This is a genomic window from Peptacetobacter sp. AB800, from assembly GCF_047807365.1.
Classification (GTDB): Bacteria; Bacillota; Clostridia; order Peptostreptococcales; family Peptostreptococcaceae; genus Peptacetobacter.
In genome coordinates, this window is record NZ_JBLOUI010000010.1 from 1 (window position 1) to 57,671 (window position 57,671).

The 57,671-nt window shown below is 28.4% G+C and carries 43 protein-coding genes and 1 other annotated feature (1 of these 44 running past the window's edge); of the genes, 37 read left to right on the forward strand and 6 right to left on the reverse strand.

Annotation, left to right across the window (positions count from 1 at the left end):
• The first annotated feature begins 551 nt into the window (after positions 1 to 551).
• The 24 genes from ACK2WN_RS04810 (at position 552) to ACK2WN_RS04925 (ending at position 35,712) form a co-directional block, all read left to right on the forward strand.
• Entirely contained in the window at positions 552 to 1,268 is a 717-nt protein-coding gene (locus ACK2WN_RS04810; protein ID WP_416154964.1) for a LytR/AlgR family response regulator transcription factor, read from the forward strand.
• Entirely contained in the window at positions 1,268 to 2,704 is a 1,437-nt protein-coding gene (locus ACK2WN_RS04815; RefSeq protein WP_330000289.1) for a sensor histidine kinase, read from the forward strand. The genes ACK2WN_RS04810 and ACK2WN_RS04815 overlap by 1 nt, the downstream gene beginning before the upstream one ends.
• A 237-nt stretch (positions 2,705 to 2,941) precedes the next feature.
• Positions 2,942 to 5,542, forward strand: a complete 2,601-nt coding sequence (locus ACK2WN_RS04820) for an ABC transporter permease (RefSeq protein ID WP_330000290.1) — start codon at positions 2,942 to 2,944, stop codon at positions 5,540 to 5,542.
• A gap of 276 nt (positions 5,543 to 5,818) precedes the next feature.
• Positions 5,819 to 5,998: a hypothetical protein gene (locus ACK2WN_RS04825; protein WP_416154965.1), complete on the forward strand. Its 180-nt coding sequence runs from the start codon at positions 5,819 to 5,821 to the stop codon at positions 5,996 to 5,998.
• 67 nt (positions 5,999 to 6,065) lie between these two features.
• Positions 6,066 to 8,669 carry an FtsX-like permease family protein gene (locus ACK2WN_RS04830; RefSeq protein WP_416154966.1) on the forward strand — a complete coding sequence of 868 codons (2,604 nt, stop codon included), beginning with the start codon at positions 6,066 to 6,068 and terminating at the stop codon, positions 8,667 to 8,669.
• Positions 8,670 to 8,682: 13 nt separating this feature from the next.
• Positions 8,683 to 9,927 (forward strand): radical SAM protein, encoded by a 1,245-nt coding sequence (locus tag ACK2WN_RS04835; RefSeq protein WP_416154967.1) that lies wholly within the window; start codon positions 8,683 to 8,685, stop codon positions 9,925 to 9,927.
• Between the two features lie 264 nt (positions 9,928 to 10,191).
• Positions 10,192 to 10,359 carry a hypothetical protein gene (locus ACK2WN_RS04840; RefSeq protein ID WP_416154968.1) on the forward strand — a complete coding sequence of 56 codons (168 nt, stop codon included), beginning with the start codon at positions 10,192 to 10,194 and terminating at the stop codon, positions 10,357 to 10,359.
• Between the two features lie 67 nt (positions 10,360 to 10,426).
• Positions 10,427 to 13,027: an ABC transporter permease gene (locus tag ACK2WN_RS04845; RefSeq protein WP_416154969.1), complete on the forward strand. Its 2,601-nt coding sequence runs from the start codon at positions 10,427 to 10,429 to the stop codon at positions 13,025 to 13,027.
• An 86-nt stretch (positions 13,028 to 13,113) separates the two neighbouring features.
• Positions 13,114 to 14,409: a radical SAM protein gene (locus ACK2WN_RS04850; RefSeq protein WP_416154970.1), complete on the forward strand. Its 1,296-nt coding sequence runs from the start codon at positions 13,114 to 13,116 to the stop codon at positions 14,407 to 14,409.
• Positions 14,410 to 14,413: 4 nt separating this feature from the next.
• Positions 14,414 to 15,460 (forward strand): radical SAM/SPASM domain-containing protein, encoded by a 1,047-nt coding sequence (locus ACK2WN_RS04855; RefSeq protein WP_006439178.1) that lies wholly within the window; start codon positions 14,414 to 14,416, stop codon positions 15,458 to 15,460.
• Complete coding sequence (locus tag ACK2WN_RS04860) at positions 15,461 to 17,218, forward strand: ABC transporter ATP-binding protein (RefSeq protein ID WP_416154971.1); 1,758 nt, start codon at positions 15,461 to 15,463, stop codon at positions 17,216 to 17,218.
• A gap of 12 nt (positions 17,219 to 17,230) precedes the next feature.
• Complete coding sequence (locus tag ACK2WN_RS04865) at positions 17,231 to 18,208, forward strand: S8 family serine peptidase (RefSeq protein WP_416154972.1); 978 nt, start codon at positions 17,231 to 17,233, stop codon at positions 18,206 to 18,208.
• An 88-nt stretch (positions 18,209 to 18,296) separates the two neighbouring features.
• A complete protein-coding gene (locus ACK2WN_RS04870) occupies positions 18,297 to 19,013 on the forward strand; it encodes a LytR/AlgR family response regulator transcription factor (protein ID WP_118548395.1) in 717 nt (238 codons plus the stop codon).
• Positions 19,013 to 20,446: an ATP-binding protein gene (locus ACK2WN_RS04875; protein ID WP_416154973.1), complete on the forward strand. Its 1,434-nt coding sequence runs from the start codon at positions 19,013 to 19,015 to the stop codon at positions 20,444 to 20,446. Before ACK2WN_RS04870 ends, ACK2WN_RS04875 begins: the two co-directional genes overlap by 1 nt.
• A gap of 186 nt (positions 20,447 to 20,632) precedes the next feature.
• Positions 20,633 to 23,242 (forward strand): ABC transporter permease, encoded by a 2,610-nt coding sequence (locus tag ACK2WN_RS04880; RefSeq protein WP_416154974.1) that lies wholly within the window; start codon positions 20,633 to 20,635, stop codon positions 23,240 to 23,242.
• Between the two features lie 272 nt (positions 23,243 to 23,514).
• A complete protein-coding gene (locus ACK2WN_RS04885) occupies positions 23,515 to 23,682 on the forward strand; it encodes a hypothetical protein (protein WP_201416995.1) in 168 nt (55 codons plus the stop codon).
• Between the two features lie 95 nt (positions 23,683 to 23,777).
• Entirely contained in the window at positions 23,778 to 26,381 is a 2,604-nt protein-coding gene (locus tag ACK2WN_RS04890; protein WP_416154975.1) for an ABC transporter permease, read from the forward strand.
• Between the two features lie 559 nt (positions 26,382 to 26,940).
• Positions 26,941 to 29,550 (forward strand): ABC transporter permease, encoded by a 2,610-nt coding sequence (locus ACK2WN_RS04895; RefSeq protein ID WP_416154976.1) that lies wholly within the window; start codon positions 26,941 to 26,943, stop codon positions 29,548 to 29,550.
• Between the two features lie 127 nt (positions 29,551 to 29,677).
• A complete protein-coding gene (locus tag ACK2WN_RS04900; RefSeq protein WP_201416996.1) occupies positions 29,678 to 30,388 on the forward strand; it encodes an ABC transporter ATP-binding protein in 711 nt (236 codons plus the stop codon).
• Between the two features lie 236 nt (positions 30,389 to 30,624).
• Positions 30,625 to 31,929 carry a hypothetical protein gene (locus ACK2WN_RS04905; RefSeq protein WP_300529689.1) on the forward strand — a complete coding sequence of 435 codons (1,305 nt, stop codon included), beginning with the start codon at positions 30,625 to 30,627 and terminating at the stop codon, positions 31,927 to 31,929.
• A 133-nt stretch (positions 31,930 to 32,062) separates the two neighbouring features.
• Positions 32,063 to 32,319 (forward strand) — a binding site (T-box leader).
• 198 nt (positions 32,320 to 32,517) lie between these two features.
• Positions 32,518 to 33,249, forward strand: a complete 732-nt coding sequence (locus ACK2WN_RS04910; protein WP_416154988.1) for an amino acid ABC transporter substrate-binding protein — start codon at positions 32,518 to 32,520, stop codon at positions 33,247 to 33,249.
• A gap of 106 nt (positions 33,250 to 33,355) precedes the next feature.
• Entirely contained in the window at positions 33,356 to 33,967 is a 612-nt protein-coding gene (locus ACK2WN_RS04915) for an amino acid ABC transporter permease (protein WP_040410219.1), read from the forward strand.
• 57 nt (positions 33,968 to 34,024) lie between these two features.
• On the forward strand, positions 34,025 to 34,690 hold the full coding sequence (locus tag ACK2WN_RS04920) for an amino acid ABC transporter ATP-binding protein (RefSeq protein WP_330000317.1): 666 nt from the start codon (positions 34,025 to 34,027) through the stop codon (positions 34,688 to 34,690).
• A 164-nt stretch (positions 34,691 to 34,854) separates the two neighbouring features.
• Positions 34,855 to 35,712: a DegV family protein gene (locus ACK2WN_RS04925; protein ID WP_416154977.1), complete on the forward strand. Its 858-nt coding sequence runs from the start codon at positions 34,855 to 34,857 to the stop codon at positions 35,710 to 35,712.
• Positions 35,713 to 35,957: 245 nt separating this feature from the next.
• On the opposite strand, the gene ACK2WN_RS04930 is transcribed toward ACK2WN_RS04925, so the two are convergent.
• Both ACK2WN_RS04930 and ACK2WN_RS04935 read right to left on the reverse strand, forming a co-directional pair.
• Positions 35,958 to 36,740 carry a peptidylprolyl isomerase gene (locus tag ACK2WN_RS04930; RefSeq protein ID WP_300529680.1) on the reverse strand — a complete coding sequence of 261 codons (783 nt, stop codon included), beginning with the start codon at positions 36,738 to 36,740 and terminating at the stop codon, positions 35,958 to 35,960.
• Between the two features lie 618 nt (positions 36,741 to 37,358).
• Positions 37,359 to 37,820 (reverse strand): hypothetical protein, encoded by a 462-nt coding sequence (locus ACK2WN_RS04935; protein WP_118548386.1) that lies wholly within the window; start codon positions 37,818 to 37,820, stop codon positions 37,359 to 37,361.
• Between the two features lie 264 nt (positions 37,821 to 38,084).
• Between ACK2WN_RS04935 and ACK2WN_RS04940 the strand changes: the two genes are divergently transcribed.
• The 6 genes from ACK2WN_RS04940 to ACK2WN_RS04965 all read left to right on the forward strand — a co-directional run bounded on the left by ACK2WN_RS04940 (position 38,085) and on the right by ACK2WN_RS04965 (position 45,456).
• A complete protein-coding gene (locus ACK2WN_RS04940; protein ID WP_416154978.1) occupies positions 38,085 to 38,648 on the forward strand; it encodes a beta-class carbonic anhydrase in 564 nt (187 codons plus the stop codon).
• Between the two features lie 27 nt (positions 38,649 to 38,675).
• Entirely contained in the window at positions 38,676 to 39,041 is a 366-nt protein-coding gene (locus ACK2WN_RS04945; protein WP_416154979.1) for a PTS lactose/cellobiose transporter subunit IIA, read from the forward strand.
• Between the two features lie 342 nt (positions 39,042 to 39,383).
• Positions 39,384 to 39,839 carry a MarR family winged helix-turn-helix transcriptional regulator gene (locus ACK2WN_RS04950; protein ID WP_416154980.1) on the forward strand — a complete coding sequence of 152 codons (456 nt, stop codon included), beginning with the start codon at positions 39,384 to 39,386 and terminating at the stop codon, positions 39,837 to 39,839.
• A 102-nt stretch (positions 39,840 to 39,941) separates the two neighbouring features.
• A complete protein-coding gene (locus tag ACK2WN_RS04955) occupies positions 39,942 to 42,200 on the forward strand; it encodes an ABC transporter ATP-binding protein (protein ID WP_416154981.1) in 2,259 nt (752 codons plus the stop codon).
• Complete coding sequence (locus ACK2WN_RS04960; protein WP_416154982.1) at positions 42,193 to 44,076, forward strand: ABC transporter ATP-binding protein; 1,884 nt, start codon at positions 42,193 to 42,195, stop codon at positions 44,074 to 44,076. The genes ACK2WN_RS04955 and ACK2WN_RS04960 overlap by 8 nt, the downstream gene beginning before the upstream one ends.
• Before the next feature lie 216 nt (positions 44,077 to 44,292).
• On the forward strand, positions 44,293 to 45,456 hold the full coding sequence (locus ACK2WN_RS04965; RefSeq protein ID WP_416154983.1) for an AI-2E family transporter: 1,164 nt from the start codon (positions 44,293 to 44,295) through the stop codon (positions 45,454 to 45,456).
• Between the two features lie 100 nt (positions 45,457 to 45,556).
• Here the strand turns inward: ACK2WN_RS04965 and ACK2WN_RS04970 are convergent, their stop codons facing one another.
• The 3 genes from ACK2WN_RS04970 to yedE form a co-directional block, all read right to left on the reverse strand.
• Positions 45,557 to 45,793, reverse strand: a complete 237-nt coding sequence (locus ACK2WN_RS04970; protein ID WP_201417004.1) for a DUF3343 domain-containing protein — start codon at positions 45,791 to 45,793, stop codon at positions 45,557 to 45,559.
• Between the two features lies 1 nt (position 45,794).
• Positions 45,795 to 46,001, reverse strand: a complete 207-nt coding sequence (locus ACK2WN_RS04975; protein WP_201417005.1) for a sulfurtransferase TusA family protein — start codon at positions 45,999 to 46,001, stop codon at positions 45,795 to 45,797.
• 80 nt (positions 46,002 to 46,081) lie between these two features.
• Positions 46,082 to 47,173 (reverse strand): YedE family putative selenium transporter, encoded by a 1,092-nt coding sequence (gene yedE / locus ACK2WN_RS04980; protein WP_416154984.1) that lies wholly within the window; start codon positions 47,171 to 47,173, stop codon positions 46,082 to 46,084.
• Between the two features lie 283 nt (positions 47,174 to 47,456).
• On the opposite strand from yedE, the gene ACK2WN_RS04985 reads away from it, so the two are divergent.
• The 3 genes from ACK2WN_RS04985 (at position 47,457) to ACK2WN_RS04995 (ending at position 51,645) form a co-directional block, all read left to right on the forward strand.
• The gene (locus ACK2WN_RS04985) at positions 47,457 to 48,620 is read left to right on the forward strand and encodes an aminotransferase class V-fold PLP-dependent enzyme (RefSeq protein ID WP_201417007.1); all 1,164 of its coding nucleotides are present in this window, start codon (positions 47,457 to 47,459) and stop codon (positions 48,618 to 48,620) included.
• Between the two features lie 219 nt (positions 48,621 to 48,839).
• Positions 48,840 to 50,261, forward strand: coding sequence for a cell wall-binding repeat-containing protein (locus tag ACK2WN_RS04990; RefSeq protein ID WP_416154985.1), 1,422 nt, complete (start codon positions 48,840 to 48,842; stop codon positions 50,259 to 50,261).
• 232 nt (positions 50,262 to 50,493) lie between these two features.
• On the forward strand, positions 50,494 to 51,645 hold the full coding sequence (locus ACK2WN_RS04995; protein WP_201417009.1) for a double-cubane-cluster-containing anaerobic reductase: 1,152 nt from the start codon (positions 50,494 to 50,496) through the stop codon (positions 51,643 to 51,645).
• Positions 51,646 to 51,715: 70 nt separating this feature from the next.
• Here ACK2WN_RS04995 and ACK2WN_RS05000 read toward each other — a convergent pair whose 3' ends face one another.
• The gene (locus tag ACK2WN_RS05000; RefSeq protein ID WP_416154986.1) at positions 51,716 to 52,165 is read right to left on the reverse strand and encodes a YrvL family regulatory protein; all 450 of its coding nucleotides are present in this window, start codon (positions 52,163 to 52,165) and stop codon (positions 51,716 to 51,718) included.
• Positions 52,166 to 52,556: 391 nt separating this feature from the next.
• Between ACK2WN_RS05000 and ACK2WN_RS05005 the strand changes: the two genes are divergently transcribed.
• From ACK2WN_RS05005 to ACK2WN_RS05020, 4 genes are all read left to right on the forward strand, one after another.
• The gene (locus tag ACK2WN_RS05005; protein WP_201417011.1) at positions 52,557 to 53,138 is read left to right on the forward strand and encodes a DUF3867 domain-containing protein; all 582 of its coding nucleotides are present in this window, start codon (positions 52,557 to 52,559) and stop codon (positions 53,136 to 53,138) included.
• Positions 53,139 to 53,170: 32 nt separating this feature from the next.
• Positions 53,171 to 55,405, forward strand: a complete 2,235-nt coding sequence (locus tag ACK2WN_RS05010) for an amino acid adenylation domain-containing protein (RefSeq protein ID WP_330000334.1) — start codon at positions 53,171 to 53,173, stop codon at positions 55,403 to 55,405.
• A gap of 224 nt (positions 55,406 to 55,629) precedes the next feature.
• Positions 55,630 to 56,442, forward strand: a complete 813-nt coding sequence (locus ACK2WN_RS05015) for a C39 family peptidase (RefSeq protein ID WP_330000335.1) — start codon at positions 55,630 to 55,632, stop codon at positions 56,440 to 56,442.
• 382 nt (positions 56,443 to 56,824) lie between these two features.
• Positions 56,825 to 57,671: the 5' portion of a C39 family peptidase gene (locus tag ACK2WN_RS05020; protein ID WP_416154987.1), read on the forward strand. 47 nt of this gene lie beyond the right edge of the window; only the first 847 of its 894 coding nucleotides appear in the window; its start codon is at positions 56,825 to 56,827; the stop codon falls past the right edge of the window.

Consider the following 57,671-nt stretch of genomic DNA (forward strand, 5'->3'; position numbering starts at 1 on the left):
AAAAGAGGATTAATAAGTTGCTTAGATTATTATATGAAATTGAACCGCGGAGTGCCGAACGGCACGCTCCGTGGTGTGAGAGGGGCTACAAGTTAGCCCCTACTTGATAATAATCTTTTATAAATTTACTATTTTTTAATATTGGATAAATCAAAATTTGCTAATCTTTTGGTAATATGAAAAGCATATGAGATATAGACAAACTCCTCTCCAGGCTTCAGCGTGCGTGTAAGTAAGATGTATTGTTGTGAATAAAATACACGCTTGCAGATTGTCGAGAGAGATTTGTCTATATAACTCATATGCTACATACTATCAATAGTTTTAGCAAATTTTGGTATTATCCATCTATTATAAGTTAGTAAATTTATAAAAGATTATTTAAAAAGAAGTACATATCAAAATATAGGAATAGTTGTAAACCGATATGCTTTGATTACAATAGATATAAAGAAACTTATTAGTTTACAAAAATAGTTTTATGTTACAATAGTAGTGTATTGTATATAATAATGAAAAATATTTTAATAATATGTATGAGAGGTAATGAAATGGTAACAATTGGAATTTGTGATGATGAGTTAGATGTTAGAGATGCGATAAGAGAGTCTGTGATAGAAAGTATGAAGGAAGATAGTACAGAGTATGAGATAAGAGAGTTTTGTAAGGGTGAGGATGTTATAAAATATATATCATCTGATAATGAGATAGATATACTGTTTTTAGATATACAGATGGATGGATTAGATGGTATGGAAACAGCTCGTAAGCTTAGGGAATATGATAGAACGACAGAGATACTTTTTGTAACGTCTATCGAAAATAAGATAAGTGAAGCTTTTGAAGTGAGGGCGTTTAGATTTATTAAAAAGCCTGTGCAGCATGAGGTTATAGAAAAGAATCTAAAAGAATGTGTAATAGAAATAGCGAGAAAGAGAGGTTGCTTCTTAAAGATAAAAACAGAAACAGGATTTAGAAAAATATATAGTAGAGATATTGTGTATATAGAGGTACTCAATAGAATAGTAAAAATATACTCAAAAGAGGGCAATTTTGAATATAGAGGAACTCTAAAAGAAATAATGGATAATCTTGAAAAGCAGCTATTTGTACAATGCCATAGAAGCTATGTTGTAAATATAATATACATAAAAGAAATAGGAAACAAGGATATTATTATGAAGGATGGATCTATTGTTCCAATAAGTAGGAGCAAATATAAAGAAGTGATGAATAGATACTTCTGGTCAGTAGGTGAGGATGTATAATGAGTGATGTATTATTAGCGGAAATTATAAGATTGTTGAGTATAGTTTTATCTATCAGTATAGTTAATTTTGTAGTTGGATATAGAAAAAACTGTGAGATAAGTATATGGAAGAATATAGCTATTCAATCAGCTATAGTGGTGATTATATTTATCATATCAAAATACATTGATGTATGGAATATATCTATCATATATAACGAAAAATCAAATTATATAGAGTATTACTTTAGTCTATTTTCTATTATCAAAAATTTTGATTTTTCAATAATAAACTTGATGTGGATTACAATAAACATAGTTATAATGTCTAGTATGACCTTGGTATACAATAAAATATATAAAGTTGATTGGAAGAAATTTATATTTTTATATATTCTATCTGGACAATATGCAAATATATTTGAAGAAGTTATTATACCAAGAATATTATTTGCAATTCAAACTGGTAAAAGTTTGTCAGATGATATAGTTCATAATTTTAATATACACGACTGGAATATATTTAACATAAAGGTATTAGTAATTTTATTTTTAGTATGTATCTTAATTATTATTTTTATTAATATTATAAATAAAATTTTAAAAAATAAAATATATGTATACGCATCATATATTATTCTTGTAAACAGTGTATTTATAATGCTAAAAATATTAGTAAGATTTTCAGAAATGTACGGTCCATTTCAAAGTGAACAATATTTAATTATTATGGAAATAGTACCACAATTAGCAATAATAGCTATTGCAATAACTATTTATATAGTTATTGATATGAAAAAAGAAAATGAAGAAAGGTTGAAAGAAAAACAGGTATACAATAGATTAGAAACTAAAAATGATTATTATGAAAAAGTAGAAGAATCTCAAAATCAAATAAGAAGATTATACCATGATATGAATAATCATCTATACAATATACAGATGATGAATAAAAGCTCAGAAGATGCGTCTGAATATATATTAAGCTTACAAAATGAGCTAAAAGAAGCTCGTAAAGCGAGATTAAGTGGAAATTCTCTCTTTGATATAATTGTAGACGAAAAAATGAATATTTGTAAAAATAAAGGGATAGAGTTTGATATTGATGTGGACTCTAAAAATACAGGATTTATTAAAAATATGGATATGTCTAGTATATTAGCAAATATATTGGATAATGCTATAGAAGCCTGTGATAAAATGACAAGCAATAAAAAATATATAAAACTAACTTCTATGTGGGCAGATGATATGTTTGTAATAATCTGTGAAAATAGCAAAGAAAATGAGGTTAAAAAGATTGGAGATAGATTTATAACTGATAAGCTTAATAAATCTGAGCATGGAATAGGAATAAAAAGCGTCGAAAAATCTGTAAAAAATTATGATGGGAATATGATGATATTCTGCGACGATAATTTGTTTAAAGTTAAAATAATGATTCCTAAGAGATAAAATTTAATATATAATTTATAAATTTGAGAGTGTATATGTTATGAAAATGATGTATACGCTCTTATTTTTTTGTTTGTAAAGATAAATTTTTACCGTTAAGGACGTTTTTCCTACCACTCGGGACAAATTGAGTATTTTTCAGATAAAAAATGTTATTCTATAAGCAAGAAAAAGTAATTACTTAAATAAAAAGATAATAATTATTATTTTGATTAATCATGCTAAAGGAGTGATATTATGAAAAAAATATATAGAAAACTTTCTTTACAATATATAAAAAAGAATAAATCAAGAAGTCTGATGATGCTTATTATGATAATAGCTACAGTAGCATTTATGATTTCTATTGACATGATAAATATATCTAGAGCATATGATAAAGCAGAAGTATATAAAAAAACATATGGAGATTATCATTGTGAGTATGTAGATATAAGTAAAGAGAAAATGCAACAAGTTTCTAAAGATAAGAGAGTAGGATATAACGATAATGTACAAAACTTAGGATATTTAATAAATAAGGATAATGGAACTAAAGTTGAATTAAAATCATTTAATGGAGAAAATGATAATTCAATGAAGTATTTCGATAGAAAAGGTCAAATTCTTAAAGGCAAAATACCTAAAAATAACGACGAAATAATAGTAGATGAAATAAGTGCTAAAAACTTAGGTATAGAAGGAAATCCAATAGGAAAGAAAATATCTTTTGAACTTAGAAAAAGCTATACTCTTCCAAATGGAGAAGAAAAATTATATTCTGAAAATAAAACTTTCAAAGTAGTTGGTGTAGTAAAAAGAGTATATGAAGGACTTGATTCAAATATAACAGGTTCAGAACAAGAAAGAGGGCTTAGTTATACATATGGAGATTTTAATGGACAAAACATAATACCTTATGAAGCGTTGACATACGATATAATAGTGAGATTTAATGGTAATGAAGAAAGAGTGGGGAACTTTGTTGAAAAAGTAGCTATGGAATATGAACTTGGAAGAATGTCATTTTATCCAAATGGAAATTATTTAGGTGCTTTAAATGAGATTAAAGATAAAAGAGCAATTGCTGAAACAAGTTCAAATAAGTCAGTATTAATATTAACTGTAATTCTTTTAGTATTTAATATGCTAAATATAATTTGGGGTGAATATTTAAAAGAAATAAGTATGTTAAGACTTATTGGAGCAAGAAAAAAAGATATAAGATTTATGGTAATATATCAATCGCTGCTACTTGCTGTAATAGGAACAGCTATAGGAGTTATAGTTGGAATTGGTATAACAGGAATAGGAGTTAATATACTTAAAGATAGTACTTTGGAAATAGCAAAGGTAAAACCAAAAATCCATATAGATTCAACAGTAATAACAAAAACAACTATAATATCTATTATATCTATAGCATTAGCTACAATAGTTCCAGTTATAAAAATAGGAAGAGTAGGATGTATGGAAAGTATATCAAATTCTTCAAAACAAAAAAACAAAGCTAAACAATCAAAGATAGGTAAATTTGTACAAGATAAATTCGGTATTTACAGATATATGGGAGTAAGAAACCTTTGGCTTAAAAAAACTAGAACAGTAATATCAATATTTGTAATTACACTTTGTGGATACTTAATTATGTACACTTTCTCAAGTATACACGACAAAGCAAATGATAATATAAGAAAAATATATCATAAATATGATATAGAATCATCTATGGGGATAGGAAATGATTCAGAAACATATAAAATACCAGAAAATAAAATAGAAAAAATAAAAAATATGGATGCAGTTAAATTTGCAAATGGTAGATTTAATGGAGATGCAACCTTTATTGAAGATAAAAATAAAATAAATGACTACTATATAGAATACTTTGGAATAGATGGAAGTGAAAAAGTTGAATATCAAAATCATCTTAGATTTTTTGGAAATAGCGATATAAAAAATGTTGTAGAGCCATATATGTTAGATAATAAAACTGCAAAAGATATAGAACAAAAAACAAATGGTTATGTAAATGTAGCTGTATTTAATAGTTTTTATGATCCAATAAAGACAGATTATTATCATAAGATTTATAAAGATTTAAAGGTCGGAGATATTATTACTCTTGGTGTAAAATACCATAATGGAGATAAGATAGAAAAAAGAAATGTAAAGGTTAGGGTAGGAGCTATTCTTAAAGATGATTGGCAGTCTTATGGAGATTTTCTTCAGCCTTCAGGATTAGAGATAATAACATCTGATGATAATATGAAAGAATTGTTGGGATTTAAAGCATATAATAATCTAATTGTAGATTACAAGGATATAAATAACATAGAAGAAAATAGAAAAGTAGAAAAATATATTAAAGAAAATATACCTGCATCGTTTAAAATAAAACAAGAATTTTACAATATGCAAAATGAATATAAAGAAGAATCTTATAGAGAAGGTTTTATTAATACAACATTAGTACTTATGATTGCAACAATAAGTATATTCTGCACAGTTAAATCTAACTTAATGGAAAGAAGAAAAGAAATATTTACAATGAGAGCATTGGGAATGTCTGATAAAGATATGAATAGTATGAATATGTACGAAGCTGTTATATATGCGGTATTGAGTATAATAGGTGGTATAGCATTAGCTACATATAAACTTTTAAATGAGGTTAAATGGTACAATGATGTATATAAATCAGAAGGTATAGAGCATTTTATGGACTTTACATTCCCATATCCACAGGCGATAATATTCGCAGTGGTTACACTAGCGACTTGTATAATAGCAGTAAAACTAGCAAATAGAGATTTCAAGAATAAAGAAATATCAGATGGTATGAGAGATTTAGATTAGAATATACCATTGAGGACGTTTTTTCTACCACTCGGGACAAATCTGTTGTTTTTAATAATTAAAAATGTTATTTTAAAGACAAGAAAAGGGAAGAAGATTAAAGATAACAAATTCTTAAATTTGATATATTAACTGAATTGAAAAGATTGAAAATAGCAGCCTGCACACAGAATAAAAGAAAAGATATAAAAACAAGATTTGGCAGAGGATACTATTTGAGATTATACTTTGGTTCAGATTTATATATAAAATATTAAAAAACAGGAGGATTTAGAAATGAGAAAAGAAGAAAAATTATTAAAAGGTAAAAAAATAGAAATAAAGGAAAAAATAGAATTAAAAGATGTTGAAATGCAGGGAGATCCTTGTAAAAGTATTGGAAAAGTACCATGTAAACATAACTGCTGTGAAGACTGTTATAATAATCAATCATCATGGCAATCAAATAAATATTAAAAAATAATTTTTTTATAATAGGGGAGTTAAACTCCCCTATTATTTTACAGGATAAAGAGGTGATATTATGAAAAAAATATATAGAAAACTTTCTTTACAATACATAAAAAAGAATAAATCAAGAAGTCTTATGATGCTTATTATGATAATAGCTACAGTAGCATTTATGATTTCTATAGACATGATAGATATATCTAGAGCATATGATAAAGCAGAATTATATAAAAGGACTTATGGCGATTATCATTGTGAGTATGTAGACATAAGCAAAGAAAAAATGCAAAAAGTTGCTAAAGATAAGAGAGTAGGATATAACGATAATGTACAAAACTTAGGATATTTAATAAATAATAATAATGGAACTAGAGTTGAATTAAAATCATTTAATGGAGAAAATGATAATTCAATGAAATACTTTGACAGAAAAGGTCAGGTTCTTAAAGGGAAAATCCCTAAAAATAATAACGAGATAGTGGTAGATGAAATAAGTGCTAAAAACTTAGGTATAGAAGGAAATCCAATAGGAAAGAAAATATCTTTTGAACTTAGAAAAAGCTATAATCTTCCTAATGGAGAGGAAAAATTATATTCTGAAAGGAAAACTTTCAAAGTAGTTGGTGTGGTAAAAAGAGTATATGAAGGACTTAATTCAGAAATAACAGGTGCAGAACAAGAAAGAGGGATTAGTTATACATATGGAGATTTTAATGGACAAAACATAATACCACAGGAAGCATTAACATATGACATAATATTAAGATATGCTAATGTAAAAGAAGAAAAAGCCTCAAGTTTAGTGGAAAAGGTATCCGCTACTTATAATCTTGGAAGAATGGCATTTTACCCAAATGGAAATTATTTAGCAGCTTTAAGTGATGTTACATTTGCAAGAGAAATATCAAATACAAGAACAAGTAATTTAGTATTAATATTAACTGTTATACTTTTAGTATTTAATATGCTAAATATAATTTGGAGTGAATACTTAAAAGAAATAAGTATGTTAAGACTTATTGGATCAAGAAAAAGGGATATAAGATTTATGGTAATATATCAATCTTTGCTACTTGCTGTAATAGGAATAGCTATAGGAGTTATAGTTGGAATTGGTATAACAGGAATAGGTGTTAATATACTTAAAGATAGTACTTTAGAAATAGCAAAAGTAAAACCAAAAATTCATATAGATTCAGGTGTAATGATAAAAACAATTATAATATCTGTTGTATCTATAGCATTAGCTACAATAGTTCCAGTTATAAAAATAGGAAGAGTAGGATGTATGGAAAGTATATCAAGTTCTTCAAAACATAAAAACAAAACTAAACAATCAAAAATAGGTAAATTTATACAAGATAAATTTGGTATTTACAGATATATGGGAGTAAGAAACCTTTGGCTTAAAAAAACTAGAACATTAATATCAATACTTACTGTTACACTTTGTGGATATTTAATTATGTACACATTTTCAGATATGGAAAATGAAGTAAATGATAAAATAAGGAGAATATACTATAAATATGATATAGAATCATCAATGGGTATAGCAAATGATCCAGAAACATATAAAATACCAGAAAATAAAATAGAAAAAATAAAAAATATGGATGCTGTGAAATGTGCAAATGCTAGATTCAATGGTGATGCAACCTTTATTGAAGATAAAAATAAAATAAATGACTACTATATAAAATACTTTGGAATAGATGGCAGTGAAAAAGTTGAATATGAAAATCATCTTAGATTTTTTGAAAATGATGATATAAAGAAAGTCGTAGCGCCATATATGTTAGATAATAAGACTACAAAAGATATAGAACAAAAAACAAATGGTTACATAAATGTAGCTGTATTTAATAGCTTTTATGATCCTACGACAACAGATACATATCATAAAATATATAAAAATCTAAAAGTAGGAGATATAATTACTCTTGGTGTAAAATACCATAATGGAGATAAGATAGAAAAAAGAAATATAAAAGTTAGAGTAGGAGCTATTCTTAAAGATGATTGGCAGTCTTATGGAGATGCTCTTCAACCTTCAGGATTAGAGATAATAACATCTGATGATAATATGAAAGAATTGCTAGGATTTAAAGCATATAATAATCTAATTGTAGATTATAAGGATATAAATAATGTAGAAGAAAATAGAAAAGTAGAAAAATATGTTAAAGAAAATATACCTGCAGCATTAAGTATAAAACAAGGATTTTATAATCAACAAAAGGAATCAATGTCGCAAATATACAGAGAAAGCATTATAAATATAACTTTAGTACTTATGATTGCAGCTATAAGTATATTCTGTACAGTTAAATCTAATATTATGGAAAGAAGAAAAGAAATATTTACAATGAGAGCATTGGGAATGTCTGCTAAGGATATGAATAGTATGAATATGTATGAAGCTGTAACATACGCAGTATTAAGTATAATATCTGGAATAGCATTGGCAACATACAAACTTGTAAAATATGTTGAGTGGAACAATAATGCCTATACAGATTTTGGAATAGAACATTTTATGGACTTTAGATTCCCTTATCCACAGGCGATAATATTCACTGTTGTTACACTAGCGACTTGTATAATAGCAGTAAAATTAGCAAACAGAGATTTTAAGAATAAAGAAATATCAGATGGTATGAGAGATATAGACTAGAGGAGGAAGTGTGATGAGTGGTTATTTTTATAATAAAAAAGCAAACATAATGAAAAAAGACAGCATCGTTATAATATCCAACCAATATAGTGGAAAATGGATAAAAATTCCTCTTATATGCTATGAAGTGATAGAAGAGTCAGTTGAAAAACAACTGGCTCTTGAAAAAATGATTGATTTATTTAGTGAAGATGACAAAGACTACTTTAGAAAAATAATAAAATCATTAGAAGATTTAGATCTAGTAACAGAAAATCCAAATGAAGAAATATATTATGGAATGATTCCAAAAGTTTCAATAGCTATAACTAATAAATGTAACCTAAATTGTTGCTATTGCTGCAAAGAATCAAACATAAATCGGGAAGAAAGAATGAACTTGAACGAGTTAAAAAAAGTTGTAGACAATGTATTAAAATTAAATCCAATCAATCTTACAATATCAGGAGGAGAGCCACTTGTAAGAAAAGACTTTGTTGAGTTTATAGAATATATAAAATTAAAATACGACGAAAAGCTCATACTAAGCACAAATGCTACGCTAATAGATGAAAAAATGGCTAAATTTATAAGTGATAATTTTTACGCAGTAGAGATTAGCCTTGATGGATACGACGAAGAAACTTGCTCAGAAGTAAGGGGAAAAGGTGTATTCAACAAAGTTATGAAGGCTATTGGACATCTTAAAGATAATGGTTGCGATAAGATAAGTATATCTATGGTAATGGGAAAATATAACGAAGGATATAAACAAAAGTTTGAAGAACTAAATGAAAAAATAGGTACAAAAGCGAGAATAAGATACTTCTGTAAATTTGGAAGAGGATTTAGTGGATGTGAAAAGTATGTTGAAAATGATGAGGTATTCTACACTCCTCAAGATTTATATACTTTAGATGAAAATAGCTACGACAATATAAACACAGGACATTGTAATGCTGGAAGAAATAGCATATTTATAGCAGATGATGGATATGTGTATTCTTGTCCAAATATAACAGATGATAAATTTAAGACATTTAATATATTAGATATGGACTTAGAAACAGAGGAAAAATTATATAAAAAGGATTTTGAAGGATTTAAAAACTTTGAAAACTTAGATCTAAAAAATCAAACTCGCTGCAGAGATTGTTCAGTAAATGCTTTTTGTAATACTTGCCCAGCGAAAAATCAGTTACTATATGAAAATGAAAAAGCATTTGAAAAATACTGTGAATTTAATAAAAAGCATTTGGAAAATATATTGTGGAAGTAGAATTTTACCATTCAGGTAAATTTTCATACCATTCAGGACAAAGCTATTGTTTTTAATAAGTTAAAATGTTATTTTAAAGACAAGAAATTTAAAGAAAAAATTTTTAACTTTAATATATTAATTAAATTAAATAAATGAATAATAGCAACCTGCACACATAATAAAAGAGAATATTGTATAAAAATATTTGGCAGAGGATACTATTTGAAATTATATTTTAATTTAATCATATATATAAATATAAAAACTTAGGAGGAAAATAAAATGTCAGAAGTTAAAAGAAAAAAAATAAAAATAGAGGAAAAGATAGAACTAAAAGAAATAGAAATGCAAGCAGATCCATGTAAAGGAAGTAATAATATCATATGTAAACATAATTGCTGTAAAGATTGTTATAATGGTACATCACCATATCCTACAAAGATGTATTAAATTACAGTTTGAGGTATAAAGGGGAGTATCATACTCCCCTATTTTACTAAGAATAGGATGTGGTATTATGAAAAAAATATATAGAAAACTTTCTTATCTATATATAAAAAAGAACAAATCCAGAAGTCTGATGATGCTTATCATGGTAATAGCTACAGTAGCATTTATGATTTCTATAGATATGATAGAAGTATCTCAGACATATAGCAGAGCAGAAGCATATAAAAAGGCGTATGGTGATTATCATATTGAATATGTAGATATTAGCAAGGAAAAGATAAATAAGGTAAAGAATGATAAGAGAGTAGGATACAATGATAATGTGCAAAACTTAGGGTTTCTTATAAATAAAGAAAATGGTACAAGAGTTGAATTAAAATCATTTGATGGAGAAAATGATAATTCAATGAAATATTTTGATAGAAAAGGTCAAGTTTTAAAAGGAAGGAAACCTAAAAATAATAACGAGATAGTGGTAGATGAAGAAAGTGCTAAAAATTTAGGTATATCAGAAAATCCAATAGGAAAAACAATATCTTTTGAGCTTAGAAAAAGTTATACTCTTCCTACAGGAGAGGAAAAATTATATTCTGAAATAAAAACATTTAAAGTAGTTGGAATTGTACAAAGAGCATATAAAGGTCTTGATTCTAGTATCACAGGAGCAGAACATGAGAGAGGATTAAGTTATACATATGGAGATTTTAATGGACAAAATATAATTCCAACCGAGGCGTTGACATACGATATAATATTAAGATTTAATGGAAATGAAGAAAAAGCGAATAGTCTAGTTGAAAAAGTAGCTATGGATTATGAACTTGGAAGAATGTCATTCAATCCAAATTCAAATTATTTAGCAGAATTATTTAAAATAAATGATTTGAAAAATATAAGAGAGATTAATAATAATAACTTGATTTTAATTTTAACGGTAATCCTTTTAGTATTCAATATGTTAAATATAATATGGGGAGAATACTTAAAAGAAATAAGTATGCTAAGACTTATTGGAGCAAGAAAAAAAGATATAAGATTTATGGTTATATATCAGTCAGTATTATTAGCGATATTTGGAACTATAATAGGAATTGCTGTAGGAGTAGGGATTACAGGATTAGGAGTTAATTTATTTAAAGACACTACATTAGAAATAGCAAAAGTTAAACCTAGAATATATATAGATACTGAAGTAATTACAAAAACTATTATAGTGACTATAACAGCTATAATGTTAGCTACAATTATTCCTGTAATAAGGATAGGTAGAGTTGGATGTATGGAATCTATAACAAATTCTACAACTCATATAAATAGAGGAAAACAATCAAAAGTAGGAAGATTTATTCAAAATAAGTTTGGTATTTATAGATATATGGGAATAAGAAATCTTTGGCTTAAAAAGACAAGAACATTAATATCAATACTTACTATTACACTTTGTGGATATTTAATTATGTATACATTTTCAAGTATGGTGAATGAAGTTAATGACAAGATAAGAAGAATATATCATAGATACGATATAGAAAGTTCTATTGGAATAGCAAGTGATCCAGATACTTATAAAATACCAGAAAAGATAATAGACAATATAAAAGATATGAAAGGTGTAAAATTTGTTTCTTCTAGATACAATGGTAAATCAACATTTGTTGAAGATAGAAATAAGATAAATGATTATTTTATAGAGTATTATGGAATAGAAGGGAAGGAAAAAGTTGAGTTTGAAAATTACCTTAGATTCTTTAATGATAAAGATATAAAAAGAGTCTTAGAAGAATATATGTTAGATGATAAAACCACAAAAGATATAAATGGTAAAACAGATGGATATGTAAATGTAGCAGTATATAATCATTTTTATGATATTATAAAAACAAATACTTATCAAAATATATATAAAGATTTAAAAGAGGGTGACGTAATAACTCTTGGTGTAAAATATCATAATGGAGAAAAAATAGAAAAAAGAAATGTAAAAGTAAGAGTTGCAGCGATAATAGATTTAGAGTGGCGGGCTTATGGAGATTTTCTTCAACCATCTGCTTTAGAGGTAATAACTTCTGAAAATAATATGAAAGAATTGTTAGGGTTTAAAGCATATAATAATCTTATTGTAGATTATAAAGATATTAATAATGTAGAAGAGAATAAGAAAATAGAAAAATATATTAAAGAAAATGTACCAGGATCACTAAAAATAAAACAAGGATTTTATAATGAACAAATTGAAGGAACTAAACAAATGTACAGAGAAGGTATCGTAAATATAAGTTTGGTACTAATGATTGCTGCAATAAGTATATTCTGTACAGTTAAATCTAATTTAATGGAAAGAAGAAAAGAAATATTTACAATGAGAGCTTTGGGAATGTCTGCTAAAGATATGAATAGGATGAATATGTGGGAATCAATGATATATGCTTTATTGAGTATATTATCAGGTATAGGATTGTCAACATATGAACTTATCAAGTTTGTTGAATGGCATAATGAAGCATATAAAACATATGGTATAGAGCATTTTATGGACTTTACATTCCCATATCCACAGGCGATAATATTCGCAGTTGTTACACTAGTTACTTGTATAATAGCAGTAAAATTAGCAAACAGAGATTTTAAGAATAAAGAAATATCAGATGGTATGAGAGATATAGACTAGATAGTAAAAAATAAAAATAATTAATATATGGGATAGTTTTTGCTATCCTCATATATTAAATAAAAATCATAAAGAAGGTGATTACTTTGAAGTTTAGAGAAGAAAGAATTAAATTTAAAGACAAAGAACTGATAATAAGAGAAAGAAATAACAGAGTGCTTATGTACAACACAAGATTTAAAAGACATATAATTCAAAGTAAAGAAGTATACTCATATATAAAAAAGGCAGAAGAAATGGGACTTACAGTAGAAGAATTTGTCGATATGTTTGAAGGTTCAGACAAGGAATATATGAAAGACCTTATGATAAACATGGGAAAAGCAGGTATACTTGAATCATCAATGAGTGAAGATTTTTATAAAAATATGAATAATAGATTTAAAGCTATATATTTGGCAGCAACTCATAAGTGTAATTTAGCTTGTAGACATTGTTGTACAAATTGCAACTCTACAGAAAAAGATATACTAACTACAGAAGATGTAAAATCAATAATGGATTTTGTAGCTGAACTAGAACCGTACGAGTTTATAATAACAGGTGGAGAGCCTATGATAAGAAGCGATTTTGAAGAGTGTGTTCATTACTTTAAAGAAAAAGACTGTAAAACAGAACTAGTTCTTTCTACAAATGCAACTATTATAGATGAATCTAATGTAGACTTTATAGTAAATCATTTTAATAGAGTAGAAATAAGTATAGATGGAGTAGATGAAGAAACTTGTGGATTAGTTAGGGAAAGAGGAGTATTCAATAAAATAATGAGATCTATAGTATTACTTCATACTAGAGGATTTAGAAATATAAGAACGTCTATGGTTGTTGGAGATAAGAATAAACACCTTGAAGAAAAATTTTATGCTTTAAATGAAAGAATAGGAACAAAAGGAATGGTTAGATGCTTTGAGCCAGAAGGTAGAGGAGTAGAAAATGCGTCATACTTTATATCAGAGGAAACTATACTTCCATTTGGACTTACAGAATTAGATAAATTAAGTTTTGAAAAAGATAAAGATAATCTAAAATCATGTTCTTGTGATATGTATAAGTCAAAAATGTTTATAGATTATGATGGAAATATGTATCCATGTCAATCTTTGATAAAACCAAAGTATTCTTATGGAAGTGCATTAGATAAAGATACTAGAATGAGTGTGCTTGATTTTGATTATGATTTATCTGATAGTAAACTAGCAGCTAGACTACAAAATATAATGCCGTATAATTTTGAAAAATGTAAGGATTGTGATGTAAATGTATTTTGCTTTTTCTGTCCTGCACTAGTAGATAAGTTGTTAGATAATGAAGATTGTCCTGACTATGAAAAATGGTGTTCTATAATGAAACCACAATTAAATAGAATAGTATGGGGGGAATAAAAATATGAAATTTACAATAGTAATGACTGATGACTGTAATCTTAGATGTAGCTACTGTTATGAAGGTGGTTGTAAACCTAAAAAATATATGAACAAAGAAACAGCAGATAAATGTATAGAGTTTATAAAAGAAAAACTAAAAGAAGAAAAGGATGATAAAAGACCATTATGGATAACACTTCATGGTGGAGAACCTCTTCTAAATTTTGATATAGTAAAATATATTAAAAATAAATTGGATGATGAAATAGTAGATAGAAAAATAATATATGATATGACTACAAATGGAACAATAATGAACGATGAAATATTAGAGTTTATAAAAAATGATTTAACAGAGGTATCTATAAGTTTAGATGGTACTAAAGAATCACATAATGCAAATAGAGTATTTCCAGACGGAAGTGGATCATATGATATAGTTATGAAAAATATAAAAAAACTACAAGATGAAAATATACCTATTAGATGTAGGATGACATTTAACCAATATAATGTAGATAAAATGTATGAAAGTATTGAAAGTGTGTCAAAACTTGGCTTTAGATATCTTGCAACTGCTGTAGATATTATGTCTGAGTGGAGCGAGGAAAAAGTTGAAGTATATAAAGAACAGAGAATGAAGCTTATAGACTTTCATTTAAAAAATCCAGAAGTAAATTTAGGTATGACAGATTTAAGACTTTTAAATGTTAAGCGAGGGGATTGTTTTGGTGGTATATGCACATTTTGCATAGATACAGATGGAACAATTTATCCGTGTACATTTGCAATAGGTAAAAAAGACTATGAAATAGGAAATATATATAATGAAAACCCTTTAGATAAAGATAAATTAAAAGAAGTTGTTAATGAGAATTTTAGAGATTTTGAAGAATGTTCAGGTTGTACAAGAAAAGAATACTGTACTGCTGTAAGATGTAGAATAGTTAACAAACTTAGTACAGGTAGTTATTCAGAAGTGCCATATATGGCTTGTGTTGATGAACATATGAACTTTAAAACAACTAAAAAACTTTTGGAACTTGGTGAAAGAGGTAGGGATTTATAAATGGAAAAGTCAAATATATCCAAAAGAAAAAGTCCTGTAAAAAGGTTTATAAAATTTGTAGTAAATCATAATAAGATGAGTATTTTTACTGCAATGATAATGGTGATATTTATAACATCGATAGACCTTATTCTGCCTATGCTGACAAAAAATATGGTAGATAAAGGTATAACAGGAAAAAATCTTGAATTACTATTAAAAATAATTGCAGCTTATTCTGTAATGTCAGTTTTAGCTAGAGTTTTAAATTTGACACTAGGCTATATATATGCAACTATGAGAAATAGGGTGGCTGTAAAGTTTAGATTGAAGGTATTAGATCATTTATCGAAGTTATCTGGAAAATTCTATACAGAGAATAAAACTGGAAATCTTATGTCTATAGTACAATCTGATATAGATATAATAGAAAATATAGATGCGGAACTTGTATTTTCTATTATTAAAAATTCAATAACAGCGATTATTTCTCTCTACTTAATGTTTAGACTACAATCTGTTCTTTTTGTAGTTGTTGTGTTTATACAAATATTACTTGTTACAACGCAGAGATACTTTACAAAAAATATACATTCTAATGTGAGTATGTTTAGAGATGAATATGGTGATACAAGCAATGTAGTTCAAGAATATGTTTATAATATAATGAATGTTATAATATCTAAATCAAAGAGGTTTTTTATATCACAATTTATAAAAGGTCAGAGAGGACTTATAAATAAAGATATAAAAATAGATGTTCTTATGAGTGGAAATATGTGTGTTGCAAATATATTTAATCTTATGATGAGTATGGCTATATATGGATATGGTGGATATATGATAATAAATGGAGATTTTACATTAGGTTCATTAATAGCATTTCAAAACTATGCAGGAATGTTAATAGGCCCATGTATAAGTATTGTAAATGCAAATAATAGAATACAACAAGCTAAAGTTTCTATAGAAAGAGTATATTCTATATTAGATGAAGAACCTGTTATAGATGAAGATCAAAATATGCTAGAAGGACTAAGAGCAGATAATATTAAAGAAATATCTGTTGAAAATGTAAAGTTTGGATATGAAAATGATGAATCTGAAAAGAAATATATCTTAAATAATGTATCTATGAAATTTGAAAGAGGAGATATTTCGGCTATTGTTGGAGAGAGTGGATGTGGAAAGTCAACTCTTTCAAAGCTTATGTATAGACTATGGGATGTTGATGATGGAAGTATTAAAATTGATGAAAGAGATATAAGAAATATAAAACTTATGTCTTTGAGAAAATGTATTTCTGTAGTTAGTCAAGAGATAGTTATATTTGATAGTACAATAAGAAATAATATATCATTAGGCAAAAAAATACCAGATGATGATATATTGAGAGTATGTAGTTTAGCTGGTTTAGATGATTTTATTTCTTCTCTTGAAGCTGGTTTAGATACAGAGATAGGGGAAAAAGGAATAAAAATATCTGGAGGACAAAAGCAAAGAATTTCTATAGCCAGAGCTATGTTATGTGATAGTCCAATTATTATATTTGATGAAGCTACATCAGCATTAGATAATGTATCTCAAGATATAATAATGGATAGTATAAAGAAGAACTTAGAAGATAGAATAGTAATAGTGATAGCACACAGATTATCTACTATAAAAGATGTAGACAAAATATTTGTAATGTCAAATGGAAAAATAGCAGAATCAGGAAATCACGAAGAACTTATATCTAAAAAGGGAATATACTATAAATTGTATAGAAATGAATAAAGAGGTAGTTCTATGAAAAATATAAAAATTGCTGTATTAGATACAGGAATAGATACGGAAGATAAAGATATCAAAGATAGATATGTATATGATAAAGAATTGCAAGTTGAAGGTATAGATAATATAGAAGATGTAATAGGACATGGAACATTATGTGCAAAGACTATACTAGAAAGATGCCCAGAAGCGATAATATATCCTATTAAGATATTTAATGATGAAGGAGTGACTGAAGTATCAAAGCTTATAGTAGCATTAGCAAATCTGATTGGTAAAAATATAGATATAATAAATATATCAGCATCTATGATAAAAGAAAATAGACTTGAAGATTTGAGAACAGTATGCAATATTCTTAGAAGTGAAGGAAAGATACTAGTAGCTTCTAAACATAAGAAAGCGAAAAATATAAAAAGTTATCCAGCTTCATTTGATTCTGTAATTGGTGTGAAAGGATATAAGAGAATTTGCAAAGATAATGATTATACATATGATAGTAAAAGAGAAAACCAAATGTATGCAAATGGAAGAGATAGATTGTATAAATTTAAAGATAGTGTAACTGCATTTGGAAAGCATAGTAGAGCATCTGCATTAGCTGCGGGGATAATAGCAGAGATAATGTATAAAGAGAATACAAAAGATATTTATAAAATAGAGCAAATTTTAAAAAGTAAATCAAACATATCTGAAACATATAAAGAAAGAAGATACAAATATAAAAAAGAATATGTGTATGATACTATTGTTAGAAAGATTGTTGATATTTTGAATGAAAATTTTGCAGATGGACGAATAAATATAGAGTTTCTTGAAAAAAATAGTTTGATTAATAATATGACAGGGTTGTATGGAGATAATGCGTATGATTTTGTTTGTATGCTAAATAAAGAATTTGGCATAGATATAAATTATGAGAATTTGTACTTGTACGAAATAGAAAATTTGTACATTTTGAGCCATATTGTTCATAAAGAACTAGATAAATAATAGTAAAGAAGGGAGAGAGTATTTATGTCAAAAATTATAAAGCATAGATACTCTCTTTTTAATTAGTTGATATAAAGAGAGGTAAAAAATGATAACAATAGGAATATGTGATGATGAGTTAGACGTTAGAATGGATATAAAAAACGCTATACTAAATACAATGATAGATAAAGACATAGAGTATCAAGTCAAAGAATTTAGCAATGGTGAAGATGTTATAAAATATATAGAATTAGATAATGAAATAGATATACTTTTTTTAGATATACAAATGGATGGGTTGGATGGTATGGAAACTGCTCGTAAACTAAGAGAATATGATAGAACAACTGAGATAATATTTGTAACATCAATAGGAGAAAAAATAAGTGAAGCTTTTGAGGTAAGAGCATTTAGATTTATAAAAAAGCCAATACAACATGAAGTTATAGAAAAAAATCTAAAAGAGTGTGTGGTAGAAGTAGCCAAGAAAAGAGGCTGCTTTTTAAAAATAAAGACCGATAATGGATTTAAGAAAGTATATAGTAGAGATCTAATATATATAGAAGCAATTAATAAAAAAATAAAACTATGCACAAAAGAGGGAGATTTAGAATGTAGAGGTAACTTAAATGATATTGTATCTAACTTTGAAAAACAATTATTTATACAATGTCATAGGAGTTATATTGTAAATATGATATATATTGAAGAGATTTACAATAGGGATATAATTATGGAAAATGGAGCTAGAATACCTATTAGCAGAAATAAATATAAAGAAGTAGTGGATAAATACTTCTGGTCAATAGGAGAGGATATATAATGGATGTATTAATTGGTGAGTGTATTAATTTGATTTGTATAATATTCTCGATATCTATATTAAACTGGGTAGTTGGATATAGGAAATATAGCGATATAGATTTTTTGAAAAATATAGTTATTCAGGCGACTATAATAATAGTCTTATATGTAGCATCAAGGTATATCAGCATATGGAATATAGCTATTTTAGATAATAATATAAGCCAACATTCTGCATTATCGTTTGATTTAATAGAGATTATCAAGAGTATGAGAATATCTAAGGAAAAAGCGATTTGGATTATAAGTAATATAGTTATAATGATAGGAATTAGTTATATATATTCAAAAGTATATAAATTAGAATGGAAAAAGTTTACTTTTTTATATATACTAACAGGACAATATATAAGTATGATTGAGAACTCTTTTTTATCAAGATTTTTATTTACATTTGAAAATGGAGTAAGCATGTCAAGTCCACTTTCTTTAAAATTTGAATTGCATGACTGGAATATATTTAATATAAAAATAATAATTATAGCAATAATAATTTGGATAAGTGTAATAATATTAGACAAATTAATAGATAGACTTTTAAAGAATAAAATTTATAGGTATTCAATAAATATAATTATGCTAAATTTTGTTTACATAGTATTAATGCAATATGTAATAAAGACAGAAAAATATGGAATAAATCGTTCAGAATTGTATATTATTATTACAGAAATAATACCTATGTTTACTATAATATCTACAGTAATAATTCTTTATATAATTCTTGAGATAAAAAAACAAAGTGAAGAAAAAGTAAAAGAAAAAGAAATGTATACTAGACTTGAATCTAAAAATGATTACTATGAAAAATTAGAAAAATCTCAAGAAGATATTAGACGCTTATATCATGATATGAACAATCATCTTTATGCTATAAAAAATATGAATAAAAATAAATCAGATTCTTTAGAGTATATAGAAAGTATACAAAATGAATTAAATAAAGCTAATAAAATTAAAGCAAGTGGAAATGCTATTTTTGATATAATTGTAGACGAAAAAATGAAGATTTGTGAGAATAAAGGGATAGAGTTTATTTTAGATCTAGATTCTAAAAATACAGGATTTATAGAAAATATAGATATGTCTAGTATTTTAGGAAATATACTGGATAATGCAATAGAAGCCTGTGATAAAATTGAAAATAGTAGAAAGTATATAAATTTAAAATCTATGTGGGCTAAAAATATGTTTGTTTTTATTTGTGAAAATAGTAAAGAAAATGATGTTAAAAAAGTAGAAGGACGATATATTACAAGTAAAAATGATAAATCAAAACATGGTATAGGGATAAAAAGTGTTGAAGCTTCTGTAAAGAAATATAATGGAAAAATGAATATCTCTTGTGATGAAAATACATTTAGAATAAAGGTGGTTATCCCCAAAAATTAGGTTTATAAGCTCTGTAAATAAAAAGAGTATTTGTATCAAATTATTGATATGAATACTCTTATTTTTTTGTTTTAATCTTGTAAAGATAAAAAGATTGCCATTCACTCCATATTTAATACCACTCGTCAAAATCTATTGTTTATGAATTTTAAAAATGTTATTTTATAAAAAAGGAGAGTGATTGTTATGAAAATATATAGAAAATTATCTTCTTTATATATGAAGAAGAACAAATCAAGAACTTTGATGATGTTTATCATGGTAATAGCTACAGTTGCATTTATGATTTCTATGGATATGATTGAAGTATCTCAAACATATAATAGAATGGAAGCATTTAAAAAGTCTTATGGAGATTATCATTGTGAGTATGTAGATATTAGCAAAGAAAAGTTAGAAAAGGTAGAAAATGATAATAGAGTAGGATACAAGGACAATGTACAAAACTTAGGATTTTTAATAAATAAAGAAAATGGAACAAGAGTAGAATTAAAATCATTTAATGGAGAAAATGATAATCCTATGAATTTCTTTGATAGAAAGGCACAGGTGTTGGAAGGAAGAAAGCCTAAAAATAACGGCGAAATAGTATTAGATGAAGAAAGTGCTAAAAATTTGGGAGTATCAGGTAACCCAATAGGAAAGACAATATCTTTTGAGCTTAGAAAAGAATACACTCTACCAAGTGGTGAGAAAAAGTTATATTCAGAAAATAAGAGTTTTAAAGTAGTTGGAACAGTAAAAAGGACGTATAAAGAAGCAAGGACTATAAGTAGTTCAAGTACAGGTGCTGAGCAAAAAAGAGGAATTTCTTATACATACGGAGATTTTGAAGGGAAAAGTATAATACCACAGGAAGCATTAACATATGATATTATACTTAGATTTAAAGGAAATGAATTGGTTGCTAGTAATAAAGTAGATAAATTAGTAAATGATTACAATCTTGGAAGACTAACAATAAATGCAAATTCAAATTATTTATCAGAATTATTTTCTATTAATGATTTAAAAAGTGTAAAAGAGATAAATCAAAATAATATAGTTTTGATAATAACAGTTATACTTTTAGTATTTAATATGATGAATATAATATGGAGTGAATATCTTAGAGAAATAAGTATGCTAAGACTTATTGGAGCAAGGAAAAGAGATATAAGATTTATGGTAGTATATCAATCTATACTTCTTGCAGTATTTGGAACAATTATAGGAATTGTATTAGGGATTGGTATAACAAAATTAGGATTAATTATTTTTAAAGATCCTTTATTGAACGAGATAGGAATTAGTCCTAATCTACACATTGATAAAGATGTAATTATGAAAACAGCAAATATATCTATATTTGCAATAGTATTAGCTACAATAATTCCAGTTATTAGAATTGGTAGAGTAGGATGTATGGAAGCTATATCTAACTCTACAAAACACAAAAAAAGAGAAAAGCAATCTAAAATAGGAAAGTTTATTCAAGATAAATTCGGAATATTTAGATATATGGGAATTAGAAATCTTTGGATTAAAAAGACTAGAACTCTTGTATCAATACTTACAATAACACTTTGTGGATATTTAATAATGTATACTTTTTCTAGTATAGAAGAAGAGGTAAATGATAAGATAAGAACAATATATTATAAATATGATGTAGAAACTTCTATAGGTATAGCAAATGACCCAGAAACATACAAAATACCGGATGAAAAAATAGAAAAAATAAGAAAGATGGATGGAGTAAAAGTAGTAAATCCATCATATAATGCGACATCTACATTTGTAGCAGATAAGAAAAATGTTGAAAAAGCATTTATAGATTATTACGGTTTAGAAGGTGACAAAAAAGTAGAATGTGAAAATCATCTTAGATTTTATAGTAATCAAGGATTAAAGAAATATGTTGAACCATATATGCTAGATGGAAAGACTGCTGAAGAATTAGAAACAAAAACTGATGGATATATAAATGTGGCTGTTTACAATAGTTTTTATGATATGATAAAAACTAGTACTCAGAAAAAGATATTTAAAGATTTAAAACAAGGGGATATAATCGATATTGGTGTAAAATACCATAATGGAGATAAAATAGAAAAGAAAAATGTAAAAGTAAGAGTAGCAGCTATTTTAGAACCTGATTGGATGTCTTATGGTGATGCACTAATGCCATATAAATTTGAGGTTATAACATCTGAAGATAATATGAAAGAACTTTTAGGATTTAAAGCATATAATAACTTGACTGTAGATTATGAAAGTTTTGAAAATGAAAAAGCAAATCGTAAAGTAGAAGAATATATAACACAAAATATACCAGGAAGTATAGCTTTAAAAGTAGGTTTTGCCAATATTCAGAATAATTCTAAAAAAGAAGTGTTCAGAAAAAGCATGATAAACATAACTTTAGTACTTATGATTGCAGCAATAAGTATATTCTGTACAGTTAAATCTAACTTAATGGAAAGAAGAAAAGAGATATTTACAATGAGAGCTTTAGGAATGTCTGCTAAAGATATGAATAGTATGAATATGTTCGAAGCAATAACATATGCAGTATTAAGTATAGTATCTGGAATAGCCTTAGCAACATACAAACTTGTAAAATATGTTGAGTGGAACAATAATGCATATACAAACTTTGGTATAGAGCATTTTATGGACTTTACATTCCCATATCCACAGGCGATAATATTTGCAGTTGTTACACTAGCTACTTGTATAATAGCAGTAAAATTAGCGAATAGAGATTTCAAGAATAAAGAAATATCAGATGGTATGAGAGATATAGATTCATAAACTTACCATTCAGGACGTTTTTCCTACCATTCAGGACAAATCTATTGTTTTTAGTTAATTAGAATGTTATTTTAAAGACAAGAAAAGGGAAGAAGATTAAAGATAACAAATTCTTAAATTGGATATATTAACTGAATTGAAAAGATTGAAAATAGCAGCCTGCACACAAAACAAAAGAAAAAATAAAAAATATTTGGTAGAGGATACTATTTGATATTCTAATTTAGTTCAGATTTATATATAAAATAATTAAAAAATAGGAGGAACGAAAAATGTCTGAAGTAAAAGAAAGTAAAAAAATAAAAATAGAGGAAAAGATAGAATTAAAAGAAATAGAAATGCAGGCAGATCCTTGTAAAAATAATAATGGTCAAAATTGCAGATATGATTGCTGTAGAGATTGTTATGATGGCAGTGCATATCTATCACCAAAAATGTAATAAAATAAATTGAATAAAAAATAAATAACCAATAGGGAGATTAAGTTTTAATCTCCCTATTTTATCAAAATATAAAAGAAAGGGGGAATTGTATTATGAGAATATACAGAAAATTATCTCTTTTATATATGAAGAAGAATAAATCAAGAACAGTTATGATGTTTGCAATAGTAATAGCAACAGTAGCATTTATGTTATCTATAGATATGATTAAAATTTCTCAAGCATATAATAAGGTTGAAGCATATAAAAAAGCATACGGAGATTATCATGTTGAACATGTAGATATTAGTAAAGAAAAGTTAGAAAAGGTAGAAAATGATGATAGAGTAGGATACAGGGACAATGTACAAAACTTAGGATTTTTAATAAATAAAGAAAATGGAACAAGAGTAGAATTAAAATCATTTAATGGAGAAAATGATAATTCAAAGAATTATTTTGATAGAAAAGGTCAGATTCTTAAAGGAAATAAACCTAAAGATAATAATGAAATAGTCCTAGATGAAGAAAGTGCTAAGAATTTAGGTGTATCAGAAAATCCTATAGGAAAGACAATTTCTTTTGAACTTAGAAAAAAGTATAATCTTCCTAATGGAGAGGAAAGATTATACTCTGAAAATAAAAAATTCAAGGTTGTTGGAATTGTAGAAAGAGAGTATAAGGGATTAAATAGTAGTCTTGCTGGAAAAGTTGAACAAGAAAGAGGAATAAGTTATACATATGGTGATTTTAGAGGAAAAAATATAATACCCAAAGAAGCAATAACATATGATGTAATACTTAGATTTACAGGAAATGAATTATTAGCTGGTAAAAAAATAGAATATTTAATGATGGATTTGAAATTAGGCAGAATGTCTGTAAATCCAAACGGTAATTACTTATCAGCAATGTATTCAATAAATGATTTAAGAGATTTAGAAAATATTAATAAGAATAATTTAATTTTAATATTAACAGTCATACTTTTAGTATTTAATATGTTAAATATAATTTGGGGTGAATATCTAAGAGAAATAAGTATGTTAAGACTTATTGGAGCAAGAAAAAGAGATATAAGATTAATGGTAGTATATCAATCAACTTTACTTGCTATAATAGGAACTACAGTAGGAATAATTGTTGGGTTAGGTATTACAGAAATAGGAATAAATGTATTTAAAGATACAACACTAGAATTAGCCCAATTAAAACCTAAAATGCATATAGACTTAGATGTAATATCAAAAACAATCACTATATCAGTATTAGCAATAGTGTTAGCTACAATAATTCCGGTTATAAAAATAGGAAGAGTTGGATGTATAGAAGCAGTAACAAACTCTTTAAAAACTAAAAATAAAGGAAAACAATCAAAAGTAGGAAACTTTATTCAAAATAGATTAGGAATATACAGATATATGGGAGTTAGAAATCTTTGGCTTAAAAAAACAAGAACCCTTGTATCAATTCTAACCATTTCACTTTGTGGATATCTAATAATATATACTTTTTCAAGTATGCAAGGTGAAGTAGATGATAAAATAAGAAGAATATACTATAAATATGATATGGAATTTAAACCAGGAATTTCTAATGATGTAGAGGCGTTTAAAATCTCTGATGACAAAATAGAAAAAATAAAAAGTATAGATGGCATTAAAAAAACAAGCGCTTCTTTTAATGCAGATACTACATTTATTGAAGAAAAAAATAATATAAACAAAATTTTTATGGATTATTATGGAATAAAAGAAAGTGAAAAAGTTGAATTTGAAAGTTATCTTAGATTTTTGGATAATGAAGATATACAAGAAAAAGTAGAACCATATATGTTGGAAGGAAAAAAATCTAAAGATATATTAGGAAAAACAGATGGATATATAAATGTAGCTGTATTTAATAGTTTTTACGATGTTACAAAAACAAATACTTACCACAGTATATATAAAAATTTAAAGGTAGGGGATATCATTGATATAGGTGTAAATTATCATAATGGAGATAAAATAGAAAAAAGAAATGTAAAAGTTAGAGTAGGAGCTATTCTTAAAGATGACTGGCAATCTTATGGAGATTCTCTTTCTCCAGATAAATTTGAAGTTATAACATCTGAAGATAGTATGAAAGAGTTATTAGGATTTAAAGCATATAATAATCTTACTGTAGATTATAAAGATATTGATAATTTAGCAGAAAATAGAAAAATAGAAAAATATGCAAGAAAAAATATACCAGGTGCTGTTATTTTAAAAGAAAGTTTTTATAATGATCAAAAACAAGCAAATAAAAATATATTTAGAGAAAGTATGATAAATATAACACTAATACTTATGATAGCAGCGATAAGTATATTCTGTACAGTTAAATCAAACCTTCTAGAAAGAAGAAAAGAGATATTTACAATGAGAGCATTGGGAATGTCTGCTAAGGATATGAGTAGAATGAATATGTGGGAATCAATGACATATGCTTTATTGAGTGTATTATCTGGAATAGGATTAGCTACATATGCACTTTTCAAATTTGTTGAGTGGAACAATAACGCATATACAAACTTTGGTATAGAACATTTTATGGACTTTACATTCCCATATCCACAGGCGATAATATTCGCTGTTGTTACATTAGCTACTTGTATAATAGCAGTAAAATTAGCAAACAGAGATTTTAAGAATAAAGAAATATCAGATGGTATGAGAGATATAGATTCATAAACTTACCATTCGGGACGTTTTTCCTACCGTTCAGACCAAATCTATTGTTTTTAGTTAAAGATAATGTTATTTTAAAGACAAGAAACTTAAAGAAAAAACTTCTTAACTATGATATATTAACTGAATTAAATAAATTGATAATAGCAGCCTGTACACAGAAGAAAATAAAAAAAATAATGGGATTTGGCAGAGGATACTATTTGAAATTATATTTTAGTTTAGTATTTATATAAATATAAAAACTTAGGAGGAATAAAAAATGCCTGAATTAAAAGAAAGCAAAAAAATAAAAATATAGGAAAAGATAGAACTTAAAGAAATAGAAATGCAGTCAAATCCTTGTAAAAATAGTCAAAACCGGTCTTGTAGATATGATTGCTGTATAGATTGTTTAGTTGGTGGAAACCAAACACCATATCAGTCAGCTAAATATTAGATAGTAAAGTATTAAAATAAAAAATTAAATAACAATTGTATAAAAAGGAGATTAAATTTAATCTCCTTTTTATATAAATAATTAAATTTATATAAAGATTAAAAAGGAAAGGAGTGAAATGTTATGAAAATATATAGAAAACTATCGGCTTTATATATGAAAAAGAACAAATCAAGAACTTTAATGATGTTCATAATGGTAATAGCTACAGTTGCATTTATGATTTCAATAGATATGATTAAAGTTTCTCAAACATATAATAGAATGGAAGCCTTTAAACTAGCTTACGGCGATTATCATAGTGAATACGTAGATATTAGTAAAGATAAATTAGAAAAAGTAGCAAATGATAATAGAGTGGGATACAGGGATACTGTACAAAACTTAGGATTTTTAACAAATAAAGACAATGGAACAATAGGAGAATTAAAATCATTTAATGGAGAAAATGATAATCATAAGAATTATTTTGAGAGAAAAGCACAGGTACTAAAAGGAAATGAACCTAAAAATAATAATGAAATAATACTAGACGAGGAAAGTATAAAAAATTTTGAAATAGTTGGAGATCCAATAGGTCAGACAATATCTTTAGAACTTAGAAAAGAATATACTCTACCTAGTGGTGAGAAAAAATTATACTTAGAAAATAAAACATTTAAGGTAGTTGGAGTAGTAAAAAGAACTTACAAAGATATAAAAAATATGAGTAGTACAGATGTTGGAGCTGAACAAAAGAGAGGTATAGCTTATACATATGGAGATTTTAATGGACAGAGCATAATACCAAAAGAAGCATTAACATATGATATCATACTTAGGTTTAAAGGAAATGAACTAGTTGCCAGTAATAAAATGGAACAATTAGTAAATGACTATAGCCTAGGAAGAATGACTATAAATCCAAATTCAAATTATATATCAGAATTAATGTCTATTAATGATTTAAAAAGTGTAAAAGAGATAAATCCAAATAATATAGTTTTAATAATAACAGTTATACTTTTAGTATTTAATATGATGAATATAATCTGGAGTGAATATCTTAGAGAGATAAGTATGTTAAGACTTATTGGAGCAAGAAAAAGGGACATAAGATTTATGGTTGTGTATCAATCTGTACTTCTTGCTGTATTTGGTACAATTATAGGGATTGTATTAGGACTTGGTATAACAAAATTAGGATTAGTTACATTTAAAGATATGGTATTAGATGCAGTAGGAATTAGTCCTAGCGTACATATTGATCAAGATGTAATTATGAAAACTGTAAAAGTATCAGTATTAGCGATAATATTGGCTACAATAGTTCCAGTTATCAAAATTGGTAGAGTAGGATGTATGGAAGCTATCTCCAATTCTACAAAACACAAAAGAAAAGAAAAACAATCTAAAATAGGTAAGTTTATCCAAGATAAGCTTGGAATATTTAGATATATGGGAATTAGAAATCTTTGGATTAAAAAAACTAGAACTCTTGTATCAATACTTACAATAACACTTTGTGGATATTTAATAATGTATACTTTTTCTGATATGCAGGATGAATTAAATGATAAAATAAGAAGAATATACTATAAAAATGATATAACAGTATGTGGTGGAATTGCAAACGATGAAGAAAGATTTAGAATAGAAGATAATAAAATAGATAAAATAAAAAATATGGATGGAGTAAAAGGGGTTAAACCTACATACGATGCAACTACAACATTTGTGACAGATAAGAAAAATATTGAAAAAGCATTTATAGATTACTATGGTTTAGAAGGTGATAAAAAAATAGAATCTGAAAATTATATTAGATTTTATGATAATCAAGGATTAAAGAAATATGTTGAACCATATATGCTAGATGGAAAAACTGCTAAAGAGTTAGAAACAAAAACTGATGGATATATAAATGTGGCTGTGTACAATAGTTTTTATGATATGATTAAAACTCATACTCAGAAAAAGATATTTAAAGATTTAAAACAAGGGGATATAATCGATATTAGTGTAAAATACCATAATGGAGATAAAATAGAAAAAAGAGATGTTAAGGTAAGAGTTGCTGCTGTTCTTAAACCGGATTGGCAATCTTATGGTGATGCAAAAATGCCATATAAGTTTGAGGTTATAACATCTGAAGATAATATGAAAGAACTTTTAGGATTTAAGGCATATAATAATCTTGCTGTAGATTATAAAGATATGGAAAATATAGAAGCAAATAGCAAAGTAGAAGAATATGTAACACAAAATATACCTGGAAGTATAACTTTAAAAACAGGATTTGTTAATATTCAAAAGCAAGAAACTAAAAATATATTTAGAGAAAGTGTTATAAATATAATCCTAGTGCTTATGATTGCAGCTATAAGTATATTCTGTACAGTTAAATCAAACCTTCTAGAAAGAAGAAAAGAAATGTTTACAATGAGAGCATTGGGAATGTCTGCTAAGGATATGAATAAAATGAATATGTGGGAATCAATGACATATGCTTTATTGAGTGTAGTATCTGGAATAGGATTAGCTACATATGCACTTTTCAAATTTGTTGAGTGGAACAATAATGCATATACAAACTTTGGAATAGAACATTTTATGGACTTTACATTCCCATATCCACAAGCGATAATATTCGCTGTTGTTACATTAGCTACTTGTATAATAGCAGTAAAATTAGCTAATAGAGATTTTAAGAATAAAGAAATATCAGATGGTATGAGAGATATAGATTCATAAACTTACCATTCAGGACGTTTTTCCTACCGTTCAGACCAAATCTATTGTTTTTAAATATTTAAAGTGATAATTTAAACATATAGATATATATATATCAACAATACTTATATAGAAAGGAAAATCCGTTATGAAAGATTTAAATTTAGTGGAAAGCTTAGAAGTTTGTAATTTAAAAAAATACTATGGTAAAGATGAAAGTCTTGTTAGAGCTGTAGATGGAATTGATTTAAAAATAGAAAAAGGGAAATTTACTTCTATAATCGGAGCTTCTGGTTCTGGAAAGAGTACATTACTTCATTGTATGGCAGGATTAGACAAACCAACAAGTGGAGAAGTAAAGCTTGGAACAAAAAGTCTATATGATTACAATGATAACGAACTATCAAAAATAAGACGTAAAAAATTTGGATTTATATTCCAGAGCTTCAATCTTATACCAGTAATAAATGTATACGATAATATTGTACTACCAATACTTTTAGATGGTGGAAAAGAGGATAAAGCATATATAGATAGGATAATAAAAGCTGTGGGACTTACAGATCAGATAAAAAAATTCCCAAATGAGTTATCAGGAGGGCAGCAGCAGAGGGTTGCAATAGCTAGAGCACTTTCAAACAAACCTGCTATAATATTTGCCGATGAACCAACTGGTAATCTAGATTCAAAGACTACTCAAGAGGTTATGGATCTTTTAAGTGATACAGTAAAGGAATTTAAACGGACATTGGTTATGATAACACACAATCAAGAAATAGCTGAAACTGCTGATAGAATAATAACTATAAGCGATGGAAAGATAATAAAGGATACAAATGATTTAAAGGAAAATAAATAGTATTCAAAACATAGAATAAAAAGTTTGTAAAAACTGAAAAATGGGCGAGGAAAATAACTTCCTTCGCCCATTTTTTAGTTTAAAATCTCTATCAGAGAGTATAAGTCAGTAATTATTAAGTAGCTTAAATTAGTTTAACGACTTTAAAAAAAATAAGTGATAATATATAATTAAATATATATGAAATAAAGAAAAAGTAAGGGTGTAATCCTTAATTTAAACATATTATACGAGGAGTGATAAATTTGAAATCAGTAAATGATGCGATATTGTCCCCTAATATGGAATATGGAATCAATGAAGATATCGTAGTCTATGATGGAAGATTTTGTGTATATTTAGATAAAAAATATAAATGTAATGGAAAGATATTTTTAAAACCATCTTCTCCATCAGCGATAACATTTAAAGCTAGAATAGTATCGACAGCAGATGATAGTTTAGAAGAGTGCAGTTTGGACGATGCTGTTTTAGAGATACATGGATACAAACTTTCATCGGCGACAATAAGAAGAATAAACGAAACATCAGTAGAGGGATATATTAACAATGATTGTATAAAGTCTAAAAATTCTTATGTAAGCTATATAGATTTTGATTTATTAAATATAGATAAAATACCCGGAAAGCTTATAAAGACAAAAGAAAAAGTATTTGCAGGTAGATTAGAGTTTGAGCTAAATGGATATTTAATAACGATTGATAAAAGGTACGACTACAGAAGAGAGTTTTACGAAGAGCTTATCGAAAAATCAGGTACAGTTACAACTCATGTAGGTAGGATAAGAAAGAAAGATGGGACATTGTTTAAGACAAATAATATAATGGGGCTTTTAGATAGGATTTGTACAGCCTTTAGTTTTGCTTGTGGAAGATATGTATCTTTTTCAGGTATAAGGGGATATCAGGATGAAAACGAGGTTTACAGAGCTTGGAATAGTGGAATGGTAACGCCGTTTACATTTTTACCTACTTGGACAGATACGCTTACAAATTATAGAAATTATGAAAAGTATTTATCTCTTATGTGTAGGAGATTGGAGGATTTCTACTATGGTCCAGCTATTAAAAATGCTGTAGATTGGTATATAGAGTCTTTAAATAACTTAACTATGGATAATGATATAATATCTGTTCAAATAGCGCTAGAGTCGCTATCTTATGTCGTATTAGTGGAAAAAACTAAGACGCTTACAGATACAGAGTTTGATAAGAATTCAGCTTCTAAAAATATAAGGATGTTACTTCAAATCTGCAATATTCCATTTGGAGGAGATGAGATGGAGATTTTCTCGGATGAAATAAGAGAAGAATTTGCAGATGGTATAGATCTTATAAGTTATTACAGAAATAAGATTGTCCATCCAAGTAAGAGAAGAAACAAGGTATTTTTATCTGCTGAAGATATTTGGAATATACTTGTAATAGGTATTCATTATATAGAATTGGCGATATTATATATAATTGGGTACAAGGGAGAGTATTCAAACAGACTAAAAGAAAGGTCTTTTGGAGAAGTAGAAGTTGTTCCGTGGAATTAAATTTACAAAAAGATTTAAAAATGAAAGATGATGTAAAAATAAAGTCAATTATTTTAAAAGTTCAAAAAATATGTTGACTTTATTTTTATTCTGGTATAGAATAATAAACATAACAAAGCAGAGTAAATAATCAGATAAAGCGAAGAAGAAAAATAGTAGATAGTAAAGTCTTTTCAGAGAGATTTCGGTTGGTGTGAGAAATCAAGAACTAATTATCGAACACATCTCAGAGCATAGCACCGAGAAAGAAAGTTCATGTAGGCTGCTACGGTAGTACCCGTTATCGTACAAGGGTATCGTCTTTTAATAAGACTGTACTCTATGAGGCTAGTATCGTGAGGTACTAGTGAAGAGAGGTGGAACCACGGAATTAATACTCCCGTCCTCTAGCTTAGCTAGAGTGCGGGAGTTTTTATTTACCTAAAAATAGAAACTGCTTGAATGAAAGTGGAGTTAAATCTGAGAATTATCACAAGAAAGGTTTTCTGAATATTTGCATAACTGCAAGAATAAAAAATATAATTACAGGAGGAAACGAAAATGAAAAAATTATTAAGAAAAGTGATGGTAGTATTTGCAGCAATGGTAATGGTATTAGGGATGACAGCTTGTTCATCAAAAGATAGTGGAAGTGCAGATAACAAGGTAATCGTAGGATTTGACAACACATTTGTACCTATGGGATTTTTAGATGAAGATGGAAATACAGTAGGATTTGACGTTGATTTAGCAAAAGAAACATTTAAAAGATTGGGAATGGAAGTAGAGTTCCAGCCAATAGATTGGTCAATGAAAGAAACAGAGTTAAACAGTGGTAACGTGGATGTTTTATGGAATGGATATTCATTAAGCCCAGAAAGAAAGAAAATAGTTTCTTATTCAGATCCATATCTTCAGAACAAACAGATAATAGTTACAATGGCGGATTCAAATATAAATAAGAAAGCTGATTTAGCAGGAAAAGAAGTAGGAACTCAGCAGGAATCAACAGCTCAGGCTGCAGTAGAAGCAGATACAGAGTTTGTAAGTTCACTAAAAGGTGGAGCACCAGTTCTTTACGATACTTATGATAAAGCTCTTAGAGACTTAGAGATAGGAAGAACTTCAGCAGTAGCAGGAGATGAAGTTTTAATAAGATACTATATGTCACAGAAAGGTGAAGATAAATATAAAGTACTAGAAGAAAACTTCGGATTAGAAGATTATGTAGTAGCATTTGCAAAAGACAACACAGAATTAAGAGATAAGGTAAATGATACATTAAAAGAAATAAAAGATGATGGAACATTTGACGAAATATATGCAAAATGGTTCAAATAAGATACATTTAAGGGAATAGTTAAATATAGAAGCAAATTATATAAAATAAAGGGAATAGATTTATTGATTAATTAAGGAAATAAAGCAGTGAAGGAGAATGAGAATTATGATAGAAGGTATAAAAATAGTCGTAGCGCTATTTGCAATAACATTAGTACTTTCAATTCCAGCTGGGATTGGAGTAGCTCTTTTAAGAATTTCAAAAAACGTAATAATAAGAAAGGTGACATCTTTTTATATACTTATAATGAGAGGTACTCCACTTCTTCTTCAGATGATAGTTATATTCTATGGGCTTCCACTTATAGGAATAACATTTGATAGATTTACAGCAGGAGCGGTTGCATTCTTCTTCAATTATACAGCGTATTTTGCAGAGATATTTAGAGGGGGAATACAATCAATAGACAAAGGTCAGTACGAAGCAGCTTATGTTTTAGGATTTGATAAAGTTTCAATGTATAAAAGAATAATACTTCCTCAGGTTGTAAAAAGAGTATTAGCGCCTGTATCAAATGAAGTAATAACACTTGTAAAAGATACTTCTCTTGTATACATATTAGGTCTAAACGATATATTAAGAATATCTCAGATAGCGATGAACAGAGAAGGAAGCTTAATGCCACTTGCATGGGCAGGTTTAATCTACTTAGTATTCATAGCAATTCTTACAAAAGTATTTGAAAAACTTGAAAAGAGATATTCTTACTATAATTAAGAGTTTTGATATTGAACTTACGGTTTAGAGCTTAATTTCAACTAGGAGGAATGCAAAATGATAGAGGTTATAAATTTAAAGAAAAAATTTAAAGATACAGAAGTTTTAAAAGATATTTCATTTGATGTAAAGGACGGAGAGATAGCTGTTGTAGTTGGAAAATCTGGAGCAGGTAAAACAACTCTTATGAGATGTATAAATGGATTAGAAGATTTTGATTCTGGAGAGCTTGTGTTAAATGGAGAGTCTATTAAAAATAACAACGACATGAAGAAAGTAAGAGGGAAAATTGGAATGGTATTTCAAAACTTCAACCTATTTCCTCACATGACAGTTATAGAAAATATAATAGAAGCTCCTGTAAATGTATTTGGAGAGAATAAAGAAGAAGCTTTGAAAAAGGCAAATGATCTTTTAAAAATGGTAGACCTAGCAGACAAAGGCGATAATTATCCTTTCCAACTATCAGGTGGTCAACAACAGAGAGTTGCAATAGCTAGAGCTTGTGCATTAAAACCAGATGTAATATGTTTTGATGAACCTACTTCAGCACTAGATCCTGAGTCTATACAAAATGTAATAGATGTTATAAAAAAATTAAAAGAAAACGGAATGGCTATAATAATAGTTACTCATGATATTGGATTCTGTGATGTAATAGCTGATAAGATAATTAGGTTAGAAGCGGGAATTATAAAAGAAGTAAAAAATAATAATAAATAAAATATAAAAAATAAGGGAGAGGTAGCGGTTGTTATTTCTCTCTTTTTTTGTCGGTTGAACGGCTTAAATTTAACATTTGAAGCTAAAAAGAATTGAATAAAATATTCATTTCCTATAAAATTAGATATGGACTATAAAAATAGACTATATAATGGGAGGACGTAATGGAAGGAATAAAAATATTTTCAGATAGTACTTGCGACTTACCTATAGAAGAGGTAAATAGAATGAATATAGGTATAATTCCTCTAACAATAAACTTTGGTGAGGAAGTATACAAAGAAGGTATAGATATAACTACAAAAGAAATATTAGAAACAGTGAAGAAGACAGGAGAACTACCTAAGACAGCATCTCCTTCTCCAGCAGAATTCTACGCAGCATTTGAGCCGTATGTAGAAAAAGGAGATACTATAATATACATAGGACTTTCTTCAAAATTATCTTCTACAGTTGCAAATGCTATGATAGCAAAGAATATGTTCGATAATAACGAAAACATACATATAATAGACTCTTTAAATCTATGTGGAGCAATAGGTGGATTAGTTAGAAACACTTATAATTTATTAGAAGAAGGAAATTCTGTTGAAGACACAATAGCTGAGATAGAAAAAGTTCTTCATCACTACAAATTATTCTTCACAATGGATAAGTTAGATTATCTTTATAAAGGTGGAAGATGTAGTGGAATGCAGTTTATATTAGGTAGCACTTTTGGAGTTAAGCCTATAATAGAAATGACTACAGAAGGTCTTAATGTTTGGAAAAAGACTAGAGGTAAGAAAAAAGCTATAGAAATGATGCTTGAAGAAGCTGAAAGAGATAAAGATAGAATATACAATGATGAGATTCATGTAGCTGCTATAACAGGTAGTGAAAAAGAATTAGAAGGTATAAAAGAACAGCTTACAAAAAGAACAGGAATAACTAAATTCCATGAATACAGCGTTGGATGCACAATAGCTAGTCACTGTGGAGATGGGACAGTAGGATTTGGATATTTCTTAAAAGAAAATTAAAAAGTAAGGGCATGAGTATAACTACTCTGTGCTCCAGGCTTCAACGCCCCACACCGTTTATGTAACACATTTAGCGGTTGTGGGGCGTTTGCAGTATTGTCGTTATAAAGCAGTTATATCTCATGCCCTCAGTTTGTTTACTTGTTTTTAAGAAATATACAAATCAAACTGTATTTAAATGGGATACTTGAAAAATAAAAAAGACTGTTGCAATTTTTGCAACAGTCTTTGAGTTTGCTTTTTAATTAGTCATTTAAAGTGTATGCATTAGCATATTTTTCTCTTAATTCAGCAACTTTGTCTTCGTAAGCTTTTAGCTGTTTTATCTGAGCTAATTTACCTAGTATTTCGTCTTTTACTTCTTCGAATTTAGATACACCAGCTTCGTGACGTTCTTCAACTTTTATTAAGTGATATCCGAATGAAGTTTTAACTGGTTCAGATAATTCACCTTCGTTCATGCTGAATACTGCTTCTTCGAATTCAGGAACCATCTGTCCTTTTCCGAATAAACCAAGATCTCCACCCTGCATGTTAGATGGGCAATCAGAGTAGTCCATAGCAGCCTGTTCAAATGTTTTTTCTCCAGCTTTTATTTCTTCAGCTATTTCTTTAGCTCTTTTTTCAGCAGCTTCGAAAGCAGCTTCATCGTCAGCTTTTATAAGTATATGTCTAGCTTTAGCCATTTCGTCAACTTTGAATTCATCCTGATGTTCATCGTAGTAAGCTTTAGCTTCTTCTTCTGTTGGCATAGCAGCCATGAATAACTGATTTAAAGCATGCTGTTTTAACATGTTTATAGTTACCTGTTCCATTAAAGCTTTGAATTCTTCAGTTTCATCAACTTTGTTGTCTTTTGCTTCTAAGTAGAATAATTCCTGGTTTACAAGGTCTTCTAATAATCTTTTTTTACCTTCTTCACTCTGGAACCGCATCTGCTGCTGTGGATGCATTGATTTTACAGCGTTATCTAAGTCTATGTTAGATATTTCTCTACCATTTATAGTGGCTAATACTTTTCTTTCCATGATAAATTTTCCTTCTTTCTTTAAATAAAATTTATTTCTATCTCTAATGATAACAGAAAAAAATGATTTTGTCTAACTAATAAAATAAAATTGTTAGTAGAAGATAGTGAGTGCTAACAATAGTAAAAATGACATAATTCCTACGACACCTTCATCATTCTTTTTCTTGAAAACTTCTCTATAAGAAAAGTACAAATAAACGCATATAGAGAATATTTTAAAGTAGAAAATAGGTATGTTTTTAGGGAATAGCACAAAACTGAAAAGTGAAACAACAAAGGCTACAATGGTACTAGCTCTGTAATAAAACATCATAGATGATTTTTTCTCTTCATCAGCCTTGAAAAATCTAATTACAAAAAGTATAAAATATATTCCGGCAAATAGAAAATAGCTTAAAAATAATATGTATTCTAATTTTCTACTGGAAATAACATTCCATTTGTACCACATAATTGGCCAAAAGCACAGTGTTAGTAATCTAAAATAGTGCTCAAAAAAATTGTCAGATTCTAAAAGTTTGTTCATATCAAATAATTCCTCTCCTAAAAAATAAAGAGTTGCTTTTGTATAACAGAAAGGCTCCTGCTAAAAAGCAGAAGCCTGAATTTCTAAAAATTATCTGTTGTTGTTTGTAACTACTATTGCCATTTTAGCTTCTGCATTGTAGCTTACCTGTATTAGCTGGTTTCTTCTTATATGTTCAAGATCTTCCCCACCGTAACGTATTTCTAATTTGATAGGTTTTTTACCCTGTTTGATTATTGCAACATAGTTGTTTTTGTCTCTTTTTTCAAGAGATACTAAAGTACCGACATATGGTGTGAAAGTCTGATATTTTTCAGCCTGTTTTCTTATAACAAAGAATGAAATTACAGCTATTGCTATGTTTATTCCGAATGTTATCCAACCATTTATGTGAAGATATATACCTCCAAATAATACTATTAGCATTATTACTACAGGTACTATAGTTTTCTTTAATATTATTTTACCTAATATTTCGTTGGCTTTTTTCTCTGGGCCAGACATAGTTTTAGATCTTGCGAATGATTCTGCAAATCTCTGTTTTAAACTCATACTTTTCCTCCTATAAAATTATAATTAAGTGATAATAACAATATTCTGCTTGTTCAAGAATTTTTATTTATAATATAAATTGTTATATTTCTGTCATTAGATATAATAAAGCAAAATACACTTATAATTCTAACATAAAGTTTCAAAAAAATAAATAACATAGAAAAGAAAAAAACTATAAATTTATTAAGATTGAAAAATTTTTTTAAGGGTATTAAAATTAAAATAAAATAGTTAAAAAATAATAGAATGGGAGAAAGATAAATGACAAAATTAGATGAAATATTAAGGGACAACAGAGAATTTGTAGAGTCGAAAGGATATGAAAATTTTTCGACTTCAAAGAAACCAAATAGAAAGATTGTAATACTTTCTTGTATGGATACAAGACTTACTTCGCTTTTACCAAGTGCGATGAATATAAAAAATGGTGATGTTAAGCTTATAAAAAATGCAGGTGCGGTTGTAACACATCCATTTGGAAGTACAATGAGAAGTATAATTGTATCTATATGCGAGTTTGATGTAGATGAGGTAATGGTTGTAGGACATTACGAATGTGGTATGTGTAATGAAAATACAGATGAAATGATTGAAAAGATAAAAGAAAAAGGAATATCTGAAGAGGTAATAGATACTCTAGAAAAAGCTGGAATAGATTTAAAGAAATGGCTGCATGGATTTGATTCAGTTGAACAGTCTATAGTAGACACAGTAAAAACTATAAAAGAACATCCATTAATGCCAAAAGATATAAAGGTTCATGGTCTTGCTATGGATCCATCTACTGGAAAAATAGATGTAATTGTAAACGGATATGAACAGTAAATATTAAAAAGTTTGGAAGTGAGTTTGTTGAATAAAGAAAATTTAGAAGAATGTATTTTTAGTGTAATAGGTTATTCTGGAATGGCAAAATATTACGCATCGGAAGCTATAAAAAGTGCTAAAAATGGAGATTTTAAAGAAGCAGAGGAGTTTTTAAAAAAATCGGATGATGAGTTTTCAAAGGCGCAGGATGCAGAAGGGGCTTTGGCTAAAATAGGAGATAAGAAATCTAAGGAATGTGGAGAGCTTGTATTGATTCATTCTCAAGACCATTTCATGGGTACAATGACATATAGAGAGTTAGCAAAAGAAATGGTTGATATGTGTAGAAAATATAGCGATATGGAAAAAAGTTTAATTGAAAGAATTGAAAAACTTGAAAAAGGTCAGTAATTTTATACAGTAAAGAGATAAAATAATATATAAAGATATAAAATGGCGGTTATGCAAATAGCATAGCTGCTTTTTTGCGTATAAACATAAAATTTTAATGAAGTATTTACTTTTGATTAAGAAAATATAATTAGTCAACTAATGATATTTGATATTTGTAGAATTATAAATATTTATTAAAAATTTAATTTTATTTTTTATAAAGAAAGGTTTTCATAAATAAAACATAATAAAAAAGGTGAAATTAATATGAAAAGTTATAAAAAATTATTGTATATTAAAATGAATTGATATACTATAATAGTTAGCCAACTAATTAAATTATTTTAAGGAGGTGTAGTTATGAAAGATGAATGTCAGATTAATTCTGGAGATTTTGAGGATAAGCTTACGACGACATTGATGAGACTTTTTAGGGCTCACTTTAATCTTACTGATGAGCATTTAAAGAGAGAAGGACTTCATCATGGACAACCATATATAATAATTTCTTTATACCACAATGATGGGCAGAGCTTGAAAGAGCTTACAGCTTGTAGAAATGTAAAGGCATCTACAACAACGACTATGGTATCTAGGATGGAAAAACTAGGATTAGTAAAAAAAGTTGCAGATGAAAAAGACCGGAGAAAGACAAGAGTTTTTTTAACGGAAAAAGGAAGAGAAAAGTACAATTCTATAATAAAGGTAAATAACGAATTAGATGAAATATGTTTTGAAGGATTTTCTGATGAGCAAAAGTTATTAACAAAAATGCTTTTGAAAAAGATAATTGAAAACATAAACAAACATAGCTAAATAAATACGAAAACTAAACTAATAATAAACTAAAATATTTAAATATACTAAACTAAAAAATATAACAACTCTAAAATAAAGAAAATCGAAAGGAAAATGATTATGCTGAAAATAATGAAATACTTAAAAAAATCAGCAGTATCAGTAGTAGCTATAATAATTTTACTTTTAGTACAAGCGTTATGTGATATATCACTACCAGACTACACATCAAAGATAGTGAATGTCGGAATACAGCAGGGTGGTATAGAAAATGCAGTACCAGAAGTTATAAAAGAAAGTGAATTAAAAAGACTGTTTATGTTTGTCGACGATGATGAACAAAATACTGTTGAAGACGCATATACATTAGTAAAATCTGGAGATACTAGCGATGAAAATTATGACGAATACGTTGAAAAATATCCAAAACTAGAAACAGAAAATGTATATGTATTAAAAGAAATAGATAAAGAAAAAAATGAAAAATTAAACGAAATCCTTGGTAAGCCAGAAATGGCACTTCTTGCTATCGAAAAAGATGGAGAAGAAAGTAAAAAAATAAAAGAAAATATTTTAAAAATGATGCCTCCACAGGCAGCAATGGTTATGAAGGATAAATCTCTTATAGAGATAATGGGAACTATGCCTGAAGAGCAGTTGGATTCTATGAGAAAAGAGATGTTTAAAAAATTTGACTCTATGCCGGATAGTATAATAACTCAGAGTGCCATTGCATATGTAAATAACGAGTACAAAAGCATAGGAATTGATTTAGATAACCTACAAAATAAATATATCCTAAAATCTGGTGGACAGATGCTAGGAATAGCTATTTTAAGTATGTTTGTAACAATAATAGTTACTTATTTAGCAGCTAAGGTAGCAGCTACACTTGGTAAAACACTTAGAAATAATGTTTATGAAAAAGTTATGTCATTCTCAAATGAAGAGATGAAAAAATTCTCGACAGCGTCTTTAATAACTAGAAGTACAAACGATATACAGCAGATTCAGATGATGATGGTCATGATACTTAGATTTATATTCTACGCTCCAATGATGGCTATGATGGGTGTATTTAAAGTTATAAATACAAACGTATCTATGAGCTGGATAATAGGTGTAGCAGTACTTTGTATAGTATTCTTACTTGGAATATTATTTACATTTGTAATGCCTAAGTTCAAACTAGTTCAGGATCTTGTGGATAGATTAAACTTAGTTTCTAGAGAAATAATAACAGGTATAATGCCGATAAGAGCATTTAGTAATCAGAAACACGAAGAAGAAAGATTTGACAAGGCAAATGGTGACCTTACTAAGGTAAATATATTTGTAAATAGAATAATGTCTTGCATGATGCCAGCTATGATGCTTGTAATGAACTTAATAGCAGTTCTTATAGTTTACAAGGGGACTTATAGTATAGATGCAGGTACTATGCAGGTTGGAGATATGATGGCATTTATTCAGTATACTATGCAGATAATAATGTCATTCCTTGTAATAGCTATGATGTCTGTTATGATTCCTAGAGCTTCAGTTTCTGCAGGACGTATATGTGAAGTAATAGAAACAGAACCAACTATAGAAGATCCTAAGAGTGCAAAAGAATTCTCTGGAAATAAAAAGGGTGTTGTTGAATTTAAAAATGTTTCATTCAAATATCCAGATGCAGAAGAAGAAATATTATCAGATATATCATTTACTGCTAAACCTGGAGAAACTACAGCATTTATAGGAAGTACAGGTAGTGGTAAGTCTACATTAATAAACTTAATACCTAGATTCTTTGATGTAACAGAAGGACAGATTTTAGTAGATGGTGTAGATATAAGAGAAGTAACTCAGAAGGATTTAAGAGATAAGATTGGTTATGTTCCTCAGAAAGGAATATTATTTACAGGAACAATAGCATCTAACTTGAGATACGGAAATCCTGATGCTACAGATGAGCAGATAAGAGAAGCTGCTGAAATAGCACAGGCTACAGAATTTATAGATTCAAAACCAGAAGGATTTGATACTAAGATTGCTCAGGGTGGTACAAACGTATCTGGTGGGCAGAAACAGAGATTATCTATAGCTAGAGCAATAGCTAAGGATCCTGAAATTTATATATTTGATGATAGTTTCTCAGCGCTAGATTTAAAAACTGATGCAGCTTTAAGAAAAGCTCTTAAAAAGAAAACTGGAAACAGTACAGTTTTAATAGTTGCACAGAGAATAAGTACAATCCTACATGCAGAACAGATTATTGTTTTAGATGAAGGAAAAGTAATAGGAAAAGGAACACACGAAGAGCTTCTAAAAACTTGTGAAGTATATAAACAGATAGCTCTATCACAACTTTCAAAGGAGGAGCTAGGAAATGAGTAATAGTGATATGAAAAAAATGCCAGGCGGTCCGATGAAAGGTGGGCCAATGGGACGTGGACCGATGGGGCATGGACATGGTGGAGCTGCTATGGGCGAAAAAGCAAATGACTTTAAAGGTACTATGAAGCAGCTTATGAAATATATGTCAGAATATAAAGTAGCTCTTATTGCAGTACTATTATTTGCAATAGGAAGTACAGTATTTTCAATAGTTGGACCTAAGATATTAGGTAAAGCTACTACAAAGATATTTGAAGGCTTAATGGCAAAGGTATCTGGTACAGGTGGAATAGACTTTGGTGCTATAGAAAAGATACTTTTAATATTGGTATGCCTTTACATAGTAAGTGCTCTGTTCTCATTTATTCAGGGATATATAATGAGTGGAATTTCTCAGAAAATATCTTATGAAATGAGAAATCAGATATCAGAAAAAATAAATAGAATGCCAATGAAGTATTTCGATACTAAGACACATGGTGAGATACTTTCTAGAATAACAAACGACGTAGATACACTTGGAATGAGTTTAAATCAGAGTTTAACTCAGCTTATAACATCTGTAACAACTATGGTTGGTGTACTTATAATGATGCTTTCTATAAGTTGGATAATGACTTTAGCAGCACTTGTTATAATTCCACTATCAATGTTTGCAGTTAGAAAAGTTGTTGGAAGATCACAGAAATATTTCAAAAAACAGCAGAGATTTTTAGGGCATGTTAATGGTCTTGTTGAAGAAAACTACGGTGGACATCAGATAGTTAGGGTATTCAACAAAGAAGAAGAGGTAACAGAAGAATTTAATAAATTAAATGATGAACTTTACGATTCTGCTTGGAGATCTCAGTTCTTATCAGGTATGATGCAGCCACTTATGGCATTTATAGGGAACTTAGGATATGTTATGGTTTCTATACTTGGTGGATGGTTAGCTATAAGAAAGACTATAGAAGTTGGGGATATACAGTCATTCATACAGTATGTTAGAAACTTTACTCAGCCTATAAATCAGCTTGCTCAGGTAGCAAACCAGTTACAGTCTACAGCTGCAGCAGCTGAAAGGGTATTTGAATTCTTAGATGAAGAAGAGGAAGACCAGACAGTTATAAATCCTGCAGATGCAAATGATATAAAAGGTAATATAGAATTTGAACATGTAAACTTCGGATATAAAGCAAATAAAACTATAATAAATGATTTCTCTGTAAATGTTAAAAAAGGTCAGAAAATAGCTATAGTTGGACCAACAGGAGCAGGAAAAACTACAATAGTTAAACTTCTTATGAGATTCTACGATGTAAATAGTGGAGCTATAAAAATAGATGGACACGATATTAGAAACTTTAACCGTTCAGAGCTTAGAGAAGCATTTGGTATGGTTTTACAGGATACTTGGTTATTCAATGGAACAATAAAAGAAAATATAAGATATGGAAAATTGGATGCAACTGATGAAGAAGTAGTTGAAGCTGCAAAATCTGCTAATGTACATCATTTTATAAAAACTTTAAATGATGGATACAATATGGTTTTAGATGAAGAGGCAAGCAATGTTTCACAGGGACAGAAACAGCTTCTTACAATAGCAAGAGCAATACTTGCGGATCCTAAAATTTTAATACTAGATGAAGCAACTAGTTCAGTTGATACCAGAACAGAACTTCTTATACAGAAAGCTATGGATAATTTAATGGAAGGAAGAACAAGCTTTATAATTGCACATAGACTATCTACAATTAAAGATGCAGATATGATTCTTGTGATGAATGAAGGGGATATAGTTGAACAGGGAAGCCACGAAGAGTTATTGGCAAAAGATGGTTTCTATGCTAAGCTATACAATTCTCAGTTTGAAGATGACGAAGCTATGTAAGTTTAATTTACGTAATAATAAACTTGGGATATATAGATTTTATAAAATAAATAAAAAATGAATAAGATATAAATATACAAAACGTCATAGGTAAATATATTAATATTTGCTTATGGCGTTTTTATAAATGTAAAATTTTTTTAACAATGTAACGATTAGGTTAAAAAAAAGTCGTTTTTATGATAGAATCTAGTTATTGAGAAGAGGAGGGGAAATATGAAGATAGACTGGAATAGAAAATATACGACGGTTGCGGTATATTCATTTATTGTGATTGCCTGCAGTATAGTATTTTACTTGATAAGTTCTCAAGTAAAAGTATTTTCAAGTAAAATCAGTGATTTTATAGCTATTTTATATCCGTTTATAATTGGATTTGCTATAGCATATTTGCTGAATTTTATATTGAAATTTATAGAAAATAGAATAATATCTGAAAAGATGAGGGGAAAAAGTCCTGCAAGGGTAAGGGCGATATCAATGTTATTAACTTACCTTGTAGCTGGTACACTTTGCTATTTATTTGTACACTTTGTATGGCCTGAACTTTTAGAAAGTATAATAGGATTATTCAATGATATTCCAAACTATGTGAATAATGCTACAGTAATGATAAACAAGCTTATAGAAGAATTTAACTTAACTCCAGCTAGTATGGAAATACTAGAATCAAAGTGGAAAGAGCTTACAGATTTCATTATGAACTTTATGACAGATATAATACCAGTTATAGGTAATACAATAATGGTTGTTATTTCTAGTTTATGGAATATAGTTTTAGGGGTTATAGTTTCTATATATTTACTTAAGGATAAAGAAAAATTCTTTGCTATATCAAAAAAGATAACTTATGCGATATTTAATAGAGAACACTCTTATAAAATATTAGAGCTTACTCACAGAGCTAATAAGATTTTCGGTAAATTCTTAGGGGGAAAAATATTAGATTCATTTATAATAGCGATAATAACATTTGTTGTTTTAACAATATTTAAGATGCCTTATACATTACTTGTAACTGTGATAGTAGGTGTAACAAATGTAATACCATTCTTTGGTCCGTTCTTTGGAGCGATACCATCAGTTATACTTGTCCGGTTTGTAAGTCCTATAAAGGCTTTCTGGTTACTTATAATAATACTTATAATACAGCAGCTTGACGGGAATGTAATAGGACCTAAGATACTTGGAGATTCAATCGGTGTATCTGCATTCTGGATATTATTTGCACTGCTTATAGCAGGTAAGTTCTTAGGATTAGTAGGAATGTTACTTGGAGTTCCACTATTTGCATTTATCTACTCAATAATAAAAGATGTAACAGAAGAAAGATTAGATAAGAAGGGATTACCTGTAAATACGGATGATTATATGAATTAAATAGAATAATAAAAGCTCTTAGAAAAATTCTGAGAGCTTTTTAAATGTCAATAAATATTGATAATAAAAAGCCCTCAGCATAAAAGCTAAGGGCTAATTTTTAGTCATAATCTGCTATTAAAGTATAGACATTATTTTCAAGAGTGTACACTCTTTCCATATCATCTATGTATAGATCTTCGTGTGGTCCATCGTATTCAAATTTAACACCTATTCCACAGTTAGAACTTAACTTTCTAGGAACTGGACCTGAGTCACTAGGTATCCCCTTATCCATACAAAGTTTAGAGAATTTTATAGCTCCAGAGTGAGTGAAAAATGTTGAAAAATAAGTCATACTATTTTGAAGAAGAGATTAAGAACTCTTCATCTCCTACTTCTTCAACTGTAACGTTGAAGCCTGCATTTTTTAAGAATTTTTTAACGTTGTTGCAAGCAGTCATGTTATCTACTAATACTTCGACACCATTTGGATTTTCTGCAACACCTTTTTTAGTCATTAAAACTGGCTGTGGGCAAGATAAGCCTCTAGCATCTATTCTCATTACAAAACATCTCCTTTATAAAAAATTTAGAGCTATATATTATAGTTTATATCTATTCCGAAAAAATTAAAACTATTTTATTAAGCTTCTACTTTAACATTTGTCTTTGGAGCAACCTTTTTTTCATTAGCAGCTTTACATCCAAAGTAAGATATTATAAGAAGAACAACTACACATATTCCTATAGCTATCATTCCGTTTGGAGTAGGACCTTCTGGAGAAGAAGCAAGTTTGAAGTTGTGGCAGAATGCAGCACCAACTAAAAGACCTAATATAGTTATAGATGAGTCAACGTTACCTTCACCTGATAATACTAACTGTCTCATTGGGCATCCACCAAGAAGTATAGAACCCCAACCGCAAACAACCATTCCTAAGAAGTTCCATAAAGCATCTGTATGAGCAACTGGCTGATCTGCAAATCCAGGAGCAAACTGATGAGTTATTAAGTTTGCTATGAAAGCACCAACAAGCATAGCTATAAATCCGCTTACAAGATAGAAGTCTTTGAATAAAACTATATCTCTTATACCACCAGCCATGCAAAGTCTTGTTTTCTGGCATATAGCACCAGCTATAAGACCAACTGCAAGTGCGAAGAATATTGGAGCATGCATTGAACCTGGTCCCTCTGTAGAGAATACAAGAAGAGTAGAGTTAACTGCAAGTAATATGAATAAGAATACGCATATTGCAGGCATTATAAATCCTTCTAATTTAGACTGTTTGTAGTTTCTCTTTAAAGTGAAACCTTTGTTTAAGAATACTATACCTATAAGTATACCCACTATAAATCCAGCTAAACCAGCTATGGCATTCCAGTCACCACCAGCTAATCTTAAAACCATTCTTGTTGGGCATCCTAAGAACATTAATGCACCAACCATAACTATAAATCCAAGGCAGAATCTTATAAGTGGAGAAGATCCTCCTCTTGAACTGAATTCCTTGCTAGCAAATGCAAGAATGAATGAACCTAATATAAATCCTATGATTTCTGGTCTTACATACTGTACAATAGGAGCCTGATGTAAGCTTAGAGCACCAGCAGTATCTCTGATGAAGCAAGCTATACAGATACCCATGTTTTTAGGGTTACCAAGCATAACTGATATAACAGCCATTATACCTATAACAGCACCACCGATAATGATATTTCTCTTTTCTTTCATTATGAAAGTACCTCCTATTTTTTTTAGGGCAAAGAAAAAGTTTACCCAATCACATAATAACATATTCGTGTACAACAATTAACAAATATGATACACTATAGAAAAAAACTATATACAAACATTTCATTATTGAAAAAATATTTAATAATAAAAATATAAATACTTAAAAAAGATTAAAAGAATTATCAAAAAAAATATATTCTGATATAATATAAGTAAATATAAATGTTATATCTTTTATATAAGAAATATAATTTATAAATAGATACGGAGGGAATTTAATATGAGAAAAGTATATTGTGATAATGGGGCAACATCATTCCCAAAAGCACCTGGTGTTGGAGATGCTATCAAGGAATATGTAGAAAGTGTTGGAGGAAATGTAAATAGAGGAGCATATTCTTCGGCTTTAAGTGCAGGATTTGTTGTACTTGAAACAAGAGAAATGCTAGCTGAATTATTTGGATTTGATAAACCAGAAAATGTTGTATTTACTAAAAATATAACAGAATCTATGAATACAGTTTTAAAAGGATTATTAAAAGAAGGAGACCATGTGGTAGTATCTTCAGTTGAACACAATGCAGTTATGAGACCACTTGTTAAATTAGAACAGACTAGAGGAGTAACATTTACTAGAGTTCAGTGTAATAAGGTTGGAGAAATAGATTTAAAAGATGTAGAAGCTGCAATAAAAGAAGATACTAGAGCAGTTGTAATGACTGCAGCATCAAATGTATGTGGTACTGCACTTCCAATAAAAGAAATAGGAAAAATATGTAAAGAAAAAAATGTCATATTCATAGTAGATGCTGCACAGACTGCAGGTGTATTCGAAATGAATATGAAAGAAATGAATATAGATATATTATGCTTCACAGGACATAAGGGACTTTTAGGACCTCAGGGTATGGGAGGATTCTTAATAACTGATGAATTAGTTCCTCAGGTTGATAGCTTTATAGAAGGTGGAACAGGAAGTAAATCAGATGAAGAAATACAGCCAGAATATATGCCTGATAAATTTGAAAGTGGAACACCTAATATACCAGGAACATATGGATTACATGCATCTCTTGAATATATCAAAAAAGTAGGTATAGAAAATATACATAAAAAAGAAATGATGCTTACTGAAAGATTCATAAAAGGTATGGAAGAAATAGATGAAAGATTTATAGTAGGTAAGAGAGATACCGAAAATAGAACAGCTGTTGTATCTTTAGACTTTGTTGGAATGGATAATGGTATAATATGCCACGAATTAGATGTTAATTATGGAATATCTACAAGACCTGGTATGCATTGTGCACCATCTGCGCACAAAACACTAGGAACATTCCCTCAGGGAACAGTAAGATTCAGCTTTGGATACTTCAATACAGAAGAAGACATAGATTATGTATTAAATGCTATAAAAGAAGTAATCAAAGCATATAATGAATAAAATAGTAAAATTATGGCTACATAATAATGTGTTATGTAAACCTTGAAACTGAATAAAAATTATGCAATAATAGAAAAAGGCTAAGATTTAAAATCTTAGTCTTTTTTAATTTAAAAAATTAATTTGTCGATATAGAGTAAAGAGATTTAATGATTGATTGTAAAAAAATAAAGAAAGCATAAAAGTTAGATTATGCTAAAAGGGAGGAATTTTTGGAAAATGAATTTAAAAAGAACAATGACAGTGTGTATGGCTTCTACAATGCTAGTGAGTAGCATAATCCCAGCTTTTGCAGCTGAAAAAGAGGTAATAGAGGGGAAAAATATGTACGAAACAGCAGGACTAATAGCAGATAAACAAAGCTACAGTTCGGCTATATTAGTAAATTTAGATAATTCTATAGCAGATGGTTTATCTGCGAGTGGTTTATCTGGTGCTGCAAATGCACCGATACTTCTTACACAAAAAGATAGTATACCTACTGAAACAATGCAAAGATTAAAAAATGTAAATAAGGTTTATATAATAGGACTTGAAGCAGCGGTATCTAAAAAAGTAGAAGAAACTCTAAAAAATAAAGGTATAAGTGTAGAGAGATTAGGTGGCTCAGATAGAAATAAGACTAGTTACAGTGTAGCAAATAAAATAGCTCAATTAAAAAATATAACGTCTATAGCTCTTACAAATGGTGTAAAGGGTGAGGCAGATAGTATAAGTATTGCATCTACAGCGGCAAGAGATGGTATGCCAGTTATACTTACAAATGGTAAAAATGTAGAATACAATACTAAAAATGTAACAACATATGCAATAGGTGGGACTAGCGTTATATCTGAAAAATTAGTTAAATCTACAGATGCGGTTAGATTAGGAGGCTCAGATAGATATAAAACTAATAAAATAATACTAGATAAATTCTATCCAAATGCAAAAGAATACTATGTTGCAGATGGACATGACTTAAAAAATGCATTAGTTGGATCAACTCTTGCAAAAGATGCTCCATTAATGCTTGTATCTAAAGGATCTGATAAATCAGTATTCAAGGGAGCGAATAAAATATCAAAAATAGGAACTCTTAGTTCTAGTATATTTGAAGACTGTTTAAGACGGGCTAGCTCAAGTAGTTCTAGTAATAATGTATCTAGTGGCCTAAGCATACTTTCAAAACCAACATCTACATATGAACAGTGTAAAAAATGGGCAGAAAGCAAAAATGCATCTGATTTATTTATGGAAATACTTCCAATACTATACAATACAGCGGTAGAAAATGGTGTAGATCCTACACTAGTAGTAGCTCAATGTGCAAAAGAAACAGGATATTGCAAATTTGGTGGGGTGCTAGATGCTTCATTTAAAAATCCTTGTGGATTAAAAACTCCTGGTGGAGGAGGAGATAAGGATAAGAATGCACACACTAGATTTGATAGTTGGGAAGATGGTGTACTTGCTCAGGTACAACATTTAGCGTTATATGCGGGAAAAGATGGTTATCCACTATCAAATCCTAAAGATCCAAGACACTTTGCAGACCTTTTCGGAAAATGTAAGACAGTTAAATCACTTTCAAATAACTGGGCAGGAAGCGGATACGGAGAAGATTTAGAAAAAATGATGAAAGAGATAATGAGCAAATAAATCTATTGAAAAGTTAAAATGTATAGAAAGTAGTTATATAAATATATTTAGGAGATAGATAAAAAATATAGTTATAGAAAAAAACTATAAATACATCTACAAATATAGACATAAACTATTATAAAAAATGACGTATTTTTACCATTGTACAAATTAGTGATATATAATTAAATATGGAAAACGTAACTATTTATTACGAAAGTATATATTTAAGATTAAGGGGTGTGTTTTAATGGCAACAGTAGGACTTCCAGAACAGTTTGAAAATTGGGGAGAAGCTAGAAGAAATGGTTTCCTAGCAATAAAAAAATTAAAAGATGAGGGTAAAAAAGTAATTGGTTTTTATTGTACATTCAGCCCAGCTGAAATAGCATTAGCAGCAGGTGCAGTAACAGTAGGGCTTTGTGGTGTTAGTGAAGAACCTATACCAGAAGCAGAAAAAATATTACCTAGAAACCTATGTCCAATGGTTAAATCAAGTTATGGTCATGCTATAACAGATACATGTCCATACTTCTACTTCAGTGATATAGTAGTAGCTGAAACAACTTGTGACGGTAAAAAGAAAATGTATGAACAGATGGCAAAAGTTAAACCAACTCATATAATGCATCTTCCTAACATGGTAGATGAAGCAGCTATAAAATTATGGGCTAATGAAATAGAAAGATTCAAAGAAAAATTAGAAGAATTCTATGGAATAACAATAACTGAAGACGATATAAGAGCAGCTATAAAAGATAAAAATGAAGAAAGAGCTTTATTAATGGAATACTTCAAACTAGGAGCTCTTAATCCACCTCCAATGAGCGGAATGGATATACACAGAGTTTTATATCAGACTCAGTTCAAATTTGATAGACCAGCTATGAAAGCTGAACTTAGAAAATTAATAGATGATATAAAAGAAGACTATGCTTCAAAAGAACATAAAAAATCAAATAGACCAAGAATACTTATAACTGGTTCTCCTATAGCAGGTGCTATAAACAAAATAGCTCCAGCAATAGAAGAAGCTGGTGGAGATGTTGTTGTTTACGAAAACTGTGGTGGTCCAAGATCAAACAGATGGTTAGTAGACGAAGAAAATCCTAACGTATACGAAGCAATAGCTGAAGCATACTTAAAAATAGGATGTTCTTGCATGATGAACAACGACAGAAGAATAGAATTACTTGATGAATTAATAGACGAATTCCAGATAGATGGTGTTATAGATATATCTCTAACTGCTTGTCATACATTCACAGTTGAAAGTGCAAGAATAAAAGAATTTGTTACTAAAGAAAAAGGAATATCATTCCTTGCATTAGAAACTGATTACTCTCAGTCAGACAGTGAACAGTTAAAAACTAGATTTGAAGCATTTGTAGAAATGTTATAAAATTTGAATCAAGATATAAAAAGAGTACTTATCAATGCGATAGGTACTCTTTTTTACTAAATATTATGTTTTAAATTTCCTCTTTATCTTTTAAGAATAAATACTCTATTGAAGAAGTAAATACATATAATAGCACAGAGAATAAAATCTTAGTCCTAAAAGGAATAGAAATAGACTTCATAATACTATCCACAACCAACAATCCCAATAAAACTAAAACAAACTCTACTAAAAATTCCAAAACCTTATAAAAAGATTCTGGAATACGTCCCTTAAAATGCACGGAGTCCAATATAGACGTACTAATAAAATCTAGCGGTATAGTAAAACATACAAAAATAAAGAAGAATAAAAATACCGCTGGACTAGAATTATATTCAAATCCAATCAAGGTCATCAGACCGATACCTACAAAAGTGGTTACAGCATAAATAACACCAAATGAAATTGCCATAACGATAATTAATGTTATCAGCATTGCAAAAGCTGAATTTTTATTTTTTTTTGAAATCGAACTCACCACCTAAAATATACTTTTAGAACATAAATAATTACAAAAATAAATTAGATAAACGTTAGCATTATTAAAAAATTAAAATAATCATATGTATAGAAGATAACAGTTTTTAAGCCTTTTTTCAATATATTTGGATAAAAAGATAACATATATACAACCAAAATAATGCTTTTGATATAGTATTACCCACTTTTAATTAATTTTAATACTTTTATATCGTTATTAAATAAATACTTATGAATAAAATAAAGATAAAGCGATTAAATTTTCAAAAATTTTAAGCTAAATCTTATTTATATATGTTATAATCTTTAATATAAAAATGGCTTTTCCAATTAAATTAAAAGTTAAAAAATAGATAAGCAATTAAATAAAAATTTCGGGAGGTATAAAAATGTCTGAAATAATAGATTTTAATGAATTAAAAAATAAAGTAAAAGAATCTGACGTAGATAAATTTGAAGATTATATGTATAGTCTTTATACTGATGTTGCTAGTGGAAAGTTAAGCATGGCTGGATTTTCAAGAAAAATGATGGACTATATGAGAGAAAATAATATATCTCAGGAAAAGTTTTATAAAATACAGCAGAAATTTATGGAAAGATATGGAATAGATACAAAAGAAATGGATGACCAGCTTAAAAAATTTGGATTAGATCCAGAGAAAATAAGTGGTATAAGTTCTTCAAATCCATCTCAGGAAAGTGTAGATCGGTATACTAAAGCATCTGGATTTTATGATAAATACAGTCATAAAATAAAAATAAAAAGTAATATAACATCATACATAAAAAATGATTTAAATGATTTAGAAATCATAATAGAAGAAGATAAAGTTATACTTTGCAGTGATAAGAAAATAGACTTATCAGATAGAGAGCTTAATGAATTCCTTAGCTCATACAGAAATATGTTTGATAAAACAATAAGAGTAGTTCTTTGCGAAACTACAAAAAAATACGACTATAAATAACCCTTCCAAATCTTTGAAAAGGGGGAATTAGAATGGAAAATACAGAAAAAAAGATGTCTGTAAGCTCGGAAAGAATAAAAAGAGCAGCACTACATTGGTCTAATCTGCTTGAAGGCTACAATAATATGGCAAAAATTCCAGCAGATTACTTCAACAAAGAAGTAGATGGCATAATAGCAAAAGAAAAAATAGTAATAAATGAAGATAAATACGCTAGATTAAAGAAGTTTTCTGAAAAACAGGGGATAAATATAACGGATATAGTAGAGTTAATATATGGTCTGATTTTGCAAGAGTATACATTTGAAAGGGATGTAATGTTTGGTAGTACGATGAATATTATCCCAATAAGAATTACAACTGAGGAAAATGAAACTTTTGTAGATGCACTTAAAATATTTGTAAATCAGAAAAACAACTCAAAAGAATATTTGACTTATATGCTTTCTGAGATAGAAAAAAATAGTCCATTAGATAAAAAATTGATAAATACAATTTTTGTAAGTGGAAATGTAGATATGTATGCAAAGGATATGATTGACGACCTTATGCGACTTAAAGGATATGAGTTTGCTGTAGATATGGTAGCTGGGGAGGGGACTCTAGTTATAAGGGCTAAGTATATGCCTTCTAAGTACAGCAAAGATACTGCAGAAAGAGTTTTATCTATGTTTGAAACAGTTATTTCTCAGATAGTAGAAAATGAAGAAATCGAAATGAAGAATATAAGATTTGTATCTAGGGAAGAGGAAGAAGAAATCTTTGAAGAGTTTAACATGAGCTGTAAAAAAAGACCACCAGATATGACATTTATGGATGGCTTTTATGAACAGGTCAAGAAAACTCCTGACAATATAGCTATTAGAGATGAAAAAATGACTATGACATATAGAGAGTTAGATATTGTGACAGAGAGGTTTGCTGGATATTTAAACAGTATAGGAATAAAAAGAGAAGATACAGTTGCGTCAATTTTACCTAGAAATATGGGAGTAATAATTGCTGCGATAAGTATAATGAAAGCTGGAGCAGCGGTATTTCCAATAGATATAAGTAATCCATCTGTGAGAATGTCATATCTATTAGAGGATAGTGAAGCAAAAGTTATAATAACTTCTAAAAAATTAGAAAAACAACTTCCTAAAACAGATAAAAAATTATTATTTATAGAGAATGAATCTATGTTTAACACAGATATTCCTATAACAGAATATGTATATCCAGATAACTGTGCTTATAGAATATCTACATCAGGATCTACTGGTAGACCTAAATGTATGTCGATAGAGCATAGAAGTCTTATGAATATGTGTATGTATGCTATAGACTATATAAATGCGGATGAAAATGATATTTGCGGAGTGTATCTAAGTTTTAGCTTTGATGCAGCAGTTAAGCAGATATTTCCGTATTTGCTTTGTGGAGCATCAGTTGACATAATTCCAGAGACTGCAAGGACAAATGAGTACACTGTAAATGAATACTGTGAAAAGAAAAAGATAACTATTTTAGCTGTACCTACTATATTTGCAAAAAGATTTATTAATAATTGTGATAATAAATATCTTAGAGTGCTCCAATCAGGTGGAGACAAATTAAAGGGATATAAAGAGAGAAACTACAAAATCTACAATGAATATGGGCCAGCAGAATTTACTGTTCTTGCGACTTCATTCTATGTGGATAAAGAGTATGAAAAAATTCCAATAGGTAAGCCAATTTATAACACTTATGCCTATATATTCGATATGAATGGAAATATATGTCCAATAGGTGTACCAGGAGAGTTGTGCCTTTCAGGAATACAGATATCAAGGGGGTATATGCACAAGGAAGAACTTACAAGAGAAAAATTTGTCGAAAATCCATTCGCATTTGATAAATACACAAGGTTTATGTATAAGACTGGAGATTTAGCAAAATGGTTAGAGGATGGAAATATTGACTGCATAGGAAGAATGGATAGCCAGGTTAAGATAAAAGGCATAAGGGTTGAGATATACGAAATTGAGAATGAAATAAATAACATTCCGGAAATAAAGAGCTCTGTTTGTATAGCTAGACCAGACGAAAAGGGAGAACTTTACTTAAAGGCATTTTATGTATCTGATGAAGAAGTAGATCCTAAAAAAGTAAAAAACTACCTTCAAATGTCTTTACCACCTTATATGGTTCCAGAATATATTATGCAGATTGACAAAATACCGGTTACTCCAATAGGAAAGGTAAATAAAAAGAAACTTCCTAAGGAAAATATACCAGTATAAAATAGGATAATAATAAAAATCTATGAAAATTGCTCTGATAAATATAAAAATATCATCAAGCTTCATAGATTTTTCTTATTTTTTGATAATATACCAATAAAAATAATGAACCAAATATTTCTAAAGATACTCTAAATATTATATGAAGATATTATGTAATTCATTTACAAGAAAAGAAAAAATGATTAAAATGGATATTACGATAATAGTTAGGAGTATTTATTATGAAAAAGAAAAGAAAGCTTAAAAAAAGCGTAAAAATAGCAATAGCATTTGTAGTATTATTGATAATAGCTGTTTATACAAGAGGTTCTGGTACTAAAAACACTTATGTTATACCAGTTGAAAATCCTACAAAATACACTGAAGAATTCCAAAAGAGAGCAAAAGAAGACAATAGATATAATGAGGTTATACAAAATATAGAAAGTTATCCAGAAGATGTAATAAAATTATTGTATTCTAATGGAGAGACTCTAGATTTTGTTCTTAGTAGAGATAATTTTAAAAAGCCATTATTTCTAATAAATATAGGTGAAGAATGTGGTGATGGAAAAATACCAAGACTTCAGCAATGGGATCCAAAATGGGGTTGGTACGAATATGGAGATAATGTGCTTGCAATAAATGGATGTGGTCCTACAGCGTTGTCTATGGTTGTTTCTGGGCTTACTGGTGATAAAGATATAACACCTATAAAAATTGCTAAGTACAGTGACAAACATGGATTCCACGAAGCTGCTGGAACAAACTGGAACCTTATGGTAGAAGGTGCGAAGAAATACGGTGTAAAAGGTTGGGCAATAGATAATACAAAATCTAGTTTTGAAAGTGCGTTAAAAAACGGTAATCCTATCATATGTAGTGTAGGACCAGGATATTTTACTAGAGAAGGACATTTTATAGTAATTGCTGGTATGAAGGACGGACAACTTGTAATACACGATCCAAATAATATAAGCAGAAGTGAAAAATTGTGGAACTATAATGACATAAAAGGGCAGATTAAAGCTGCTTGGGCGTATTCACTTGATTAATCATTTGAGCAAAAAATAATAAGTTAATTTAAAAAAGCATCATTTTTTACTTGAAAAGCATGGGTAAAAAGTGGTGCTTTTTTACTAACTAATTAAATAATTGATTAGATTTATTGAAAAATCAATAAAATTTATTATATAATATAATAAATAAAAGATTTAAATAAAAATTAATTAAGGATTATAAAATATATTAGGGTAAAATTTAATTAATGTAAATAAGATAAAATTAAGCTTTTTTAGATATAATGGTAAAAGAAGAGGGAATATCTAAAACGACAAAAATCCAAATAGACCTAAAATAATTATTATTTTATGTTTATTTATTGTGGAAAATGTGGTTTTATATATCCCCTCTTTTTTTGAAAGGAGATGTGTTCTTATGAAGAAATATAAGATTAGTAAAGATATTTGGATATTCTTACTTGCTGTTTGTGTAAGCTTTGGATTTATCGCAAGTAATTATACATATAAGAAAAACATTGAAGAAGCAAAAGCTAAGGCGAAAATAGAGAGAAGTAAAGAAGAGGCAAAAAAGGCTGAGGAAGAAAAAATAGAACCTATTCCCTCAGATATATCTGATCCTGAGGTTTTAAGTTATCTTGAAGAATTCCAAAAGAGAGCTAAAGACGACAAAAGATATAATGAAGTTATTAAAAATTCAAAAGAATATCAAAAAGATGTATTAGAATTATTATATAAAAATGATGAAACACTAGATTTTGTATTAAGCAAATCAAATTTTAGAATGCCGGGAATATTTGTAAAGATAGATAAAGAATGTGGAAATGGAGTAATACCAATACTTCAACAGTGGGATCCAAAATGGGGTTGGTATAAATACGGAGAAAATATACTTGCTCTAAATGGCTGCGGTCCGACATCTCTAGCAATGGTAATAACTGGACTTACAGGAAATGACGGTATAAATCCAATGGAAATAGCAAAATATAGTGATGAAAATGGATACCATGAAAAAGCTGGAACAAATTGGGATTTAATGACAGATATAGTAGAAAAATATGGTGTAAAAGGTCGGAGAATTAGTGTTGCAAAAGAATCATTTGAAAATGCATTAAATAGCGGAAATCCTATAATATGTAGTGTAGGAGCAGGATATTTCACAAAAGAAGGACACTTCATAGTAATATCTGGAATAAAAGATGGAAAACTAATAATACACGATCCAAACAGCATAAAAAACAGCAAAAAACTGTGGGAATTTAATG

Coding starts and splice junctions, on each gene's coding strand:
- ACK2WN_RS04810 (WP_416154964.1), top strand. CDS start 552: ATGGTAACAATTGGAATTTGTGATGATGAGTTAGATGTTAGAGATGCG.
- ACK2WN_RS04815 (WP_330000289.1), top strand. CDS start 1,268: ATGAGTGATGTATTATTAGCGGAAATTATAAGATTGTTGAGTATAGTT.
- ACK2WN_RS04820 (WP_330000290.1), top strand. CDS start 2,942: ATGAAAAAAATATATAGAAAACTTTCTTTACAATATATAAAAAAGAAT.
- ACK2WN_RS04825 (WP_416154965.1), top strand. CDS start 5,819: ATGAGAAAAGAAGAAAAATTATTAAAAGGTAAAAAAATAGAAATAAAG.
- ACK2WN_RS04830 (WP_416154966.1), top strand. CDS start 6,066: ATGAAAAAAATATATAGAAAACTTTCTTTACAATACATAAAAAAGAAT.
- ACK2WN_RS04835 (WP_416154967.1), top strand. CDS start 8,683: ATGAGTGGTTATTTTTATAATAAAAAAGCAAACATAATGAAAAAAGAC.
- ACK2WN_RS04840 (WP_416154968.1), top strand. CDS start 10,192: ATGTCAGAAGTTAAAAGAAAAAAAATAAAAATAGAGGAAAAGATAGAA.
- ACK2WN_RS04845 (WP_416154969.1), top strand. CDS start 10,427: ATGAAAAAAATATATAGAAAACTTTCTTATCTATATATAAAAAAGAAC.
- ACK2WN_RS04855 (WP_006439178.1), top strand. CDS start 14,414: ATGAAATTTACAATAGTAATGACTGATGACTGTAATCTTAGATGTAGC.
- ACK2WN_RS04860 (WP_416154971.1), top strand. CDS start 15,461: ATGGAAAAGTCAAATATATCCAAAAGAAAAAGTCCTGTAAAAAGGTTT.
- ACK2WN_RS04865 (WP_416154972.1), top strand. CDS start 17,231: ATGAAAAATATAAAAATTGCTGTATTAGATACAGGAATAGATACGGAA.
- ACK2WN_RS04870 (WP_118548395.1), top strand. CDS start 18,297: ATGATAACAATAGGAATATGTGATGATGAGTTAGACGTTAGAATGGAT.
- ACK2WN_RS04875 (WP_416154973.1), top strand. CDS start 19,013: ATGGATGTATTAATTGGTGAGTGTATTAATTTGATTTGTATAATATTC.
- ACK2WN_RS04880 (WP_416154974.1), top strand. CDS start 20,633: ATGAAAATATATAGAAAATTATCTTCTTTATATATGAAGAAGAACAAA.
- ACK2WN_RS04885 (WP_201416995.1), top strand. CDS start 23,515: ATGTCTGAAGTAAAAGAAAGTAAAAAAATAAAAATAGAGGAAAAGATA.
- ACK2WN_RS04890 (WP_416154975.1), top strand. CDS start 23,778: ATGAGAATATACAGAAAATTATCTCTTTTATATATGAAGAAGAATAAA.
- ACK2WN_RS04895 (WP_416154976.1), top strand. CDS start 26,941: ATGAAAATATATAGAAAACTATCGGCTTTATATATGAAAAAGAACAAA.
- ACK2WN_RS04900 (WP_201416996.1), top strand. CDS start 29,678: ATGAAAGATTTAAATTTAGTGGAAAGCTTAGAAGTTTGTAATTTAAAA.
- ACK2WN_RS04910 (WP_416154988.1), top strand. CDS start 32,518: ATGGTATTAGGGATGACAGCTTGTTCATCAAAAGATAGTGGAAGTGCA.
- ACK2WN_RS04915 (WP_040410219.1), top strand. CDS start 33,356: ATGATAGAAGGTATAAAAATAGTCGTAGCGCTATTTGCAATAACATTA.
- ACK2WN_RS04920 (WP_330000317.1), top strand. CDS start 34,025: ATGATAGAGGTTATAAATTTAAAGAAAAAATTTAAAGATACAGAAGTT.
- ACK2WN_RS04925 (WP_416154977.1), top strand. CDS start 34,855: ATGGAAGGAATAAAAATATTTTCAGATAGTACTTGCGACTTACCTATA.
- ACK2WN_RS04930 (WP_300529680.1), bottom strand. CDS start 36,740: ATGGAAAGAAAAGTATTAGCCACTATAAATGGTAGAGAAATATCTAAC.
- ACK2WN_RS04935 (WP_118548386.1), bottom strand. CDS start 37,820: ATGAGTTTAAAACAGAGATTTGCAGAATCATTCGCAAGATCTAAAACT.
- ACK2WN_RS04940 (WP_416154978.1), top strand. CDS start 38,085: ATGACAAAATTAGATGAAATATTAAGGGACAACAGAGAATTTGTAGAG.
- ACK2WN_RS04950 (WP_416154980.1), top strand. CDS start 39,384: ATGAAAGATGAATGTCAGATTAATTCTGGAGATTTTGAGGATAAGCTT.
- ACK2WN_RS04955 (WP_416154981.1), top strand. CDS start 39,942: ATGCTGAAAATAATGAAATACTTAAAAAAATCAGCAGTATCAGTAGTA.
- ACK2WN_RS04960 (WP_416154982.1), top strand. CDS start 42,193: ATGAGTAATAGTGATATGAAAAAAATGCCAGGCGGTCCGATGAAAGGT.
- ACK2WN_RS04965 (WP_416154983.1), top strand. CDS start 44,293: ATGAAGATAGACTGGAATAGAAAATATACGACGGTTGCGGTATATTCA.
- ACK2WN_RS04970 (WP_201417004.1), bottom strand. CDS start 45,793: ATGACTTATTTTTCAACATTTTTCACTCACTCTGGAGCTATAAAATTC.
- ACK2WN_RS04975 (WP_201417005.1), bottom strand. CDS start 46,001: ATGAGAATAGATGCTAGAGGCTTATCTTGCCCACAGCCAGTTTTAATG.
- yedE (WP_416154984.1), bottom strand. CDS start 47,173: ATGAAAGAAAAGAGAAATATCATTATCGGTGGTGCTGTTATAGGTATA.
- ACK2WN_RS04985 (WP_201417007.1), top strand. CDS start 47,457: ATGAGAAAAGTATATTGTGATAATGGGGCAACATCATTCCCAAAAGCA.
- ACK2WN_RS04990 (WP_416154985.1), top strand. CDS start 48,840: ATGAATTTAAAAAGAACAATGACAGTGTGTATGGCTTCTACAATGCTA.
- ACK2WN_RS04995 (WP_201417009.1), top strand. CDS start 50,494: ATGGCAACAGTAGGACTTCCAGAACAGTTTGAAAATTGGGGAGAAGCT.
- ACK2WN_RS05005 (WP_201417011.1), top strand. CDS start 52,557: ATGTCTGAAATAATAGATTTTAATGAATTAAAAAATAAAGTAAAAGAA.
- ACK2WN_RS05010 (WP_330000334.1), top strand. CDS start 53,171: ATGGAAAATACAGAAAAAAAGATGTCTGTAAGCTCGGAAAGAATAAAA.
- ACK2WN_RS05015 (WP_330000335.1), top strand. CDS start 55,630: ATGAAAAAGAAAAGAAAGCTTAAAAAAAGCGTAAAAATAGCAATAGCA.